The sequence below is a fragment of the Arsenophonus nasoniae DSM 15247 genome (genome assembly GCF_000429565.1).
Classification (GTDB): Bacteria; Pseudomonadota; Gammaproteobacteria; order Enterobacterales; family Enterobacteriaceae; genus Arsenophonus; species Arsenophonus nasoniae.
In genome coordinates, this window is sequence record NZ_AUCC01000017.1 from 1 (window position 1) to 49,341 (window position 49,341).

Consider the following 49,341-nt stretch of genomic DNA (forward strand, 5'->3'; position numbering starts at 1 on the left):
CAATTACAGGGTGCAGGTTTAGATGTTGAACCCTTCCCACAAACCTATATGCGTTTAAGCCCTGTCGCCAAGTCAGCAGAAGTGTTTGTTAATCGTCAGAATATCCACCATAACGGCGACCCTGTTTTAACATGGGCGATCGCAAATGTAGTGATGGAAACCGATGCAAACGCCAATATTAAACCGAACAAGAAGAAATCGGCTAATAAAATCGACCCGGCCTTAGCGTTTCTGATGAGTTTTGGCACATGGCAGATAGAGCATGAGGACTTTACCTTTAGTTTGACCGATGAGCAGAAACAACGATTAGCTTCATTTGATGGTGTGTAGCGGGTTGATGGATATGAGGTATTTTGAAGATTATTTTTTATTTATCTTGTTCTCATGTTGTGTTTTGTTTATAGACTCGTTCGGTGTATTGCGTATAAATACCTATATAAATAGTAACGCTAAATTACCTTTATTTTTAACAAAAAATTATTATTTATCATTTATTTATATTTAATTGGTTAGTTCTTTTCTGATAAATCAAATAAATATTTATTTCTCAATGACTATTAGGTAAAAATCTTTTACATCAATGCTAAATTATCTATCAAAATAATTTTATCTTTCTTACTGACTAATCGATATGAGCTAATAGCTGTATAAAAGCAACAACTCAATGTTATAGGTTAATTTTCCAGCTATAAATTGAAACTAATAAATTAAATAACAGAAAATATCAAATTAACCAGAAAATACGATTCTTAAATTACTATTCATCGGAACAAAATTTAAAATAGATTTAGCAACTAAAACTAGTTAACCACTACATCTCTTTCTTACGACGATATTCTCCATCGGCGGAATATAACCATAGCCAAACTCTTTCACCATAAATGTACGGTTTCCTTCAATTTTGACTTGGATCGTTGGTGCTTCAGTTCCACCAATGCGATATTGTCCTTTACCATCATCGATATTAGGATTAGGAATATTATCAATAAATGATGTGACTAAGCCATTGGGCATAACATAATGTGAGTAAGTTTGATAAGGGCGAGCCGATGGATTGCCAAGAACTAATCCAGAGCCATTTAATGGTTCATAAGGTCCGGTCAGCTTGTTACTAACAAAACCATATACCCCATCAGGTCCATTTAAACCGTCAGCATAAGTGTACTGATGACTGACGGTAAACAAATAATATTTACCGTCTTTAAATACATAATGCGGTCGTTCAGTCTGATCATTCACCCCCACAGCAGTGACCAATGGCGGAAGTAACTGCCAGTTTTCGCCAGATTTGTCTGTTGCTACCGCAATTCCTATACAACCACACTGAAAACGCGCCCCGCCAACCTCTTCATATCCAGGCGGAATGTCCCCCATATCATCACTGGTAATAATATGTGTACCACGTTCACCGGCTACATTGGCTTCAAAAACCATATAAAGCTTACCATCGATAGGATCGATAAAAGGCCATGGATCGCGAAAATTCCAGTATTGATTTTGTTCTTCTGTCTGATAATAAAAACCATCCGCCGAGAATAGCTGGCTCACTTCGTCAAAACCGACCATTCTAACATCACTGTTCGTTGTAACAACCCGACCACAAATTTTAGCCATGCATGCACCAGGGGTTACACAGGAATAATATAACTCTATTTCACCTTTATCATTCATAAGAATCGGTGTTCCAGCCCATTCTCTACTAGTAGGTGAAACCCCTTCTTGCATCACTCGACCACCGAATTCCCAACTTTGGCCATCTCTTGAATACCAAAAGCAGATACGAGCACGACCGTGACGATCATGCCAATCACTCGTTATATCGTAGCGGCCATCTTCGTATTTAAATAAATCTGGACGTCTTTCGGCCGTTAACGTAAAAATGATTGACCATCCATTAACCGAAACAATCGTTCCATCTAACTTTCTAAGCGGCATGGTATCCCAGATAAACAACGTTTCATCCATAACCGGAAAATTATAATCAATAAGTGGCTGCGTTGTTGTTGGATCATCAATACAAACTTTAAGCACATCCGCTCTAGTCCAACGACTACTTTTAAATGCTAGGTTAGTCATTTTTCATCCTCAAAATAAATATCTTACAAAACACAATTAATAAAAAATTCAATAAAGTCATTTCTTTATTTTGTTACTTATTAAAATAATTAGTAAAGATAATTTTGATAGTTTTTAATTTGGCATTAAAGCTAATACTATTTCATTAATAGATAAAGATATGGCAAATTTTATTTGCTGATTTTAATGTTTATTTTTAATTTAAAATTTAATTAAAAAAATAAAAGTATTTTTTTAAAAATTTAAATAAAAAATTTGCCACTGTCATTGATAATGATATTTATCCTATTGCAAGCACAGCAATAACTTTTAATGCTTAACCGCAATATCCAGCGTTAAATAGTAAAAATTTTCATACCAATCTTCTAAGATATCCGAGCGGAAAAGTGTTTTAACACCAGACACCTTTAATACCTTTTTAACGGCAATGATTCTACTATCATCGTTATGGATAGCAGAATTCAACGCGTCTGTATTTTTTACGGCTAAGCAGATTTATTATCAGTTACCTCTACAGCGGCTAATAATATTGTCATCTGTTAAGGCGATTATATATTAGAGAGATAGTTATCCAATAACTGAAATGAATATCTATTTAACGAGAAAACAGCAATTATCTGTTCAGCAAAACTTTGTTCATTACCCGGTATATCCTTTGCCAATAAAGTTTCTAATGCTAACTTTATCCCAGCGGGCGGAACCTCTGTTAAACCGTCACTATAATATTCTGTATGCAATTGTAAGAAATCATCAATGCTCATTTTTTTTAACACTAATTTTGCTATATCGTGGGTCATTGATTCAATAATGTTGTCCGCTTTATTATGTTCTACTGCCCGGGCAAGGCGACTATTAACCATTGTAACGTTTTTGTAGAGTCCAAGTAATTTATTCCAAAAGTTATGATTGCGCATGTGTTGCTGATTAATTAGCCATTGTTGGGTAAAATTTAAATCACTCGCTGGCATAAATGTCTTAGGGTATGGCCGCCACCATTCGGGATTTTGCGCAATCTTTTCACTGTATGTTAGCGGGTAAGCTGTGACTTTTTTGCCTAATTCATTGGCTAAAACCTGCCCAGAAGGATACCTACCATAAGCGCCAAAGCATGATTGTAACTCGATAGCGCCGACACTTCGTAAATCAATCGTATCTTGTGTTCTTAACATTAAACCTCTAACAACATTGGCAAATTCTATTGAATCCATATAATTAATAATCGATGGTGCCCCATGTGCCCTAATCAGTAATTTATTACCTTTTAAACCAAAAATGGAATCTTTACCTAACAATGACGCTTGTCGCATCGCCAATAAGTTAACCTTACCTGCCGTTACTTGATAGGGACCAAATTTACCATCAGCCAGTTGGGTAAAATTACCACCAAAAACCAATTCCAAACGATCGGTATGCCTAATGGCAAATTTTCCATCACCCAAGCTAACCATTAATTTCTTAACAGAAAAATTATTTTCGTGAAAAGCAACTAGGCTACCTTTAGGTAATGACGCCAATTCTGAATAATGATTAATTTATTTTTGCTGAGTCAACAATTGTTGTAACGCTCTTTGATGATTAGTGGAAGAATATAGTGATTTCGCCACACTATAGAATACCAATGCTTGCTCGGAAGATAACTCACCTGATTGCTCTAATAGTTCAGCAATACATTTTGCTGAATCTGCCATCGGCTCTGAGGCTAATTTTTTAGCAACCTGCTCTATTGGTTGACCATAGCTGTATTTTGCGCCTTTGGGATAACCGGCCCAGACATTTAATCCACCGACTTCCAATGAACCAGAATGTTTTAAAATACCACCTTCAAATTGACCTAGTTGTTCTGCCGTAATAATTTTCTTGCCATCACCTAAACTGGCATCTAATAGGCTATTTTTTATACCGGCAAAACGGCCATTACCAACACTAACCATCGCATGTACTGGCCTGTCTGTATTAGTCACTGTTTTGGTAAAAACAACAAGTTGTCCTTGTTTAATTTGCAAAAGATCATCTATGGTTGTTATTTTTTGCACATCATTAAATAAATCACTATTAGGCAAAAAATCAGTATAATGTTTTGCCTTCTTTAAATTTTCTATTAATGAGCGTTCTTGTAGTTCAGTAATGATATTTGCTTGTTTTAATATATCAGCAATGTAAAGTTCAGCTGATTCATACTTTATCCCAGCCAACATATTTGAGCGAATAGCCTCCCTTATGCGATTTCTCGGCGCCAATCCTATATAACTCATAGTTTTATTAATATTCTGTGGTTGCAACGTCATCCTTGTTGTTCCTAGCGCTAAACTAGCTGTAACAGTTCGATTTATGCCATAATGGGTCAAATCATCCACAATATTATTTGGTGCAACAAATACATCTTTAGCTAATTTAGTCTTGGCATAGAGCGTCGCTGCCTTAGAAATTATCTTTTTTAAAACCACAAGAGTGACTCTACCCGCAACTTCTAAAGCCATCGCAAAGGCGGCTTGTTTTAGATAATTATTGCGCTCTTCTTCAGTATCACTATTAGCAGCCTGGCCAAGTAAAGGTAAAACAGAAATTAAACTACCATATAAAAATCCAGCTACAGGGCTCATAAAAAAAACAGGTGCTATAAATAATTTAATATATTCCAATATGATAAATATTTTATCTTCACTATGAGAAAAAACTAATACATCTATATCGGCCAGATACTTTTCTAATATATTTTCATATAAATAAGAATAATCTTTACCCTTCTTTATTAGTCTTAATTCAGCAGCAGCCATTTTATGAGCTAGCGGAAAGTGATAATTAAACCAGGCACTTATTTCTTTATTATCTTTTATTTTATTTTTCATATCACGTAATGAACTAAATTGCAGACGTTGACCGGTAATAATCGAGATCACACTAATTGGAGTATGCTCAGGATGGAGGTTTTGATAATTAATTTGGTCATTCCCAGTGCGATCCATTATTTCATGCTGTGCATAAACTAACAATGATGGGCAATTTTCGATAAGATAATAGGGTTTATTTTTATTGTTATAAACAGTAAGTAACGTATCAATATAGTGATAAAAATTATTTTTCGAATTACCATTATTTTTTAATTGTTCTATCTTATTAATATAATCATTTTGAATATCAACTGAATCTATTTCTTCGATTATTTTTTTATTATATTTATGTGGAAATTTTCTATTTAAAGAATAATTAATATAACCTAATTCTTGTGATATATATTTTCTGTCCAAACCTATAAGAATATCATATATTGTAAATTTTTTGTATTTGCTAACTGGATCAAAACTACTTAAAGATCCTAAACCTTCTTTAGTTATTTTATAATCTACTTCATCTGTTAAAGAAAGAGGTAGCACCCGATATTTAGCTTCTAAATTAGATAAAAAATTAGTTAAATATTCAGCTGAGCTTGGTATTAATTTATTAATATCATTTAATTCTTGTTCTAACTTTTGAAAATTTTTAATAAAATAATAATGTTCTTTAATATTTTCACACTCTTCTTCCAGATAATAAATTAAACCAGGTTGAAATTCAGCCGGAAATTTTAGTTTAATATGATCTCTTTTTGATAAAGGAGAATCAATTTCTTTTATATGTCGTAACATATATTCATGAATAGTGGTTGTATCAACTTGTGTTCTACCATTTTGATCTTTATAACTATAAACATACTCAGTTGATGTAATATCATCTAATGTTAATTTACCAAACACGTGTGCATCAGTTTCATAAATAGAGGCTAAAACAGATATTGCATAAATATTTAATGTTTCTATTTCTGGATTAATTTTAGCTTTACCTCTATTAAGTCTTGTTATTATTTTATTTGCTGCATTAATCATTTCATATACTTCTGCTTTTTCTGCCACAGTTTTATTTTTCCAACCGTCTACATTAAGTATAATTATATGCTGAATCAGATTTTCTTTATTAAAATGTATCGGTGTTTTTACTATACTTTTTAATTTATTTTCATATAATGCTTCTATCATATTTAAATAGTGATCAGAAACACATTTATCAGTTTGATCGATTAAACTAATAATATTATCTAATCCATAAATAAATGCTTTATTACTATCGGCGGAAAAGGAATAATGAAAATTTTTTGCAATTGTATTGCTTAACGCTTGAATAAACCGAAAAATAGGAATTGTGTTTATTGAAAAGCCTAGTGTACTTAGTTGATGAACACGAGTGGATTTTTCTGCTATCAACAATACTTTACGACAAACTTCAATATCATTTTCAATTCCAAATATTTCATTTTGTATTATTTTATATTTCTGTTCATCTGTTTTTAATACCGTTAATTGCTGTCGACAATTTTCTAGTTGTAATTTTTTGGTATCAATTTTATCTTTGACTGTAACATAATAATCCAACCCAGTTATGTTATTTAGATGTTTGATATTATTGTCAGCAGCATTAATTAAATTTAGAATATCAACAAGAATTTCGCTTGAAATTGTTTTCTTTACTTGTGTATTGCGTATATTTTCTGCGCGCTGAGCACTCCTTGCATTCATCATTTCAAAATGATCAGTGATTTCAAGCGCACTATCTGACGATATCACCGTCGTCGGTTTTTCATCTAATATATGTTTTGCTAATTTGTCTTTCTTTAGCTTATTATTACTCTCATTGTCCGTGTCTAATTTGCCAGGATTTATATTTGTAATACGACTAGAAGTTATTTCCATAAAATATCTCGATTAAACAACAAATTATTTTTAAAAATAAAATTACTTTTATAAAATAATAATTAGCAATAGAAGAATAACCGTCAGAAAACATATATTTCCTTATATTATCAAATAGTTATCTAGCAAATAGGAATAATTTATTCAATACAATTAAGCCAAATATAATATAATTATACTGGTGTAAATTTAGCTAAAACCAATAAAAACCCCCATTTTCTATCAAAAAATGGGGATAATAACACTGTATTGGTTATTAAAAAGAAAAATAAAGATATAGTTTATTTTTTTGTAGAGACGAAGAAGATTCTATTTATAAATTATAGCAATATTATCTTAATTTTTAATTTTAATAGACCGTTCAAAATAAACTGAACATATACTAACGTTTATTTTTAGTTACCATTAAACAATTTCCCATACTATAATAATCCTCCCAAAAATTAATTCTTGAATTAACAAAATAACTTTCTATAGCGATATCTAGTACCCTTGAAACTTTAATCAACCATTCAACATTAATCCTAACTTCACCTCTTTCATAGCGAGAAAGATGCTGTTGGCTAATACCTAATAAGGCTGACAGATCTGCGGCTGAAATTTGCAATTTTTGTCTTTTTTTTCTTATCATTTGTCCAATATTATAATTTATACAATCCATAATATTCACCATCAAATGAGACATTTAGCATGAAGTTATATTAACTTAAATATTAATCATAATCATGATGAGAAAATTAATAAATACTAAAATATAATATTTAAATAAAATAAAAGGCTAACTTATGATAAACAAGTTATTTTTTATAAAAAAGAGCTGTCAACTATTTATATTAACAATTCATGTAATTATTTAAACTTTTTTTAAATAAAACATAATCAATCTCATACCGTGAGATGGTACTAACTTTATTTCTCAACATATAAATGGGTTGATAATCAGGTGCTCCAACTTGCTCAATTTTGCTACAGATCATCCTTTTCTGCTTATCTTGCTGCATAAATTTATTTAAAATAATCCAAAAGGAGTTATATTCAGCTTTTGTTAAAAAAGCTAAATTTTCAGTCAATAAATCATGATGAACTTTTCTGGCATAAAAAGTATTTATACGATTGGCATCGTAATAGGTATAACTTCCGGCTAATAAATAAAGAAACATACCATTTTTATATTGATTAATTTTTATACAATCGACCATTCCCTTATACAAAACAATCGGTGTAAATTTATTGAAATTACCTTTTACCTTTGCACATTCTAGATTGTTATTTAAACCGCTAATTGGTGAAATATTCTGATCAGGAAAAGTATGGCAACCACTGATAATGCAAGAAAAAAATATGATAAGATAAATAAAAATTGTTTTACCTACCATTTATAATCCTTCCTTTTCGCTTTCTTCAGCTTTTTCATATAGTTCACGTAGTTGACTATAGAAAAGGGGATCTACGCCAGTTTTTTTATTTACCGTGCAGGAATCATGATAATTTGTAGCTTTTCCATTTTCTTTTAATCTATCATCTAATGATTTAGTTGTTTCGGTAATAGGAGATTCTATAATAGATGACATAATATTATTCATCATCGGAATTTTCATGGTTTTTTCCTAAAAGTGAAAGATTATCGATAAGTTGATCAATATTTTCGATCATTTCTTTATAAAAATATTTTTCTTGTATAGATAAATTTATATGTTCTAATATCAAGTTATGTTCAAGTCTAATCATATTATCTTTATATTTAATAAGAAAATAGTTTTCAGCATGATAATCAAAAATAATATTTTCTTGTTTGAACTCAATACAATTAACAATTTTATAGTCTAACTTTTTATATAATTCTGGCTGAATAATAATAAGTTCATCTTTCTCTAAATTATTAGAAAAACTAGCTAAACAGCTATTGATAAAATAAGCAACTAATTTTTCATCATCAATAATCTTATTTAAACATTGATTAATTTGATTTAGTACTTTTTGCTGAATTGCATGATAAATATCATCAGAATTTTTAAAATAACAGATAATATTGTCAATTATACTCTTTAACCCAGCTTTGTAGCCAATTAAAAATGCTTCTTTGCTTACTCTATCCGACTCTTTAACTGCATTTTTGACTATAGCCTCGGCATAATTTTTAGACTTTTCAGTAATTGAAAATGCTTTATTATGTTCAGTCAATATCTCTTTTTTTAATAAGACATTATCTATTATATTGAGACTATTGATATCTTTTTGCATATTGAACAGCCAATTTTAATAAATTAAATTGCGGATTTATTTTAGCGAAGTTATAATCATCATTGTCTATTCGAGGAAATAATATCGCCAATCTTTTCATTACTGTATCTGACAAATAATCTTGATATATATATATTTCTTTTCTGGCCAATAACCATAAATCAATATCAGAAAAATTGTTTTTTGCGACAAACACGAAATCATCAATAATATTTAACTCACAAAAATTTCTTATACTTTCATCTAATTTTACTATTTTTCCACTGCGAAATAATAGTGAACGATAGCGTAAACAAGCTAACATAAAGGAAACTTCCAATATTACATTCCAATTTTTTATAATATATCTTTCGATATGGTTGCAATTAAAAGTGCTATCAATCGGCAGGGAATAAAAATTTATTACTACACTATTAAAAATCGACCGACAAGCTTTATTATTAAAAATTGCAGGAAGAGAAAAATGATCGCTATGCATCCAAGATATCGGATCATATAAGAAAAAATTAATTGTATCACTAGACATCATAACCATTTATTTATTACTTCTATCTTTTAGAATAAGTTTTTCTTTAATGAAATTTGTCATAGAATTATTATTCATAGTAAGTAATGCTGGTACCTTTCTATTTTTATTTATCAAGAAAAATAGAAAACAGATAATTAAGATAATAAAAATATTAGCAAAAAATAACCATATAAAACTAGAGGTTGTACCCTGATGATTGGATATTGATTTTAATCGATTTATCTGTTCCATTTCTGTGGTAACTACAGAAATATCATCATAACTTACGCCATTTACACTATTTTTTAAAAATCTTTTTATATCGTTAATTAATAGGTTTACATCCTTGATCGTATCATTATATTTAATTAATGCCGAGACATGATATTTGTGCTCTTTTTTATTTTCAAGACTATTTAACTCATAGCTAATATGCACATGAGCCGTTACGATGCCTTCAATAGAATGTAAAGATTGTGCCAACCTCTGTTCAATACCTGAATAGAGGCGTGCTTTTTCAGCTAACGGTGATGATACTAAGCTATCAGACGGAAACATTTGCGCAATTTCTAATCTGGGTTTACGTGGTAAACCGTAACGATTAATCAAATCTACCGCCGGAATAAAATCTTCTTTTTCAATATAAATAATATAACCCGATTTTGCGCTCTCTTTTTTATAAGCATCAATATTATTTTGTTGTAATAAAGCTATCACTTCATTAGCTTGATTTTGATCCAAATTTTTAAGTAATTCCTGTTGATTACAACCGGTTAATAACAGCAATAACAAAATTAAGTTGAGATAAAATTTTTTCATACTAGGTTTTTAATAATGTTTCAACCGCGGTTACTCCTTTGCGAGAGAGCGTTTGTAACAGAGAAAGGCGTAAATTATAATCTGCCGTCCTTTGTTGAAGATAACTTAAACACTTTGGATCCGAATAATTTGCTGGGTTATTTGCTATATTCAATATTTGTTCGTATTCCATTTTGGTTGTATGAGATAGCCTAGCAAAATGCGCTATTAAATAATTATCTAAGCCGTCCAAACCAGGATGTAACTTAACAATATCAGTAATATGATTACTAACAAAAGAATTAATAATTTTTGTTATCATAAATCACTCTTAATAAAAAAATATTTTTCCATTAATTTTAACGGAAATTGGAAATAATATTGTTATCAACATCTTTAAGCGCTTTTATTACGTTAGATTGGAGATTACGATACAGAGTATATTCAGAAAGTAGAGATTGATATTTAGCTAACAGCATCGGATTTGATGGATCCTTAGTTAATTCACCTAAGGTGTTATTAAGAGCGGTATTCATTTCTTTCACACCATTATCAAAGCTTGCCGCTGTTTTAACCAGATAACCACCAACAGACTGTGTTGCATCAAATTTCTCTTGTTTGTGACCAGTATTAGCTTTATTAACGTTGCTACTGCCAATTGTTGCCGCCATATAAACCTCCTGTTAATTTTTATTAAAATAATAGTGAAATGGAGAAGTACGTATATAATTTTTACTACCATACCTAAAAGATTTATCTTGTAGCCAGTCACTATTTAACTCAATAGTAAAATAAATATAATTTTTTCCCCAATTTTGATAAAAATTATTAATAAATAGTTTTATTGACTGTATTTCCTGATCACTTAAATTATCTAAGATAAAAAAAGTAATACTATTTTTAGAGACAATTTTTTTATAATTTATTTTTAGTTTTTTAATTCCATTTTCTGAAATATTTTCAATATACTTATCGCTGATCGACTTAAAAACTACATTTTTTATAAATAAAAAATCTTTTTTTAATTTTTTGATCAGATAAGATTTTTCTTTATCTGTTAAGCTTGCCCTTTCTTTACTAAGTGATAGGACTGGCTGCTCAGCTTTATCCAGCTCAATAGCATGAAAATAAACTAGCGGAAAATTTTTTCTTAACCAGCTAGAAAGAGCTCTTATTTGCTTTTTTTTTGACAATACTTTCACTTGACTAGCATCATCGCTATTATTTAATAACTTTATAGCATGATATACATAACGTTCTTTGTTTGCTAACAGATATATAATGTTATCCTGCCCATAACTTATTCGATAATGTTCTAAATCATTACGCAATAAAACAGAAAGCTTAGATATTTTTCTTTGTTCACTAGTAAAATAAAAATAAGCGCAAATACCTATCACTAATGATATCAATAAAAAAAATAATGTAATGGCTAAATAATTTTTCTTGACTGGAGAAAATCTCTCTGCCGTTATATCAATAATCGGGTAACGGTAATGTAAAACCTCTTCACTAAAGCTATCACCTATGTTACGAATCGCAAATGAAAGGTCGTTAACATGGTTTATTTCATTCAAGATAATACTTTTTTCATTATTTACATTTTCATTACTGATTTCCCTAACAATAATATTACCATTAGCATTTAATGTATTATTTTCAATAATTATTTCAAAACTATATTCACGATCAATATAAGGAATATAAATAAGGTTATTTGGATATGAGGTTCCCTTATGTATCGTCTCAATAGTGTTATCATTTGTGACCATAAAAACAGTATGAAGATTATCAAGCAAAAATTCACACCCAGCTAGTTTTCCATTTAGGATCCTAAAAACAAGTTGTTTATCTTTATTCATCTCCATACAGTTAATACTTATCTAATTATTACTTTTGACTACAATACATTTTTTTACAAAAAAAAGCATAATCAGATAATCATCAAATTATAATGATAATTAGCAAATAAAAAAATAAACCATGTAATATTTACTAATGTAATTAATTTTTTTTATTTAAAACTAATTCAGATAAACCTAAAAAATTATAGATATCACCAACAGTTTCTATATTTTCAATATCTTTACGGGTGAAATTTATCTGATAATAATTTTCTAGCTCAATAAATAAATCTATTAACATTAAAGAATCAGCCATACAATCATATATTAAATGCATTTCTGCTGAAATTTCTGCAATGGATAAATTGAAACTTTTTGCAATAATATTATTTATCATTTTAAAACCTAAATTATCTATGTATTATATTATCTCAACGTAGATAGTAAAAAAATTTATTAAAAATAATATAGTACTATATTATAAAACAGAGCACTATTTTATTAAATTTGATATTTTTAAATTATAATTATTAAGCAAATAAATTGTTTTATTTATAAAATAAAATTTTAACTACATTTTTACTAATATAACTTTAATTATTTATATAATTCAACAATAACAATTGACAAATTAAGTATTTTTGGGATTATATTCCGGTTGAAATTCTAATCGATACTCTGGCTTCCATCCCATAATATATTTAACATTTTGAAAATTAGTTGCCAATGTTTCAAGCGGAGCACTCGCTTCATCTGATAGTTGTTGAAAAATACCTTTATTATTTTCAATTGATTGGGTACAAAAATTATCATTATGGTGATTTTGTGTAATATCACTAGCAGCGGCTGCTTCTATACCATATTTGTTTGAAAAATTTAATGAATTAAAAGCAATAAATTCACAATTAACTATATTATTAAAGCGCATTAAAATATCTGCTTCATTATTGATAGTTAGCATTCTTTTATCATAAAAAATATTAAATCCTGCTGAAAAAAGCTGTCCATTTTCTATTTCACTATCAATTATTCTATGCTCTATACCATATTGCTTAAAATGAGCATATAATTCTGTTAATGCAAGCTCTTTGATATAATCAGCAAATGATAATCCATTTTTATTTATAGTTTCGCTATATCTAGTTAATAAATATTTAGCCATTTTTTGGAATTTAAGCGTATCTTTTACGTAGCTAGTGGTTGTGCCATTTAATATGCTTATATCACATTTATAATCTACTACTTTTTTAAAAAAATCATTAAATTCTTCATATATTTTCTTTTTATTATTCTTAACTAAATTTGATGTTAATATAAAATTATTTAACGCAATAAAAATATAGAGATATTCTTTTTGTTTTTTGTTTAGTTGGTTAAAAGAATGTTTTTTGAATATCTCCATGCACCGATTTAAAATTAACTGACTGCTCTTTTCTAATCGATCTAATTGACGATCAAAACTCATCACTATTGCTGTTTTTTGATCTGGCATTTTAATCTTAGCTTCATATATACGTTCACTTAATGAAACAGTATCACTCTTATCAATATTACTATCAATTCTATGGTTAACCACTATATTAGGTTGTTTAGGATACACAATACCCGCTATCGAATCTTTATTACTATTACTAACTTTCAGGATCTTACTTACGTACACATTTGATGTATCTTCAGGATAATTAGTTGGATCTATGGGCTGACTAAAATTTGCGGTTAAACTAGCTTTACTAATACAAGATGGATTAGGCATAACTCCTCTCCAATTATTAAATAGTAAGAAATGATTTATTCGATTCTTGTAATTCCCTAATTGTATTGGTCAATATTTTAATAACATTATCGTAAATAGCATTCGCATTTGAATATTTCTGCGTCACCGTTTGTGAAATGGTTTGTGCTTCTGTTTTAAATTGGTCGAAACCAGATTGCCATGCCGCCCACCGTGCTGAATTATATTTAACATCTGATAAAAATTTTTTTTCACCTTTTTTATCGCTAACCTTTGGAAACTGGTTGATTATTTCATCAATAAAGCTTATATCCATTTTAAGATAAATATTTTTTCCGTCATCAAAGATGCATTTTTTGTTATTCAAACCAAGCTGTCTAAACCATGCCTCCGCCTCACCTTGATTTTTTAGATAACCTTCAGCGGGTACCAGCCTTCTATCTTTATATTTGTCTTTTAGCGCTATAAGCTTATCAATTATCTTTTTTGTTTCATCAAACTTAAATTCAATCGTATCTTTATCAGTTTTAATAGCATCTTTAAATGAGGCAAGTATTTCATTAAGTTCTCTTAGCGCATCCGCATAAGATTTAGCGCTATCCTGAAAAACTTTTAAATAATCTTTATTAATATTAGTAATACTTTCATATAAGCTTATAGCGATTTCTCGGCTTGATTTAATCTGAGAAGCATTAGTATTATTAAATAATGAATTTTTGGCACCAGGTATATTTTCTTCTGTATATTTATCTATTGCACTACGCATTTTTCTAATTTTTCTAGCAGTCACTTCTCTGTTTTTTCCCTCATAATCAAGGATATCCAAATACGATGCTATTTCCTGACTTTCTATTTGTTGGCCACCACGCAGGGCGTCTGCAAATGACAACAAACGTTCATTATTATTTATCTTTTCTGCCTGCTGATTTGCTTTTTCACTCCCTGCCGGAGTTTCCATTGCCTGAATTAACTTTTTATTTTTCCTAACTAAATCTTCATTACGGTTACGCAAATATTCTAGTTGATTTAATTCAACATCCTGATTAGCAATAACCGTTTTGCTATGACTTGCTTGGGAATAATGACTATTTGTATTATCACCATTATCATCATTTTTATAAAAAAATGATGCCTTATTTAAAACGGGATTATTAATTTCCATTTTCATACCTGTAAGGAGCTTGACTAAAAATTCTAATCAGGGCGCTTAATATTCGCCTTAAATTTCAGTCGTATTAGTCTAGCAGATTACTTTTTATCTCAAATGTCAGAAACATATTATCCAATAATAGATCGACAAGTTTGCGCTCTACGTTGACATTCTTCCGAGAGCGACATTAATATTTGTTTTAATAATGCTTGAAATTCATCTTGGGCTTTTTTAGAGATTTGCGCTATGTCACTAAAGGCACGTTCTTTTGCCAAATCAACCTGCGATTGCGCTGATTTTTCTGCCTGCACTGTTGCATTCTGCTGTCCGGCCATCTGGCCTACCACGGCTGAATTTTGATTTAGCGCATTTGCCGCCACTAAACCTTTTTGCGCCTGATTTTGCGTTTCTCGTCCAGTTAACTGAAACATCTGTGCTTGGGTTTGAGATTCCTGTGATTGAGCCATAAAAACTGCTGCCGTGTCATTATCTGTACCGGCACGAGATGCATTGTAGGCCGCATTTCGCTGCTCTATTGCATCTGCATTTAATTTAACGGCTTGAGTATCATGAAGTTTCAATGACGAATTTTGTTTAGATAAACTTTTAATTGACCCAAAAGTACCAAGACCAGCCATGGTAATGGAAACCCCTGCTGTTATCATTGCTTGTTTTTTCCCTTCCTGCGCCGCTTCAACCATATTATTAGCACTTGATTTAATTGAATCATAGGCGATCTTTACCTCCATATTGGCTAAATGACGACGCGTTTCTAACTGAGTTAAAGCCGCCATCAACATTGCCTGAATTAATTTATCCAGGTTACCGGTATAGCCATTAGCCAATCGGGTGATCTCAAAATGATTGCTATCATTTATGTTATCATCAATGTTGATAAGCCCTTCTTTATCTTTAACTGATTGCAAAAAGTTAAATAATTCTGAGCGATTTTCAACCTTAGCGAGTAAGCTTTCAACAGCGTCTTTTACATCACTAGCTAAATCTTTTCCACCAATCTTGACAGGTTTTCGTAATACAGGTTTTACTAATTCATCGTCTGTTATATTTATATTATTTATTATATTTTTTATATTAGCTGCTGTTGGCGCAGATCCAGCTAAAGAAGGTTTTTCCGTATTAGAAATACTCTCTACATCATCAATATTAGGATTAGTTGGGTATGAGATAGCTTTATTATCAGAATTACTTATTGCTGTCATATTTTCCTCTTTAATTTAAGCACGCAAAGACTTACTGATATATTTACTAGTATCATTTTGAGCAGTAATTATCTCTGTTATATCAGAAAATAATTTCATGATGCCCTCTTGCTGATGTTTATAAGTTGTAAATAAATGCTGTGAATCATCCATTAAACGGTCAATTTCATAGCGATCAAACAACATATCAGCATTGATATTGGCTTTCTGTAACTCAGCATTGGCAACATTAATTCTCAATCCTCCTTGTGTTGCTGTATTGCTAAACATGATCGCTTGATTAGCCATAGCTAATCGATTGCCAGTAATTCTCATCAAACGATAAATTTCTTCTGGCGTACTTAACTTCATATTTTTAAATACTGACTCATTAACGTGTTGAGTTGCTTTTTCCATCATCGCTGAAATCTTACTGGCAACTTGTTCTAATTTTTTTGTAAATTCATTAATTATTTTTTTTATCGCCACTGATGTTTGATTACTCATATTTCTTACTGCATTGGGAATAATTTTCTTTATTACCTGAGTAATAGCTTGTTTAGCGACTTGCATAATGGAGTTGATAAAAGTTTGTGACATTTTTTCAAAAAGAAATTTTGCCGCCGATTTTGCCACATAAGCTAAAGCAATAATTGCCGCAACCGCGATCGCCGCAGTTGCAATGGCTTTGACCATTGATGATAAATCAGTGCCAGCGGCCTTATCGATCTCTTTTAATAAATTACCAAGTGGCGTATATTCCAATATCGCATCGACAACTTTACCTATCATCTCCATTAATGGCATAAAAACATGCTCCATTAACGGACTCATGATCCTATCGGTTAATGATCGACCTGTCGCTTTTTCGGCAATAAAATCTGCTGCTAATAACGCTACACCAACCGCCATTAAAGCAATACCAGCGCCGCCAAATAACGCAGCCGCTGCACCAATAGCCATAACCAAACCACCCAAAATTTGTCCGACACATTTGGCTATTTTTTGCGTTTCTTCAGCTTTTTGTACCTGTTGTTCATATTCTTCCGCTTTGCGTTTCAGTTCATTTTGATTCGCCGTCGCTCGTTTACGATTGATCTCAAGATCATCCTTTAATTTATCAACAGTACTATTACCAATAGTAATAATTAATGTTGTTAAAATTTCTAACAACTTAGCTGTGTTTGACAGAGCTTCTTCAATATGCTGTTCAATAGGTTTATCGCTTTCTATTTCATTTGCTTTAAATTCACGCAATTTATTTAGTGCATCATCAAGTAAATCAGCACATTGCGCTACATTATTAATAGCAGCTTCACACTCATTTGATTTCATCTCAAATAAGTTATTTAATTCAATTAATTCATTTTCTTTTTGGTTAACAAAATTAGCAAGCCCATTTATTTCTTCTTCTAATTTTTTTTCTAATAAGAAACTATTATCAGTAAGATTTTCTGTTATATTTTCTGTTATATTTTCTGTTATATTTTTATAATCTAGCTGCTTGCTATCCAGTTCATTTTTTTTAGCGCTAACTTCATCCTCAAGTGTTTGTTTACAAGATTTTAGTTCTTGTAGTTTTATCATCATGTTATTTAAACACACTAATTGTTGTTGATATTCATGATTCAGCTGGTCAATTTCACTTGATAATTGATTAGCATTTTCAGTCTTAGCTTTTAATTTAATGTTAAACATTTCAATTCTTAGTTTTAAATTTTCCCCTTGAAGATCAATAGTAATTTTTTGCATTTCAGCCAAGATAAATAATAAGTTACCTTTTCCTGACAGTGAAGAATTTGGCTTTCTAATTTGTGGCATATCGATTAAGCTGTTAGAAACCTCATTATTAGGATCTGATTTTAGAATTAGCTCTAACTTAGCTTTATTATTTAATTGAGTTCTTTCTTTGGGAGAAATAGTTATTTTATTTTTAATAACGCTAGCAATTTCATTAAAATGATCATCACTGACATTTTCATTATTAAAATTATTAGAAAAATTTTTCCTTATATTTAATGTGTCTATCTCTCCCATATAATAACTCCTAATTATATATATGTTATTATGAAGTTGAACTTTCCGTTTTCACTTCTGATTCTGATAATCTCGTTTCTTTAATAACTTTTCGATAAACTTCAGCTTTTTTTACTAACTTAGCATCCGTACTTTCATTACAAACCAAATCAAAACAATAAAGGGCTTTAGCAATATCACCCATTTGTAAATGGCATTGGCCTGAATAAAAAACAGGACAATGATTATCTTTTGCCATTACATAAGATAAAGCATAAATATCACAAGCTTTGGCATAATCCTTTTTAAGCTGATAGACAACGCCTAACCCAATGAAATAATCCGCATTTTTTAAATCGTACATACATAGAAATTTAAAAAACTTTTCGGCTTCATCTAGCCTACCTTGTTGATAAAATTCATAAGCATGCGCGTAAATATTCTCTATAACATTTTCATCTATTTCATAGATATCTTTTAGTGTTGCACCCGTATTCATAACTGTCAGAATAGTTTCCTCAAGCCCAAAACTATCTTGTTCATTCTGAGTAAGAGATATATTTTCATTATTACAGGGCATAGTAAATCTCCTGAATTGCTATTAGCATTCATTTTCATAATTAAAACAGATAAATAAATCATGTTCACATAAATAACGCTCATACAAAAAGTAATTCTTTATGTGATTTAGTTATCCCACTCATTTTCAACTTTTTGCAACCAACTTAGAATTTTAATTACTTCACCAATTTCCTCTAAATTAATAAAAGAATAAAGTTGGTGTGTATTATATATTCGACGTGCTAATACAATATTCTCTATCACCGGTACGCCCTCTTTTTCAGCATAAGCACGTGCAGCCAGTGCTCGTTGATTGGTTTCCAATACCGAAACCATTGGTATTGCAACTATTTGTGGATTTAAATAGATACCAATAATAATATGTGTTGGATTAGCGATCATAAATTTGGAACTCTCAATATCACTTTTTACTTGTTCGGATAAAATCTCAACATGCAATTCTTTTCTTTTTGATTTTATTTCAGGATTTCCTTCCTGTTCTTTATATTCACGCTTAACTTCATTTTTATCCATCTTTAAATCTTTAATGTGAATAAAATATTCTGCAACTGCATCTAAAATTAAAATAATGAAAGATGATAATAATAAAATAATAATAAAATTACTAACTAACTCTTTCCAAACTATGAAAACACTTTCAATATTTAAATAAATTTGAGAAAAAATAATTTTTTTATTATTATTCCAATAAATATATGTAACAATAAAAAATATTATAATAAATAAAAATGTTTTAATGAAATCTTTTATAGTTCTAATACTAAATATCTTTTTAACCCCATTAATAGGATTTAAATTATTAAAATCAAATTTTAATACTTTAGTTGCAATTTTAAATCCTGTCTGTGCCATTGTTGTGAGCATAATAATTAATATACATAAAAAAAGAAAAGGTAAAAAAATCTTTAACGCCGTAAAAAAAAGAACAAAAGTATAATTTAGTGGTGTGATACTATGATTATTTTTTAATGTATTTGCCCAAATTTCTATTATAGTTGTAAAATTAATATAATTCGTCAAATATAAACAACCTAAAAAAATAAGGCAACTAATAACCAAGTCTTTGCTTTTAAAACTTTTTCCTTTTTGCGCTGCATCTTTTAATTTCTTAGGTGTTGGTTTCTCTGTTTTGTTTGCTGACATAGCTTTCCATTAGATACTGTTTTGCATTAGTTTAAAAGATATTTCCTGCATGATTAATACCGTTTCACTAAACGATGAAGAAAAATAAATCATCAATATAGTAAAACAAATTAGACTTTTAACAGTTAAAGCAATAGAAAAGGGATTTAATTGTGGAGCATATCGACCAAGCAGTCCAAGCATAATTTCAGTGACCAGAAAAATAATAATTAATGGACTCGCTAACATTACTGCTTTTGAAATTGCATAAGAAATAAAAGTTAAGATATTTGAAATTGATGGAAATTTCATTGAAAAAGGTAGCCACAAACGATAACTATGATGATAAATTTCTAAAGTTGTTATCACTCCATCATTAGCTAAAAATAGTGTCACCGCAAATAAATTAAAAAAATTAGCCAGTTCGGATGTATCTACACCATTAATAGGATCAATACTACTACTTAATGTCGCTCCTCTTTGATTATCAATAATATTTCCGGTTATTTGTAAAACACAAAAAGGTAAAGAAATAAAAAGAGCAATCATTAATCCAATAATAACTTCTTTTAACAAGATAACTAAATAACCCATCGATTCTAATTGAGGTAACTCATATGCATCATATGGCCATACCCCCATAGCAATAAATAATGAAAGAGGAAATTTTATTGTGGGAGATAGAATATTGTTAGATAAAAATGGAATAATAGAAAATATTGGAAAAATACGCGATGCTATGATCACTAAATGAGATAAAAAATTATAAATATTAAAATAAAAATTGGTATCTATATGCATAATATTACATCACGATAGAGCTAATTTAATAACTTCATGCGCATAACTTAAAAGAACTTCGCTATACCAACCTGATAGTAAATATAAACACCCCATTACACCAATTAACTTTAATCCAAAAGGCAAAGTTTGCTCTTGTAGTTGAGTTACCGTCTGAAAAAGTCCAACTAACAACCCAATTATTGTTGCAACTATGACGGGTAATAATGAAAATATTAATATTAAATATAATGCTTTATTACTTGCAAAAATAATATTACTCATAATTTTTATACATTATCCTGCTGCTAGTTCAATATACTGAGTTATTAATCCTTTTGACAACAAGCTCCATCCATCTAAACATATAAATAAAATTAACTTTATGGGAACAGATATTGTTACCGGACTCATCATCATCATTCCAAGCGATAATAAAATACTTGAAATAAGTAAATCGATAACAACAAAAGGCAAATATAAATAAAATCCGATAGTAAAGGCGTTTTTTATTTCACTTAAAGCATATGCTGGAAGTAATGAAACAATAGAACTATCATTACCATTTTCATATTGATTATCATTTCCATCATCCGATTTTTGATGTAATTTATCAAAAAATGAGACTAAATCTTTATCTGAATATTTTATTAAATAATTTTTATATCCACTTAGGCCAGAATTTACTGAATTAATAATAGAATCAATATCTTTATAATCTATATTCACCTTATTAAATTCTTGATAACTGGTTTTTACTATTGGTAGTAAGACAAAAAATGACAACATTAATGCTATACCATTTAACACCATGTTAGAAGGAATTTGCTGTAGTCCTAAAGCATTCCTTGCCATAATAAAAACAATAGAAAATTTTATATAGCATGTTCCCGTCGCTATAATAAATGGTAATAAAGTAGAAAACGCCAATAGGGTAATCAGAGAAATATCATTATTCATAATTTCTATTTTTACTCTCTATATTAGTAATTGTTTATTTTTCGTTATGAAACAAATGAGTGATCTCTACACCTAATCTATCTTCAATCCATATTATATTTCCTTTTGCAATTAAAACTCCATTAGCAACAATTTTAACATTATTTTCTGCTGCTAAGTCACATGGTAATACTTTACCTTGAAAAATATTTTCTAATTCCAATAAAGGAATTTTTCTTTTTTGTAAAATATATTCAAGGGTAATAGGAATATCATCTTTAGATCTTATTTTATCGCCAGGCTCAATTAGAATATTATCCTCACTGATTGTATCATCAATACTTTCATCATAAAAATTAGTATTTACCATATAAACACCATTATCGTTAGTAAAATGACCAATAACTTTGTTCTGAATAACCACATCATACGTTTGCTGATTTACAAATAAAATATCACCCACATTAATCTTATTTAAAGTTGATGCAGTTATATTACTGAAACCCATTCTGAAAATTAATTCCACTGGAATATGATCACATTTATATTTTTCTAATTTACTTACATGATTCAAGTTATTATCAATATCATGGATCCATATATTACCATAATCTGTCCTAAGCATAGCTATAATATTTTTATAATCGCTATCATTACAACTAACTTTTCCATTACTATATATAGCATTAAATTCTAATTCAAAAGGTAAAAGTTTATTTATTGTATGGCTATTTAAAAAAAGAGCTTCTAATTCTTCAAATTTCCAGGCATACATAGATAAACCGTTTAAATCTGGTTTTATTAATTCTAACCATTGACTTAAATCTATGATCCCTTTCCAATTTTTATTAGTAAAAAAGGATAATAAAAATTCTCCATTTGGTAATGGAAATTTCTTTTGACTAATTCCTTTTTTTTGCCAAGAAATTAACAATTGTTTAAAATTAATTTCCTTGTAGCTTTTTATAGGAAAATAATTTTTTATCATTCTTCATCCTCGGAAACTATTCGATACTTATCACTTTTTTCATTATATTCATCTTTATTATCTTGTTTTATAATGAAAAAATTTTTTTCACAACTATTATTACTATTTAAATAGTTATGAATTCTATTATCAACTAATGAATCTGAAGGACAAAAGCTAAATAATGGATAATGCTGTAAATTCTTATTTATACTTATATCCACATAATGTGTTTTTCCCCATTTTTTAAAATAATATTTTAACTCTCTATTTTCATTACTATTAATAAAGCTATTTTTTATATTTTTATTTTTTAGTGAATTTTCAAATAAGGGTAACTCTATATTTTTATTAAACTTTTTTTTAGACAACAAAAATGGAGTATGATAATCGTAATCATTACTACTTTTATAACTTACTGGTATTGTTTCATAACTGGCTGTTAAATTCATTTCTTGATTGTAAAATAAATTATTTATGCTACATTTTTTGTTCTGTCCACGAGATCCTAAATCAATAGTGTCAACTAAAGTCGTTATATAACTAGCATCAACTGGATTACTGATACTTAATTTATTGCTAGTATTTTCTTTTTTTACAAGGCTATGTTCATGTTTTATAAAGTGTATTTGGCTGGATATTTTATCAGTGGAAATATAATTTTTATGATTGTTAAATTTATCATTCTTTATCTCCTCTCCATTTGCAAAATCTTTAAATATTGAGTGATTACTTGTTATAATATTTTTTATATTAGCTTCAGATAACTTTAAAGACATATCATAACTTTGATTATCTACTATTACACTATCTTTTTCTTCATTTTTTATTAAGAAATTAATTTCATCAATATTTCTAGGATAATCAACTTCTTCAATTTCATCTTTATATTTACCATCATAAAAAAAAGCATTATCATTTGATAAATCAAAATCATTAGTTTTTGTTAAATCAATTTCAGATAATGATTTATTATTTTTTATATTCTCTTTAATAATATCATCTAATGAGCATGTTCTATTTTGCTTTGATTGCATATTATGAATTTTTATTGAGCTTACTTTTAGCATAAAGAACTTCCTCTATTTCATTTTCTTCAATAAGATATTTCCTTTGAATAATTTTAATCATTTCTTTTTTTAACAAAAAAATATACTTTTCACTTTTCATGTGTAAAATTTTTTTAATATTTAATTTTTCTTTTTTTTCTATAATAATAGCCTGATGGGCAGCTTCTTTTTTTGCTTTCTCCAGTTTTAAATCGATTAATTTATGATTAAATACAGCTTGTTTTCTTTTTATTGCTAATAACTCATCTTTTGATAAAAATCCCACATTATTAATATCTGCCAATAAGCTATTTATAAATAAGATTTCTTTATTAATTTCATTTATTTCATCTTCTATTATCATTATCTTGTTATCTAATTTTTGTATTAAAATATCGTTCTGATTTATTTTTTGACATATTAGCGCATGCCTTTTTTTTACATTACGATAAAATCTCATACATCTCCTGTTTTATTGATTCAAAAGATTTTTTTTCATCAGGAGATTGCATAAGCCAATTATTTATTTTGTTATATTTATATAACATTTCATCATTTTCACGGTTTTCACCTTCTTTATATTCGCCTAAATCGATAAATATTTTCAATTCTTCAATTTTACTTAAGATTTTTTTTACTTGAGCGACATGACTCAAATGTTTCTGATCACATATTTGAGAAGCTACACGACTTATACTTTGTAAAATACTAATAGCAGGATAATGACTCTTTTCTGCCAACTTACGATTTAGATAAATATGTCCATCAAGAATAGAACGGATCTCTTCTGCAATCGGATCTGGCTCGTCATCATTTTCTAATAATATAGTATAAAATGCTGTTATTCCCCCTTTTTGTGTAAGCCCCGGCCGTTCCAATAATTTTGGTAATGCTTCAAATACAGATGCTGGATATCCTCGTCTAGCGGGTGGTTCTCCCGCAGCCAATGCTACGTCGCGTAATGCCCTTGAATAACGGGTTATTGAATCTAAAAAAAGTACTACGTTACTTCCAGCATCGCGAAAATATTCAGCAATTGTTGTGGCAACCAGCGCAGCATTTACCCGATCGATTGAAGAGTAATCAGAAGTTGCATAAACAATAACGCATTTATCGATATGACCAGTTTGTTTCAATGTATCAACAAATTCAGTCAGCTCACGCCCCCGCTCACCTATTAATGCGATAACAAAAATATCTGCACTGGCATGCTGTATCATCATATGTATCAGTGAAGTTTTTCCACATCCAGCAGAAGCAAAAATACCCAATCGTTGACCAATACCACAGGTAATTAGCCCATCAATCGCTTTAATACCCGTTACAAAGGGATGTTGTATTGGTTTTCTTTGCAAATAATTTGGTGGACTTTGGTTGATGCCACGCTTTTCATTAGTTAATAAGCCACGGTTTTCTTTAAAACGTTCAGCAATGTGTCCCATTGAATTAATGACACAACCTAATAAATTTGGTGAAAGTTTTATGGTAAAATGTTCTTTTGATGGAATAATGACACTCTCTTTTGAGATCCCTATCGATTCACCTATTAGCCCTAGTATTACAGTCTCTTTGCGAAAACCCAGCACTTGTGCCTTGGCAATAATTTTTGTATCCCGCCAGTTTTTATGAATATGGCAAATTTCACCAATTTCACAATCAGCAATATTGGCCTCAATCATTGTTCCTAATAGAGACTGAATCTTATATATTCTATGGCTTAAGGTGAGTTGATTCATTAATGCAGCATCTCTGAGTAATTATTTATTAAGTGAAAAAATTCCTCCAATGCCGCAGAAAAGCCTGCTCCATCGGCTAAATATGCTGGTGATACAACGCCAGCCAAATTAATATATCTATTACGAGAAATTAATTGTAACTGTTTTGTCACGGTAAACTGACATTCTTCCATTAATTTTTTTAATATTTTTTCGCTTAATTGATAAATCACATTACTTTCCTCTTCGCACAGAGGGCTCCACAACCATACATAATCATCATCAATGCTTATATTGATATCTAAGGAATTACTAAATTCTAATGTAATCGTAGAATGTCCATCAAAATCAGAAATTAAATTTTTATCACAACCACTATGTACCAGTGCATCACGAACTAATAAGGCAATATCAATATGCATACTCTCTCCATTTAGCTTTAAATCGTTCTTAATACATTTACGGAAACCGTTTCTGTTAATTCACCAAAAGAAATAACATCTACATTGTTAAATTTATTTTCAACAAATTTTTTTAAAAATCTTCTAATATCAACTGAACATAGAATTACGAAATCATTATAAGAGAAAGGCAGACTATTTAATGCTATTGAGATTTTATCTAATAAATATTCAGACTCTTTAGGTTCTAAATTCAAAAATGCACCAGCCGAGGTATTCCTAATATTACCTCGAATAACCTCTTCATTTTCATTTGATAATAAAATAACGTTTAAATTATTTCCTCGCGAAAATTTATGACAAATATATCTTCCCAATGCACTACGGATATGTTCCACAAGTAAGATAACATCTTTCTCCTTTGGTGCCCATTGTGCAATAGTTTCCATAATTAACTTCATATTTTTTATTGATATTTTTTCATTAATTAGCCGTTGTAATATCTCAGCTATTCTTTGAATAGTTGCATGTCTTACGACTTCTTTAATAAGATCTGGATATCTTTCTTCTAAATTATCAATTTCTTGCTTAGCTTCTTGTATACCAAAATATTCGTGTACATAACGAGTGAGTATATTGGCTATGTTAAAATAAATTTCATCTATATAATGACGACATAAATAACCTATTTCTTTTATTTTTTCATAATCCGTTTCATTTATCCAAAAATCATTATTAATAGTCATCTTTTCGATCCCAAGATGTTCAATTTCATCTGTTTTATTAATAAGACGATATCCATCACATCTAACATAGAATTGATCTGCTTTTATTTCATTAATCAATAACAACATAGTATTTTCTTCTAAATTATCAGAATCGCTTATTATTATATCAGGTAAATTTATTCCATATTCTAAATAAAAATTATTCTTTAATTTGGCAGAAATATTTTCTTTCTTTAATTTTTCAATTACGCTTTTATTAACAACCAAAATTAAAGGGATCGTTTCATTTGTTTTTTTATTGATTACTCCTTGATTATCTATTTCCAAATCCGTTATTTCATTCTTTGTAATTAATGTTGTATCTTCTTTCTTTGGTTTATTTTTTTTAAATTGAAGATAATAGATACTAGCCAATATTGCCGAAATCAATAAAAAAACAATAAAAGGAAAACCAGGTAAACTACCAATACTCAGTGCAATAATTGCTGAAATAATCAAAATTAAAGGATTAGTCAATAATTGGTTAATTATCGTTCTGCCTAAGTTTTCATTATCACCATTAACTCTGGTAACCACAAAACCTGCCGCAATCGCTATTAATAAAGCAGGTATCTGTGCAACTAATCCATCACCTACCGTCAAAATCGTATATGTAGCCAAAGCATGCGAAAAATCCATATGATGCTGACTAATACCAACACTAATACCACCGATAAAATTTATGAAGATAATAATAATACTAGCAATTGCATCACCTTTGATAAATTTCATTGCACCATCAAAGGATCCATAAAGCTGACTTTCCCGTTCGACCACACTACGGCGACGTTTAGCTTCTTCCGCATCAATAATACTAGAGCGTAAATCAGCATCAATACTCATTTGTTTGCCTGGCATACCATCAAGAGAAAATCGAGCAGCAACTTCGGCAACACGTTCTGAACCCTTAGTAATAACCATAAACTGTACAATAGTCACTATGGCAAAAATGACAAACCCGACAACTAAATTATCAGCAATAACAAATTGTCCAAATACAGCGACAATCTCCCCTGCATCAGCTTCACTTAATATTAATCGGCTTGTACTGACGGTTAACGATAATCTAAATAATGTTGTTATCAATAAAATAGCAGGAAATGATGAAAAATTTAGTATTCTATTTACATAAAAGGAAGATAAAAATACTAGTGCAGATAAAATAATATTTAATGCGATTAAAAAATCAACTAAATAGGTAGGTAAAGGAATTACCAACATTGAAATGATGATGAAAACTAAAACTAATACAAACAGTTCTGAATGTCTTTTTATTTCATTTAGAAAATTATTCATATTTACTCAATTATTATAGTGATTTATACTATCTTATATGAAAAAAAGTATTTAATTTATCTATCAACTGATCTTTTATTATTTCTTTATCATTTTCATTAATAAAAATATATAGTGGTAATTTTTTCACTAAATTATATATTAATTGAGTTATTTTTCCTTTATCTTCATTGCTACTATCTACTTTTAATAATAAATCTAGAAAATCCCCTGTTGCATTAGGTTCCTCAAGTGCGCCAATAAAAAATAATGCTATATTCAACTCGTGAAAGAGAATTGCTTTACTTTTATAGTAGTTAATTAAAGATTCAACAAAAAATTCATCACATGATTTTATTGTCTTTATCTGATTTAATCTTGACAATAGATTACCAAATTCTATTCGACTACAACTGGGATCATTGGAATTAATATCAGTAATAGTTGCATTTTCAATGAACTGTAAAATTATTTTTCGATTTTGTGTTCCATAAGTTGAAATCCAGCTAGCATAAATTTTTATCTCAGACAAATCTGTTTCAATAAATTGTCTATAACTTTCACGCAATAAATAAGGTTTAACATCTATTTTAGAGCTAAATATACGTGCTTTAAGTGCAACATTAATCCCTGATTTTAATCGTTTTTTATTGGTAGTTTGTTCTACATAACTTAATACATCTATAATTTTTTTTCTATTTTTTTCATGTAGATTATTACGCTTAATTAATGCCCGTAATACAATCACTAAATCACTATCATCAGTTATTAACTTTCTAAGCTGTCCTACTAAATGTTTTGTAATAAGATCGGCTTTTGATAAAATATTTACTACTTTATCTATTTTTTGATCGATTTCATCATCTAAAACATTGTCAAATTCATTATAATTTTCTGTTTCACTTTTTCTAACTAATTCTCTTCGCTGTCTAATTTGTGTTAGTAATAGTACTTTCCCTTGTTCATTACCTAATTTTTTTCTTTTTTGATTATATTGATACCTTTCTTCTACTTCAGTCTCACTTTCAGCATCGAATCTCTCCTGCCGATCTATTTTTTCCCGATCATTCACTTTGTCCATAATTAATTTTTGCTTATGGCGCTGCATGAGCTGCACCATATTATAAGAATTATTTATGTTATTACTCATCAATGATTACTCAGAAAATTTGACATCCAGTCTTCTAATTTATTATCAAATTTATCTTCTTTTACTTTTTTAGCAATATTTTCCGCACTAGTACTTAAAGGATTAATAATCTCTCTAGGCTGTATAAGAAATACTCTAACTAAACTATCTTTTTTTTCAATATTATAACGAAATAGACTACCTAAATAAGGGATATCACCAAGTAAGGGTATTTTTTCTTCTATATTTCTATGTTCGTCACGCGTATAACCACCAATTAACAGACTTTTATTCTGGGGAACTCTAGCTATAGTACTAATATTTGTTCGACCTATTTCTGGTAAATGATCGGTTATTTGCCCTGCGCGGCTACCATCTTCAACAGTAATCATCATTTCTATTTGATTATTAATAGTAAACCTAGGTAATACACTAATCGCGGTACCATAAGTAACATTTTTTAAATCTGTCGCTCTTTCACCAATCAATTTGGTATAAAAAGTTCGATTATTATCAAATATTGCTGGAATATTTTCTTGTGTTAGCACCATTGGTCTAGAAACAATATTTGCTTTATCATTCCTTGTTAAGGCAAATATAGCTGTCATAAAACTGGCTCCATCAATAGTGCTTGTTCCTGCATTTAGTGATACACCTAATTTTTGCCCAATTTTAGCGCCACCACTCCATTTTATACCGAGCTGGTCAAGTGCTTTTTTTTCTATATCAATAATCCATACCGATAGTTCTATATGCCTCTTGGTTATATCTAACTGTTCTACAATTTTTCGTAGATAATTTACTTGCTCTTTATTACCTTTTATTAATAAGCTATTATTTCCAGGATTAGATATAATAGAAACTAAGCCTTTATTTAACGGTGAATTTTCTATTAGAGATGAATTGTTGCTCTGATTAACTAATTCATCTTGATTTTTTTTTTGTATATGATTTTTTAATTTTGAAATATTATTACTCGATGCATCCATCAATTTATTTATTATTGATGCCATTCCTGGAATAATAATATCATTAAACCTATATTGATAATGACGATCTTCTACAAATGTATTATATAATGGCACAATTGCTATTTTTTCTCGGCCATCAAATTCTGTCGTAGTTTCATCCAAAAACTGCGTAGTATTAATTATTGTTTCAATATAGACTGGTGGTCCAGATATATAAAATAAACGATTGTTACTCCCAGAACGTAATGGATAACGTTCATCATATAAACCTGAATCTTTTAAAAAATTTTTTATCTCTTGAATTGTTGTATTATTTAAAGTAATAACGGTATTACGCATTTCAATCGCATCACAAATATATATTACTTGGCCATTATCGTACCACATCAAGTTAAGTTGCTGAGTAATATCTCTTAAGGTATCAAGTGGATATTTAAGATCAAAATCGCCGGTTATTTTCTTTTTTATTGCAAGCTGACTAACTATAATTGGTTTATTAATAACCGAAGATAGAGCATCAAAAACACCACGTATGGTTTCATTTTTAGCAATATAACCTGATTCAATTGTTTGCTCTGATACAGCTTTAGAACTTGACAATAATATGAAATTTAAAAACATAAAAAAAATTAATATACTGCTATCTTTTCTTATCTGTAATCTCTTCATCGGTGACACTAGGTCCTTTCTTTTGATAGTATCTCTTTAACCGGCTTGGACTTATCCCCAAAAAACTCTTCACTTCATCAGAAAAATGAGACAAATTGGAATAACCATATTTAAAAGCTATTTGTGTGATATTCTGATTTTTATCATTCAGATCTAATAACGCATTAACTAACCGCCATTTTTTTAACTCAGTTTTAGGAGAATTACCTAATGCATTTCCTGCTAGCTTCCTAAAATAAGATACAGATAATCCATATTTTATACTCATTTTCTGTAATTTTTGATTTCCTTCCAACAACGATTCTTCAAGCAGAAAACGAACTATACGATATTCTTCATTTTGGCGTAATAAAGAAGAAAACCTTTCTGCCTTTTTCTCTTTATTAATTTGTTGACTCAAAAACCAATATTCAAGATTTTTTTGTTTTTTATAAGTATCAAAATTAAAATTAATAAAAGCAGAAAGATAATTATTTTTGAAATTATGAATTTGATTATTTGCTTTATCAATAAAAGCCTGCATTTTAGCTAAATGTAAGATATTTTCTTTTTTTAACCTGATTTCACCTGATAAAACATCTATTTTTGAAGGTAAAATCATCATGATCCCACTCTCTCCAATATCAAAACAGCAAATTTCTTGATTTTTTTTTGAACTAATGCGAAGTTCTGTTTTAGTTACTGCAGTAATATAATAAAGAACTGGATTTTCTAATAGAATTTCGTCATATTTTAACCACATAGATTCACTCTGCCGCAAAACTTGCTCCTTAACATGAAACCAGCTTCTAGCAAAAAACACGATCCCATTAAACCTTAAAATAAGACAAAGATCACAACCAAATTATGACGAAATCATGACTATTTACATTTAATGTTCAATGTTAAGCGCTGAAAACTATCCTTTATTGAATTTGAAGAACAAATACCCTCTTTAAATACAGGTAATATTCTGCCAATACTTTGCATATAATGCCCACTTTGCCGCTTATCGTGGTTAGGAATTTCGTACAGATAATCATTCCTTGCGCCTGAATCAATAAGTTTTACATCACCATTAAAGCAATATCCTCTACCATAAATGGTTATAATCAAATTTTCCTGTTTAAATAATTTTCGTAAGGAATATATGCAACGAACAACAGATTCATCTTTTACTTCTCCACCTTGCCAAACATAAGCAACGATATCATCTTTCTTTATAATCTTTTTACTATTAGCCACTAAACAACTTAATGCCCTTAATTCTTTGGGTGGAATTGCAATAATCTCTCCATTTTTCATCAGCATTTCATTGCAATGTAATCGATAATCTAAAAATTGAAAAACTAAATCTCGATGTATCATAATAAGCATCCTCTCTACGACTCTATTTAATAGTCTAATTAATAGCCATCCTTGAAAATGGCATCCATAATAAAATTGCACTATACTATCTATTATTCTACAGATTTTTTATTATTTATATTAAATAAAATGATTGAAGGTTAAACAACTCTTACCACTAATATGAATAAATTTAAATTTTTTAATTCCATTACTTAACTCCGCTGATGAAACAAGCATCAGTATGATTTTTAAATAATAAAATATATAAGAAGTATAATAATATATTATAATAGTTCTCTATTACAAGAAAAGATTAAAGTCATATTACCTCAATTATGCAATTTGTTTTTATCGATCCGTTTTGCATTATTGATAGCCTAAAACTATCAAAAAACAAACATATTGATAACCAATTGATAACAAAGAATATTATTATATCGCTTATTTATTTATCAAAAAATAAACATAAATAATATTTATTTAATTTTAAATCAATATTTTATTCCTTAAATTAACTAAAATTAAACATTTTATTATCTAATAATAAATTTTTTTGCAGATTTACAATAAAATATTCTTTTTTGATATTTTATTTGATAATAAATTTATTTTGGTCTAAATATTTTTATCATATAAAATCTATTGTTATAAATTTATTATTATTTGCACGCAACATTAATCTAATGACTAACACAGTAATTTATTAAATATTTTTAATGATATTTCAATCTATTTATGTTTATTTTTTAGACAAAATGAATATAAGATGCTTTTATTCATTCCAATACAAAATTATACCAATAAATTTATATCTGATATATGCTACAGCTTTTCGTTTACGACTAATTAATTCAATATCTTTTAAGATGCTAATTCCCATTATCAATTATTTTTTCTTCTGTATAAAACTAAACTAAATTTTAATAACTAATATTTCGAGCACTATATATAGCTAAGATACTCTTTATCCTTTTTGACTATTTACCAAACAACGACTTTCCTACTAGTCGAATTGGTAATTTTACTTTTTAAGGTGTTTTTTAATTTTCTTCAACCACGTATTAATTATGATACTTATCTTTATCAATTATAATTGATAGATTTTAATACTAAAATAATGCTAAAACTTGACTATTTTATCTAATACAACAAATGGAAATTAATTTAATATTATCGATAAAAAACTTTATCCTGTAAAATTAAACTGACATTATGATTATCTATCATATAAATATTAATCTAACAATATTTTATTTTTGTTATAAATATTTAATTGTTTTTTTATATATAAAAATTAATAGTAAAACCTAATAAAACAAAAAAAGATTATTTTTAAAAATACAAATAATTAACACGAATATTACTAAAACTATATTTCTCTCTAATTTTATAATATTCCTTTTTTTCAGCTATATCGTTATAAACATCACATCTTCAGTTAGTTAATGATCCAAAATAGCAAATAAAATAATAATTATAAAACTTTTATTTTTTATGAAATACGAGCATTACGTTTAGCGTATTGATTTATACTGTCATATAAATATATCAAGCAATGACTTTCATTTGACACGAATCTATTGTAATTCTATCTATTTATACAACTATACTTATTGTCATATAATGAATTAACACTGATTAGAAAAAATATAAGGATTATAATGGCAAAATTTTCAACTATTTTAATTCATGAAGGGAAACAGCTTGATAAAGCTAATAATGCTATTTTCCCCACTATCACCACAGCAAGTAGTTTTATTCAACAAAATGTTGATATAAATGGTGAATATAGCTATTCACGAATTAAAAATCCAACGCGTTATGCTTACGAAACATTACTTGCCGACATTGAAAAGGGTATTTATGCCACCGCTACTGCTTCTGGTGTCGCAGCAACATTACTAGTATTAAATTTACTACCAAAAAACTCGCATATTATTGCCATGCGAGGTGTCTATGGTGGCACTTACCGCATATTTGAAAAACTCATAAAAGAAACAAGTGGTCATAAAGTCGATTATATTGATCTCAATAATCTGCAACTAGTTAAAGAGCATTTACACAATAATACTCGACTGATTTGGATAGAAAGCCCAACTAATCCGCTATTAGAACTTGTTGATATCGGTAAAATTTGTCAGCTAGCAAAAGAAAATAATATCTTAACTTGTGTCGATAATACCTTTGCTACTGCCTGGAATCAAAAACCCCTGGTATTAGGCGCTGATATTGTCATGTTGTCTAGCAGTAAATACATAGGCGGTCACTCAGACTTAATCGGTGGTGCTGTCATCACTAATCAATCCACAATTGCCGATAAAATTGATGTTCTTAAAACAACCATCGGTGCTATTGCTTCTCCTTTCGATGCTTATCTAGCATTAAGGGGATTAAAAACTTTAGATCTTCGCATGACAAGACAATGCGCTAATGCACTGGCAATAGCCGAATTTTTAAATAATCATCGTAATATCAAAAATATATACTATCCAGGACTACCAGATAATCCGCAGTACTCTATTTGTCAGACACAAATGAAAACAGGTGGCGCTGTTGTTACAATTAACATTAATGGCAATCGAGAAAATGTAAAAAATATTATCGATAAATTGCAATATTTTGTTCTGGCCGAATCATTAGGTGGGGTCGAAAGCATGGTAAATCATTCAGCAACTATGTCCCACTCCGCTATGACGGAAGAAGAAAGAGTCAAAATGGGCATTTACGATACAACCTTACGTTTATCTGTCGGGATAGAAGATATTGATGATCTACTTAACGATTTAGAGCAAGCACTGAATTTTTAATACCCAGCTAGAGAAAAGGTATCGCAATGAATGACTACGGGATCTGGACAGTAATTACGCCACTTATCACTATTATACTCGCGATAATGACACGCCAAGTTATCTTATCGTTACTGATAGGTATTTTAGTTGGTTATACCGTTATTAACGATCACAATATTTTGTTGGGTATTCAAGCGACACTGACCGGAATTATTGCTACTTTTGCCTCCCCCGGCAATACACAAACAATTATTTTTATTTTATTAATTGGCGGAATTATGCGGTTAATTAGCGTCACCGGAGGGGTGAGAAGTTTAGTGTATTTACTAACCAATAAAACGCGTTTAATAAAAAATAAAAAAGCAATCCAACTACTAGCCATGTTTATTTCAATAATCATTTTTATTGAAAGTTCGATTAATCAATTAGTCGCTGGCGCTTCTACTAAAAATATTGCCCGCTATTATGGGGTTTCCGCAGAGAAAATGGCCTATATTATTCAAACGTCGGGTGTCTCGGTATGTTCTTCTGTTATGATCAATGGTTGGGGAGCTGCTATGATGGGGGTGATTGGCGTACAAATCTCTAAAGGTTTTATTTCAGGCGAACCATTTGAAATTCTGGCTACCGCTATGCCATATAATATTATGGCTTGGTTATCATTAGCCTCAGTACTATTTTATATCCTTACCGATTACGCCTGAGGTCCGATGAAAATAGCGGAACAAAAAGCGATTGCCAATCAACATGGAACTCATCAACCATCTGCCATTGCTGATGAAGACGTCATTGATCATCCAGCGACTCATACTGTATTGAACTTTTTTATTCCTATTCTGGCAACGGTTTTAATGGTACCTATCGCTCTTTATATTACCGGTCATGGCGAATTTACCAAAGGCAGTGGCTCAACCTCTGTTTACTGGGCGGTGATGTTTGGTACTTTAGTCTCATTTATCTGGTTTTTAGCCCGCCGCATTTTGACGATCGAAAGTTTTTTTAAGGAAGTTTATATCGGTTACGCCAGTATGATCAAAATCAGCTCAGTCATGATTTTAGCTTTTTTAATGGGCAATGTTTCTGCCGATCTTAATACTGGTGCTTACATTGCACAAATTTCCAGTGGCTTATTGCCGGCAGGGTTTTCGGTAGCTTTTATTTTCTTAATCAGCGCCATTATGTCGTTAGCAACCGGCACTTCATGGGGAACTTTTGCTATCATGATCCCTATTGGGGTACAATTAGCGCTTTCCGTCAACATGCCTACCGAATTAATGATCGGCGCAGCGATTACCGGTTCGATTTTTGGTGATATGACTTCCCCAATCTCTAGCGACGCCATTGTTGCTTCAATGGCAACCGATTGTGATCATATTGAACATATCAGAACACAGATGCCTTATGCCATTGTTACCGCAATAATCGTGCTAATTATTTATCTTTATTTAGGATTCAGCCAATAAATCAAAATAGCATGTATAGAAAAAAGCCCTCTCAATAAAGATGTAAGATGAATTAATAACATTTATAATAGGCAGCAAATATTAAAATAATACGATTAATTATATTCCTGTAGCAGTAGCAAGGAGAATGTGTGCAACATCAGCAAACTATTCGCCGTTTAAGGCGATTACGTCAAACAGAAACAGTTCGCAATTTATTTAAAGAAACCACTTTAACGCTAAATGATCTTATTTTGCCCATTTTTGTTGAAGAAGAAATTAACGATTATCAGCCGATTGCAAGTATGCCTGGGATTTTTCGTATCCCAGAACACAAGCTACCCTATGAAATCGAACGGATTGCTAAAGCTGGGCTCAAATCAGTAATGTTATTTGGTATTTCCCATCATCTTGACGAAATAGGTAGCGATACCTGGCAAGAAAAAGGTTTAGTTGCTCGCATGTCAAAGGCATGTAAGGATACTGTGCCTGAAATGTTAATTATGTCAGATACCTGTTTCTGTGAATATACCTCTCACGGCCATTGCGGAGTTCTAGGTAGAAATGGCGTGGATAATGATGCAACATTACTAAATCTCGGTAGACAAGCAGTCACTGCGGCCAATGCTGGTGCTGATTTTATTGCCCCTTCTGCCGCAATGGATGGGCAAGTCAGCGCCATTCGTGATGCATTGGATAAAGCAGGTTTTACGGCTACCGGTATTATGTCCTATTCAACCAAATTTGCTTCCACCCTTTATGGCCCTTTTCGTGAAGCGGCAGGCTCTTGCTTAATTGGGGATCGTAAAAGTTACCAAATGGATCCAATGAACCGTCATGAAGCAATTAGAGAATCATTGATAGACGAACAAGAAGGCGCTGATGTTTTAATGATAAAACCGGCTGGCGCTTATCTGGATATTATTCGCGATATTCGTGAACGCACTCAATTACCACTAGCAGCTTATCAAGTCAGTGGCGAATTTGCTCAAATTAAATTTGCTGCTAAAGCGGGCGCGATTAATGAAATCGATGTTGCGCTAGAAACATTAGGAGCCATCAAGCGTGCCGGCGCTAATCTGATTTTGAGCTATTTTGCGTTAGATTTAGCAGAAAAAAAACACCTTTAAGCAATCTATGTTGGCAAAAAAAGTTAGACGCTAGCGATTCTGGATCAATTGGTAAACCAACATACCAAAATAAGTTACGAGTAGTGTACTTACCACATGAATTAAGATTTCCAAAAATCCGTGATAGTAGCGCTGTTGCTGAAAGGAAAGCATAACTTCCAATGAAAAGGTAGAAAAAGTTGACAACCCGCCACAAAAACCAGTCATTACCATCAATCGCCATTCAGGAGATAGCGTATAATGGTTAGCAAAATAAGCAAAAGCAATACCTAATATAAAACTAGCAATCACATTTGAGAGATAAGTCCCTAATGGTAAAAGTGCAATTAATGGATTTAATTTCGTTGACAAAAGCCAGCGTAAGATACCACCAAGGGCAGAACCTATTGAGATCGCCAAAAAGATTTTAATCATAAATTATTTTCATCCAATAAAAGACTTGATCATCAATATTTTGTGCTATTTTTGCTACAGCAGCAACCGCATTGATATAACAAATAATTAATATTAAATAATACAATAATAATTTGTAATTTTATCCAAGCTGGAAATTATGCCTACCCTACTGCCAAAGTTCACCTCTTTTTTGGTCACATTCATGATAAATTAGAGTGACTTAACGCGTTTACCTTAATATTGTTCTAGCCACTAAGCTGGCGGAAAAATTAGCCTGTAGCGTGAATGATCTGCCGCTATCACTGGTTTTTTCCTGGTTTGAACAAAAAGCGATTGCTATTCTTCTCAGCTTGCTATCACTTGGTATAACGAATATGGTCCTTGGCCCAACGACACCCGCTTTTTTGACTCCAGATTTGCTCGCTATCTTGCAGGAAAATAGGGGTTAAGAAAAATCACTAATGTGGAACAGGATATACAGTAATTGCTGTGTGCTTGATAATAAGAGCTCTCAATAGCAATATTAGCATATGGTTGATAAATGCCCGAGCACATAAATTAAAAAATGTCAGATGTGGCTGGGAGCTGCTACTTTTATTGGCATTGTTGTAAGATTAAGGCGCTGATAATCTTGCTTACGATTTAATCAATGGTACGCAGTATATTTGTTTTAAAGGTCGACACTTTACTTGCAACATTATTCTTTGGGAGGTACGCTGTTACTGCCAATATAGCATCATCTATCACGAATTGCCGAAGTTGCAGGCACTGCGTAAAACGTTGGCAGAACGAATTTACTATAACCATTCCTCAAATAAAGTAGCTCTGATGAACCGAGTTTTTAAAAATGTAATTCTCTGTTATTGTACAAGAGCTTTACCATATTCATGTTTGCAACAGTGCTCTTTTTATTAATAAACCTATTTTATTTAAATCACTATTATTATGTATAATATTCTTTCTATTTTATTTTTATTATCCTCTCTATTTAAAGAAAAAACTTTCTAAACAAACCAATTAAAATTATAAATATTAAATTTAAGCTCACTAAATTAATTCAATAAGGCGTGTATTTAATGCCTTCGCCAAAGCGAATAAATAATGATAAGATGGAAACGGTTATAACAAAAATCATTTAATTAAAGTAATGCAAAAATAGTAATACTTTAAAATAAATAATGAAATTAGGTAAAACTCTACCCATTAATTTTTCTCTATTAATTAATAATCAATTTAGGTTTGTCGCAACAGAATATCAGCAAACTATCAATAAGTTACCATTCGGCACATATATATAATTAATAAGCTAAAACTATTCTTTTTAAGGATAAAAACAGATGAAATTAATCTATAAACTAATACCTTTTCTTATAGTAAACATAGCATGGGCTTATGACATACAACCCGACTATGTCGCAGATAATAATGTTCATTTTGCTGGCACCGCAACGATAAAATCAAATATGCCTATCGGTAGCAGAATTACTGGACCTATTGAAGGACAGATGAGCACTAAAGTCCATGGCCGCTGTTCAAAAAATAATATTCGTATATTAGCAAGAATAAGTGATTATAATAGCTATGTAGATACTTATAATGGCAAGAAAGTTTATGCTACTGGAACGCCAGGTATAGGTTATGCAATAAACGATCATCAACATAATACAGCTGATCTCGATAGTTGGTTTATGTGGGGAATGTTAAAAAATAACACCGACTATGTAACTGGTAAAATGGGAGGATACGTAGGCGTTAGTTTTTATAAAACCGGTAATATTCAACCAAATGCCACCATTACAAATTTAAATTTGGCAAAATTTTACTTACGCTGTCTTGGTGGTAACCCAGGGTCACGTCGTCTTATGGCTAGCTTAAAATTTGTTGGTAAACTAACAATAAAAGTCGAGCAAGATAATAACCGTGGTTCGAATAATAGCGGTTGGAATAATGACGGACGAGGCGGTAACAATAACAATAACAATAACAATAACAATAACAATAACAATAACAATAACAATAACAATAACAATAACAATAACAATAACAATAACAATAACAATAACAATAACAATAACAATAACAATAACAATAACAATGATACCAAAATTTGGGCGACTCATTAATAAATAAAATAATGATAAAAACTATTTTATAAAAATAATTTTCCGTGGAGTTTTAACCATAACTCCACTGTTGTTATTAATTTTTTATTTATATATTTTCCTCTGTTCAATGACTTTGAATTTTAAAAAATAAAAATCTTATCTCTTACGAATAACTAAATTAGTGCCATTTATTGCTATTAAGCAGTAATAAATGTATTACATAAATATTTAGACTATAAAATATAACACTAAACATATTTTTTAATGAATAACTCAATTAGTAATATTCCTCCGGCAATATTCCAGTAAGACTTTATAATAGTTATTTTAATTTGTAACCCAATGTTGGTATTTTATATTTTATTAAATTCTGCATCCCTATCGTCATCTTAAAGAAATTCAGGAAAAATAGCTAAATTTAAAAAGATTTTTTTAAGCGAAAAAAAATGAAAACACTAAAAAACTCCAGTAGATGTTGCGAGCAGAGGCTATCGCTACTTTTTCAATTAATATAATCTATCGCATTAATAATTATCGAACGTAATGACTTAAAATATTAAATTTAAGCTATTAATACAACTAGTTTACTAAATTAATTCAATAAAGCGTGTATTTAATGCCTTCGTCAAAGCAGATAAATGATGATAAGGTGGAAACGGATATAACAAAAAACATTTAATTAAAACAATGCAAAATAGCAATACTTTAAAATAAATAATCAAATTAGGTAAAAACTCTATCTATTAATTTCTCTCTATTAATTATCAATTCAAGCTTTTTACAACAGAATATCAGCAAACTATTAATAAGTTACTACATAACATAAATATAAAATTAATACACTAAAACTTTTTTTGAGGATAAAACCAATGAAATTAATATATAAACTAATACCTTTGCTTATGGTAAACATAGCATGGGCTAATGATATAATACCCGACCATATTGGAGACAATTATGTCCATTTCGCTGGCGCAGCGACGATAAAAGCAAATATGCCTATCGGTAGCAGAATTATCGGTCCTCTTGAAGGACAGATGAGCACTAAAGTTCATGGCAGCTGCCCAAGAAACAATATTCGTATATTAGTAAGAACAAGTGATTATAATAGCTATGTCGATACTTATAATGGTAACAAAGTTTATGCTACTGGAACGCCAGGAATTGGTTATGCAATAAACGATTATCAACTAAATACAGCCGATCGCGATCGTTGGTTTATGTGGGGAATGGTAAGAAATAACACTGAATTTGTAGCTGGCCAAATGGGTGCCTATGCAGGCGTTAGTTTTTATAAAACCGGTGATATTCAACCTGATGCCACCATCACAAATTTTAATCTGGCAAAATTTTATTTACGCTGTCTTGGTGGTAATCCAGGGCCAAGTCGTCTGATGGCTACCTTAAAATTTGTTGGCCGACTAACAATGAAAGTCGAGCAAGATAATAATAGTGGTTCGAACAACGGTGGCTGGAATAATAGCGGACAAAGCGGTAATGGCAACAATGGCGGTTCGAATAACGGTGGCTGGAATAATGGCGGACAAGGCGGTAATGGCAACAATGGCGGTTCCAACAACAGCGGCTGGAATAATGGCGGACAAGGTGGTAATGGCAACAATGGCGGTTCGAACAATGGCGGACAAGGTGGTAATAACAACAATGGTGGTTCGAACAGTAGCGGACAAGGTGGTAATAACAACAATGGTGGTTCGAACAATGACGGACAAAGAGACAATAATCCAAATAACAATAACAACAACAATAGTAATAGCAATAATAGCAACATTTGGCCGACTCATTAATAAATAAAATAATGATAAAAACTATTTAATAAAAATAATACATAAATAATCAATAAACTTTATACGTATAAAAAAACTATTTTATAAAATAGTTTTCAGTGGAGTTTTCACTATAACTCCACTGCTATTATTGATTATTTTATATATTTTTCTCAAATCGAAGCACTGGCTGCTGTTATTATTACTGTACTTTTCATCTTTATTATTAAAACCCAAAATAATTGGCTATCTTGTTAATCAAAATAAAATTTCATTTAATAATACTTCTTTATAACTGCAAGTCTAGCAACATATTTTCAACAATCACTTAAGAGCAATAATATTTTTGTTGCAATTATCTGTATTTCGTTTAATGTTCAAAAATTATCAGTCACCCAAAAATCTGATAATGAAAATAATACACAACACCTTACGTTTGAAAAACAAAATTGATGAGCATAAATTATATGTTTAATTCTTCACCAAGTAAAAAAAATAACTTGGTAGCCTTTATCTGGTTACTTGTATTTTTTCTCTATTTTTCTACAGTTATTCAGATCATTGTAGTAACAACCGGTCAAAGTAATACTATTGGTCTAAGAGATTCTCTTTTATACAGTACTGTTTGGCTTATTCCAGCACTGTTTTTTTCTCGCCATATTAAATTGGTTACCGCTATTATAGGCATTATTCTCTGGCTATCCTCTGCGATCGCGTTGGCCTATTATATAGTTTATGGCCAACAATTTTCACAAAGTGTCATGTTTATCATGTTTGAAACAAACACACATGAAGCTAGTGAATTCTTAACACAATATTTAAGTATTAAAGTTATCGCAACCCTATTGGTTTATACGCTAATCGCTATTTTTTTATGGACACGCATAAAACCTGTTCATATATCCGTTTCTGCTAAATTTTTATTGTCAACAATTATTATTGGTATTCTTTTTGGCGCACCTTTTTACAAAAAAGTTATCAAATCCAACGGTGATCTCGATGATCTAATGCCATATCTAAATGCAAGAATGGCTTATGCTGCTCCTTGGCAATTTATCAGTGGTTATTTTCTCTATCAGAATCAGCTTACGAATATGGAGGCTATTTTAACCAACAATGCTAAAATTCCTCCGTTAAAAAATTTAATTGATAACAATGGTGCTACGCCAAGAACATTAGTGTTGATTATCGGTGAGTCGACCAGCCGAGGCCGCATGAGTTTATATGGCTATGGCCGTAAAACAACACCACAACTAGATGCATTAGCAGAACAATACCCTGATAATTTAAAAGTATTCACCGACGTGGTTACTTCACGCCCTTATACTATCGAAGTGTTACAACAAGCATTAACTTTCGCCGATCAATTACAACCCGAACTTTATAAAACGCATCCCTCCCTAATGAATATGATGAAGCAAGCGGGTTATAAAACTTTCTGGATCACCAATCAACAGACTATAACTCAGCGTAATACGATGTTAACTGCGTTTTCACGTCAGACCGATAAACAATATTATCTGAACAACGATATGGCGCAAAGTTCACGGCAATATGATACATCGGTGCTAACTCCATTCCAGGAGGTATTAAAAGATCCCGCAGAGAAAAAATTTATTGTTGTCCATTTACTTGGCACTCATATGAAATATGCCTATCGCTATCCAAAAAATGAGGGGATATTTGATAATAAAACAGATACTATGCCGGCTAATCTTAGCAAAAGTGAACAAGCCGATTATAACGACTATGATAGTGCACAACACTTCAACGATAAGGTAGTGGCAATGCTAATTAAAGATTTTGCTGCATCTAATGAAAACGGTTTTTTAGTCTATTTTTCTGATCATGGAGAAGAAGTTTTTGACACACCGCCACATCATATATTAGGTCGTAATGAAGCAGCTCCAACGCGCCCTATGTATGAGATCCCTTTTATTATCTGGCAATCACCGCAATGGATTAATACTCACCACCACCATTTAGATAACATGGTAAATAGGCCTTATAGTATTATGCATTTGATCCACACTTGGTCAGATTTAGCCGGTCTTAAGTATGATGGATTTGATGCCAGCAAAAGCGTCGTCAATAAAGATTTTCAGCCTACTCTCCGTTACATTGGCAATCCTTATAATAAACAACAACCACTAAAAACTTATGATCAACTAAAAAAATAATCCTTTCATTTATTCCCCTGGTTAATTCTCAGGGGATAAAACCACTAATCTTAAGATTTAAAGACAAAAATCATACCCCATAAGCAAATTTAAACTGACTGATCTTCAAACAAGATTATAGTGGCGTACTTTTATTTAAGATATCAATTAAATGATAACTAAAAAGCTAAATTATTAGTTAATAATGGCAAAAATAGCCGAATACCTGCTATTACTAGAACATTTTATTAATTAAATAAACTAATAATATCAGCTCGTTAAGTCACAAAATTTAAAATTATTCATTAAATTATATGGTTTGTTCACTTTAATGCTGTTATGGTTATCATTCTACACAGTAGGATTGCATACAAAATGAAATACTAATGTGTTTAGTGCTTAATGGTATCAATTATTTTTTGACATATAATTTAACACTTAATTAAATAAAAATAATCAATATAAACATACGCTTAACTTGATACTAACCATGTATCTATACCAGGATATTGTATCAATTTCGATAAAAATATAATCAATATTATTTCTCATTTTAAATACATTTATTTAACAAAATTAAAAATAAAGGATGCCTTAGATAATTACACTGAAATACTAATTCAGGGCTTGTTAAATAATATGAGATCTAATATCAGCCTGACAAAAACGGAATCATTATGAAATCGAAAAGTTTAACTACTTGGATTATTATAGGCCTGATCACCGGGATAATCGTTGGATTTGCATTAAATTCACTTACCAGTACAGAAGTAACAACCAGCTACGCTAAAAATATTTCTATCATTACAGATATCTTTTTGCGTTTGATTAAAATGATCATTGCACCATTGATTATTTCAACACTGATCGTCGGGATCGCCAAAATGGGTGATGCCAAAACGTTGGGACGTGTTTTCTCAAAAACGTTGTTACTGTTCATGGTCGCATCTTTCATTTCAATTACCGTTGGTCTGGTTATTGTTAATATTCTCGCACCCGGAGTAGGTATCAATTTCGTGGCAAATACTAGTTCAGCGGTGACAAATATCGAACCCACGACCTTTTCTTTCCACAATTTTATTGCCCATGCTATACCCACCAGCATCATTGATGCAATGTCGCGCAATGAGATTTTACAGATTGTAATTTTCTCAATTTTTATGGGATGTAGCTTATCTGCTATAGGTAAAAAAGGTGAACCAATTATTAAAATTCTAGATTCACTGGTTTACGTAATGTTAAAACTAACAAGCTACGTTATGCTGTTTGCCCCCATTACCGTTTTTGCCGCTATCTCAGCCATGATTGCTGAACGCGGATTAAGTGTACTGATTAGTACTAGCATTTTTATGGGAGAATTTTACTTTACTTTAGCGTTACTTTGGTTGATCTTAATTGGGGTATCGGTGTTAATCGTTGGCCGATGTATTTTACGCTTAGTCAAAAACATCATGCAACCCGCCTTACTGGCTTTTACGACTTCAAGCTCTGAAGCCGCTTTCCCTGGCACCTTAGAAAAACTGGAAGAGTTTGGTATTTCTAATAAGATTGCTAGCTTTGTTTTACCCATTGGCTATTCATTTAACCTTGTTGGTTCAATGGCTTATTGCTCATTTGCAGTTATCTTTATCGGTCAAGCATGTAATATTCATTTAAGTATGGGTGAACAAATCGCAATGTTGTTGATTTTAATGCTGACATCTAAAGGTATGGCCGGTATACCACGCGCATCATTGGTCGTTATTGCAGCGACACTAACCCAATTTAATATTCCAGAAGCTGGCTTAATTTTATTAATGGGTATTGATCCTTTCTTAGATATGGGACGTTCAGCAACCAATGTTATGAGTAATGCCATGGGAGCAGCGCTTGTTGGTCGTTGGGAAGGTGAACACTACGGTGACGGCTGCCGAGGCACACCGAAAGAAAAATCTGACAATTTTTTTACCGATAAAATCAGTTTGAAATCTTAATAGCAGATAATATTCCAGCTAAATAGAACCAAGGCGCGCTGATCGGTGCGCCTTAATGATTTAAAATACAATTCAATTTATTGATTTTAAATATTAATTGATACCACTCGAGAAACGGTTATCCATTATCATTTTTAGCTCAATTACTTATGCTATTTTTTTTTCATTCCTCTAATTCTCATCTATGCTTAATAAATAACGGACATAAGCTACAGAGTTATACTTATCAAGTTGTTATATTGTTAAAATCTTATATCCTGTCTTATGTCTTTATCAAAGTTTGCCGTAAAACCCCGTCCTTTAGGACGAGGATATAAGGCGGTTTTTGCCAAGGTGTGTTAGAATCTCAAGTCATACCGCAGGACATGCGGAATTTTAAGCCTGTGGAGAGATGAGGTTTGTGACTCACTCAGCGAAGCAGGAACCCACTGAAATGATTCAGGCTTCGATCTGGACGTAGTAGGAATCCTTGCACTTTAGGGCGGGGAGGATGTCAACCAATAGATGTATCTATAATGTTAAAGTCTTTTTTATTGATTATAGACTTATTTATGATCGTCCATGAATATAGAGAAAGGAACCTATTAATGAACAAAAAAATTCTAAGTATGCTTATCTTGACGGGTATAATAACTGTTGTTACCGGTTGTGATGAATCGCCTAAAGTTGACGATGCTATCCAACAAACCAAGGAGAGCGCTGAACAAATAAAACAGGCTGGTACAGAAAAAGCGAAACAAGTGGTTGATGATGCAAAAGAAGCTGCGACCAATATAAAAAATAAAGCTGCTGAAGAAGCGGATAAACTATCGACAAAAGCAGATCAATTAAAAGAAACAACTCAACAAAAAACATCAGAGTTACAACAAAATATTTCAGATAAAGCGACTGAAGTCACAAATCAAGCAAAAGAGAAAGCAACTCAAGTTAAAGAAGGGTTTAATTCTGAAGTACAGACATTATCTGATAAAGCAGCAGCAGCTAAAGAGGATATAACAAATAAAGCAGCAGCGGCTAAAGAGGATATAACAAATAAAGCAAACGCATTAAGCGAAAGCGCGAAAGAAAAAGCGCCTAGCATGCAACAAAATACTCAACCACCAAAACAATAAAATTCAATTAGTTTGATGAAAGAAAAGAAATATTGTTAAAAATTAATTGTAGCCAGAACCATTAAAAATAAAAATAATATTGTTTTTACACTTCCTTCTAACCTGATAAGGCCAGTAAATCTGGCCTCTTTTTTAACCTAGTTAGATTGATCACATGAAATTTATCATAATTTGACATTAATACTGTGACATGATTATTAAAATAGGTTCTAGATTTGTTACATCAAAAGTAATTTACAAAATAGTCTATTCGACAGTATCTTTATCAGCAGCCAGCGTTGGGATTAGACGCGACATTAATAGCATTATATATAATATTCTCATCAATAATGATAAACTATTAGATAAATATTGAATTAACAGAGAAATATAAAATTTTAGCTTTATACTTTTTAAAACAAATAGTTATTAGAATAATTTACTTTACTATTGTTTATATAAGTAATAATAAAGCAAATAAAAATCTATTCGATTTTACTAACTTAATGCCTCTTAAGCAGAAATAAATTAATCTCATGAGCAAAATAGATGCATTCAATATCACCGATTTACAAACATAAAATTCAACTAATCATTTAATATTGTTAATAATAGTAACATTATTAATTTAAAAATCTTTTTAACTTACCAGATTATAGACAGCTAATATAACTACCATAAAATAACATCGGTATCTGGATTAAAAGAACCAAAAATGTCTAGCATAAAATCCCCTTCCGAATAACTATCCCCTCTGATAAGAATACGATGTCCATTATCCGAATAATGCTTTACCTCAATTTTTCCAATCTTATTACTGAACTGTTCAACAACAAAGTCTTTATTTGTATTTTGCGCTTTATTGCTAATTTTCATAGCAGAGAGATCTATTTTATCAATTCCAGCCTGAAATCCTATAATCATGTCACAAGCTGAGGGTGTTGATTCTTTAGCAGAAAAATAAATAAAGCGATCTTCTTCAATAATTTCATGAGAGATAGCAGCGGTTCTCCGATCGGCTATTTGCTGCGTAGTTATTTGTTGTTGCGTGGTAGATTGGTTAGCTTCTGCTCCTATTATTCCAGCCGCATTGGCTGAATCAAATGCAGTTATCTCCTGTTCAATAGATTGCCACTGTTCTGGACTTAAAGTATCAAAATCAAACTTCTCTGCGCCAATACTTTGCATGGCCTGAGTAAACCGAATCGATTGCGGATTTACGCCATCACCCCAAAGTCGATCCGCACCAAGTCCCCCATAAATAGTATCATTGCCCGCTCCGCCTTTAATATCATTATTAACATCGTTACCGACAATAGTATCATTGCCATAACCGCCGATAACATTTTCAATAACGGTTCCCTTAGCGATTGAAACATTAGCTTTTAAACCACCAACATCAGAAAATGCACCCTCATTCAAATTTATTCGTTGCCTTTGAAAATAGCCGGAAAGATCTAAAGTATCATTACCTCCCGCATCCCATATGCAGCATATCAGCTCGATACGGGCATCATCGGTTAAATAGTAATCTTTGCCCGTATTAGAATTAAAACCATAAGTTGTATCTCCATATTTGGCCCATACAACCGTTGTATAGCGCTGATATCATCTAGCAATGGAGCCGCTGCATAAAATCCTTGAAAATAGGCACCGGTAGCATCCTCACGCCAATAACTCATTACACTGTATTGGCGAGAATCTTCCTTATAACGCGCATCAAACAAATAATTTAATCTAACACCCTCCTGTGCATTATATTCACCCGGATGAGATAAACCTAAGGCATGACCAATCTCATGAACATAAGTATGCCGGCCATAATTGCCATTCGTTGGATATAAATTTTCTGAATGATTCTGAACATTAAACCAGCATTCACCAGACAGAACCCCAGAATTGGGTAAATAAGCAAAAGCTTGACCTTTCGGTCTGTTAAAATTACCAAAATCAAGATCTGATCGGCCATTAAGCGATGATTTAAGCTTAAAAGTGATATTAGCGACATCAGCCCAAGAATCTAATGCCAGCAATATATGCTGCTGTTGTTGTTCACTAAGGCCAACCACCTGATTGGAACCAGGCGAATTTGCCTGTGACCAATCATAAAAAGTGTAAGTTATGTCAGCATGTCGACCAAGAACATTTTTTCCATTCCAAGTTGAATTTGCTCGCGATATTTGTTCTGCGGCTTTAGGAATATCATAAGAAGGTTTATTGTTAACCCCATAACTATAACCGCCTCTGGCATAATCATTTATTAGCTCGACAATTTGCTTTGACGCCGGTGAACGAGGTATAAATGATGCTTCGTGTAGCGTTACTGCTGGCTGTGATGAAGTCGGTGTTCTATCTATTATTAACGTATAGTCTAAATCTACATTTGAACCCGGTATCTTAATTTTTACATGTGAAGTTGGCGTTGTGGTTACAGGCTGTGTAGTTGGTGACGTCGTTACAGGCTGCGTAGTTGGTGACGTCGTTACAGGCTG

General features: G+C 30.7%; 41 protein-coding genes and 5 pseudogenes. 11 read left to right on the top strand and 35 right to left on the bottom strand.

The genetic code is table 11. The features are described 5' to 3' along the window. The coding region (locus G468_RS22315) for a terminase TerL endonuclease subunit (RefSeq protein WP_248604875.1) at positions 1-330 on the top strand (330 nt) is incomplete at its 5' end. 474 nt (positions 331-804) lie between these two features. Here G468_RS22315 and G468_RS0105870 read toward each other — a convergent pair. The 32 genes from G468_RS0105870 to G468_RS22320 all read right to left on the bottom strand — a co-directional run bounded on the left by G468_RS0105870 (position 805) and on the right by G468_RS22320 (position 31,998). After that, positions 805-2,076 carry a glycoside hydrolase family 68 protein gene (locus tag G468_RS0105870; RefSeq protein WP_026822335.1) on the bottom strand — a complete coding sequence of 424 codons (1,272 nt, stop codon included), beginning with the start codon at positions 2,074-2,076 and terminating at the stop codon, positions 805-807. 548 nt (positions 2,077-2,624) lie between these two features. Then, a complete protein-coding gene (locus G468_RS0105875; RefSeq protein ID WP_135677487.1) occupies positions 2,625-3,590 on the bottom strand; it encodes a hypothetical protein in 966 nt (321 codons plus the stop codon). An 18-nt stretch (positions 3,591-3,608) separates the two neighbouring features. Further along, positions 3,609-6,797 (bottom strand): hypothetical protein, encoded by a 3,189-nt coding sequence (locus tag G468_RS0105880; RefSeq protein ID WP_026822337.1) that lies wholly within the window; start codon positions 6,795-6,797, stop codon positions 3,609-3,611. Positions 6,798-7,179: 382 nt separating this feature from the next. After that, positions 7,180-7,458, bottom strand: coding sequence for a helix-turn-helix domain-containing protein (locus G468_RS19870; protein ID WP_051296968.1), 279 nt, complete (start codon positions 7,456-7,458; stop codon positions 7,180-7,182). A 172-nt stretch (positions 7,459-7,630) separates the two neighbouring features. Then, positions 7,631-8,173 (bottom strand): hypothetical protein, encoded by a 543-nt coding sequence (locus tag G468_RS0105890; protein WP_026822338.1) that lies wholly within the window; start codon positions 8,171-8,173, stop codon positions 7,631-7,633. Continuing rightward, positions 8,174-8,395 (bottom strand): hypothetical protein, encoded by a 222-nt coding sequence (locus tag G468_RS0105895; RefSeq protein ID WP_026822339.1) that lies wholly within the window; start codon positions 8,393-8,395, stop codon positions 8,174-8,176. Further along, positions 8,373-9,038, bottom strand: a complete 666-nt coding sequence (locus G468_RS0105900) for a hypothetical protein (protein ID WP_026822340.1) — start codon at positions 9,036-9,038, stop codon at positions 8,373-8,375. The genes G468_RS0105895 and G468_RS0105900 overlap by 23 nt, the downstream gene beginning before the upstream one ends. Next, positions 9,019-9,573, bottom strand: coding sequence for a hypothetical protein (locus G468_RS0105905; RefSeq protein ID WP_026822341.1), 555 nt, complete (start codon positions 9,571-9,573; stop codon positions 9,019-9,021). Before G468_RS0105905 ends, G468_RS0105900 begins: the two co-directional genes overlap by 20 nt. Next, complete coding sequence (gene sctJ, locus G468_RS19875; RefSeq protein WP_051296969.1) at positions 9,574-10,365, bottom strand: type III secretion system inner membrane ring lipoprotein SctJ; 792 nt, start codon at positions 10,363-10,365, stop codon at positions 9,574-9,576. It abuts the gene before it with no gap. A gap of 1 nt (position 10,366) precedes the next feature. Then, positions 10,367-10,666, bottom strand: coding sequence for a type III secretion system inner rod subunit SctI (gene sctI / locus G468_RS19880; RefSeq protein ID WP_051296970.1), 300 nt, complete (start codon positions 10,664-10,666; stop codon positions 10,367-10,369). 37 nt (positions 10,667-10,703) lie between these two features. After that, the gene (gene sctF / locus G468_RS0105920) at positions 10,704-11,015 is read right to left on the bottom strand and encodes a type III secretion system needle filament subunit SctF (RefSeq protein ID WP_081700630.1); all 312 of its coding nucleotides are present in this window, start codon (positions 11,013-11,015) and stop codon (positions 10,704-10,706) included. Between the two features lie 12 nt (positions 11,016-11,027). Next, positions 11,028-12,206 carry a PrgH/EprH family type III secretion apparatus protein gene (locus G468_RS0105925; RefSeq protein WP_026822343.1) on the bottom strand — a complete coding sequence of 393 codons (1,179 nt, stop codon included), beginning with the start codon at positions 12,204-12,206 and terminating at the stop codon, positions 11,028-11,030. Positions 12,207-12,348: 142 nt separating this feature from the next. Beyond that, the gene (locus G468_RS19885; protein WP_034249403.1) at positions 12,349-12,585 is read right to left on the bottom strand and encodes an acyl carrier protein; all 237 of its coding nucleotides are present in this window, start codon (positions 12,583-12,585) and stop codon (positions 12,349-12,351) included. A gap of 234 nt (positions 12,586-12,819) precedes the next feature. Then, complete coding sequence (locus G468_RS0105935; RefSeq protein WP_026822344.1) at positions 12,820-13,941, bottom strand: hypothetical protein; 1,122 nt, start codon at positions 13,939-13,941, stop codon at positions 12,820-12,822. Positions 13,942-13,957: 16 nt separating this feature from the next. Then, on the bottom strand, positions 13,958-15,082 hold the full coding sequence (locus G468_RS0105940) for an IpaD/SipD/SspD family type III secretion system needle tip protein (protein ID WP_026822345.1): 1,125 nt from the start codon (positions 15,080-15,082) through the stop codon (positions 13,958-13,960). A gap of 116 nt (positions 15,083-15,198) precedes the next feature. Next, positions 15,199-16,290, bottom strand: coding sequence for a hypothetical protein (locus G468_RS0105945; protein ID WP_026822346.1), 1,092 nt, complete (start codon positions 16,288-16,290; stop codon positions 15,199-15,201). A 15-nt stretch (positions 16,291-16,305) separates the two neighbouring features. Next, complete coding sequence (gene sctE, locus G468_RS0105950; protein WP_026822347.1) at positions 16,306-18,306, bottom strand: type III secretion system translocon subunit SseC family protein; 2,001 nt, start codon at positions 18,304-18,306, stop codon at positions 16,306-16,308. Between the two features lie 28 nt (positions 18,307-18,334). Continuing rightward, positions 18,335-18,865, bottom strand: a complete 531-nt coding sequence (locus tag G468_RS19890; RefSeq protein WP_034249404.1) for a SycD/LcrH family type III secretion system chaperone — start codon at positions 18,863-18,865, stop codon at positions 18,335-18,337. Between the two features lie 107 nt (positions 18,866-18,972). Further along, positions 18,973-20,010 carry an EscU/YscU/HrcU family type III secretion system export apparatus switch protein gene (locus tag G468_RS0105960; RefSeq protein ID WP_026822348.1) on the bottom strand — a complete coding sequence of 346 codons (1,038 nt, stop codon included), beginning with the start codon at positions 20,008-20,010 and terminating at the stop codon, positions 18,973-18,975. Between the two features lie 9 nt (positions 20,011-20,019). Then, entirely contained in the window at positions 20,020-20,790 is a 771-nt protein-coding gene (gene sctT, locus G468_RS19895; protein WP_034249406.1) for a type III secretion system export apparatus subunit SctT, read from the bottom strand. A gap of 9 nt (positions 20,791-20,799) precedes the next feature. Further along, positions 20,800-21,054 (bottom strand): EscS/YscS/HrcS family type III secretion system export apparatus protein, encoded by a 255-nt coding sequence (locus G468_RS0105970; protein ID WP_026822349.1) that lies wholly within the window; start codon positions 21,052-21,054, stop codon positions 20,800-20,802. 12 nt (positions 21,055-21,066) lie between these two features. Further along, positions 21,067-21,729, bottom strand: coding sequence for an EscR/YscR/HrcR family type III secretion system export apparatus protein (locus tag G468_RS0105975; RefSeq protein ID WP_026822350.1), 663 nt, complete (start codon positions 21,727-21,729; stop codon positions 21,067-21,069). A gap of 34 nt (positions 21,730-21,763) precedes the next feature. Beyond that, positions 21,764-22,696 (bottom strand): FliM/FliN family flagellar motor switch protein, encoded by a 933-nt coding sequence (locus G468_RS0105980; RefSeq protein WP_026822351.1) that lies wholly within the window; start codon positions 22,694-22,696, stop codon positions 21,764-21,766. Continuing rightward, the gene (locus G468_RS0105985; RefSeq protein WP_026822352.1) at positions 22,693-23,745 is read right to left on the bottom strand and encodes a SpaN/EivJ family type III secretion system needle length determinant; all 1,053 of its coding nucleotides are present in this window, start codon (positions 23,743-23,745) and stop codon (positions 22,693-22,695) included. The genes G468_RS0105980 and G468_RS0105985 overlap by 4 nt, the downstream gene beginning before the upstream one ends. Then, positions 23,714-24,184 (bottom strand): hypothetical protein, encoded by a 471-nt coding sequence (locus G468_RS0105990; RefSeq protein ID WP_026822353.1) that lies wholly within the window; start codon positions 24,182-24,184, stop codon positions 23,714-23,716. Before G468_RS0105990 ends, G468_RS0105985 begins: the two co-directional genes overlap by 32 nt. Further along, entirely contained in the window at positions 24,168-25,460 is a 1,293-nt protein-coding gene (gene sctN / locus G468_RS0105995) for a type III secretion system ATPase SctN (protein WP_026822354.1), read from the bottom strand. The genes G468_RS0105990 and sctN overlap by 17 nt, the downstream gene beginning before the upstream one ends. After that, on the bottom strand, positions 25,460-25,861 hold the full coding sequence (locus G468_RS0106000) for an InvB/SpaK family type III secretion system chaperone (protein WP_026822355.1): 402 nt from the start codon (positions 25,859-25,861) through the stop codon (positions 25,460-25,462). Before G468_RS0106000 ends, sctN begins: the two co-directional genes overlap by 1 nt. Before the next feature lie 17 nt (positions 25,862-25,878). After that, entirely contained in the window at positions 25,879-27,903 is a 2,025-nt protein-coding gene (locus G468_RS0106005; RefSeq protein WP_026822356.1) for an EscV/YscV/HrcV family type III secretion system export apparatus protein, read from the bottom strand. 28 nt (positions 27,904-27,931) lie between these two features. After that, positions 27,932-28,990: a type III secretion system gatekeeper subunit SctW gene (sctW, locus tag G468_RS0106010; protein WP_162143412.1), complete on the bottom strand. Its 1,059-nt coding sequence runs from the start codon at positions 28,988-28,990 to the stop codon at positions 27,932-27,934. Between the two features lie 41 nt (positions 28,991-29,031). Continuing rightward, positions 29,032-30,651, bottom strand: coding sequence for a type III secretion system outer membrane ring subunit SctC (sctC, locus tag G468_RS0106015; protein WP_034249407.1), 1,620 nt, complete (start codon positions 30,649-30,651; stop codon positions 29,032-29,034). Next, on the bottom strand, positions 30,623-31,411 hold the full coding sequence (locus G468_RS0106020) for a helix-turn-helix domain-containing protein (RefSeq protein WP_135677482.1): 789 nt from the start codon (positions 31,409-31,411) through the stop codon (positions 30,623-30,625). Before G468_RS0106020 ends, sctC begins: the two co-directional genes overlap by 29 nt. 101 nt (positions 31,412-31,512) lie before the next feature. Then, positions 31,513-31,998 (bottom strand): winged helix-turn-helix domain-containing protein, encoded by a 486-nt coding sequence (locus tag G468_RS22320; RefSeq protein ID WP_051296971.1) that lies wholly within the window; start codon positions 31,996-31,998, stop codon positions 31,513-31,515. 1,643 nt (positions 31,999-33,641) lie between these two features. On the opposite strand from G468_RS22320, the gene G468_RS0106030 reads away from it, so the two are divergent. The 3 genes and pseudogenes from G468_RS0106030 to hemB all read left to right on the top strand — a co-directional run bounded on the left by G468_RS0106030 (position 33,642) and on the right by hemB (position 37,341). Next, complete coding sequence (locus G468_RS0106030) at positions 33,642-34,787, top strand: trans-sulfuration enzyme family protein (RefSeq protein WP_026822360.1); 1,146 nt, start codon at positions 33,642-33,644, stop codon at positions 34,785-34,787. Between the two features lie 26 nt (positions 34,788-34,813). Further along, a pseudogene (locus G468_RS19905) lies at positions 34,814-36,232 on the top strand (Na+/H+ antiporter NhaC family protein). Positions 36,233-36,363: 131 nt separating this feature from the next. Beyond that, entirely contained in the window at positions 36,364-37,341 is a 978-nt protein-coding gene (gene hemB / locus G468_RS0106040) for a porphobilinogen synthase (protein WP_026822361.1), read from the top strand. Between the two features lie 30 nt (positions 37,342-37,371). Here hemB and crcB read toward each other — a convergent pair whose 3' ends face one another. Beyond that, positions 37,372-37,755: a fluoride efflux transporter CrcB gene (gene crcB, locus G468_RS0106045; protein WP_026822362.1), complete on the bottom strand. Its 384-nt coding sequence runs from the start codon at positions 37,753-37,755 to the stop codon at positions 37,372-37,374. Between the two features lie 212 nt (positions 37,756-37,967). Between crcB and G468_RS22840 the strand changes: the two are divergent. The 7 genes and pseudogenes from G468_RS22840 to G468_RS0106075 all read left to right on the top strand — a co-directional run. Then, a pseudogene (locus tag G468_RS22840) lies at positions 37,968-38,221 on the top strand (hydroxylamine reductase); the annotation flags it as partial. A gap of 179 nt (positions 38,222-38,400) precedes the next feature. After that, positions 38,401-38,511: pseudogene (locus G468_RS25275) on the top strand (IS6 family transposase); the annotation flags it as partial. A gap of 563 nt (positions 38,512-39,074) precedes the next feature. Continuing rightward, entirely contained in the window at positions 39,075-39,860 is a 786-nt protein-coding gene (locus G468_RS23700; RefSeq protein WP_155846977.1) for a hypothetical protein, read from the top strand. A gap of 851 nt (positions 39,861-40,711) precedes the next feature. Further along, complete coding sequence (locus tag G468_RS22325) at positions 40,712-41,647, top strand: hypothetical protein (protein ID WP_026822363.1); 936 nt, start codon at positions 40,712-40,714, stop codon at positions 41,645-41,647. A gap of 446 nt (positions 41,648-42,093) precedes the next feature. Then, a complete protein-coding gene (gene cptA, locus G468_RS0106065; protein ID WP_026822364.1) occupies positions 42,094-43,806 on the top strand; it encodes a phosphoethanolamine transferase CptA in 1,713 nt (570 codons plus the stop codon). A gap of 656 nt (positions 43,807-44,462) precedes the next feature. Continuing rightward, positions 44,463-45,758, top strand: coding sequence for a dicarboxylate/amino acid:cation symporter (locus tag G468_RS19920; protein WP_051296972.1), 1,296 nt, complete (start codon positions 44,463-44,465; stop codon positions 45,756-45,758). A 587-nt stretch (positions 45,759-46,345) separates the two neighbouring features. Continuing rightward, complete coding sequence (locus G468_RS0106075) at positions 46,346-46,870, top strand: hypothetical protein (RefSeq protein WP_026822365.1); 525 nt, start codon at positions 46,346-46,348, stop codon at positions 46,868-46,870. Positions 46,871-47,521: 651 nt separating this feature from the next. Here the strand turns inward: G468_RS0106075 and G468_RS22330 are convergent. Both G468_RS22330 and G468_RS19925 read right to left on the bottom strand, forming a co-directional pair. Next, a pseudogene (locus G468_RS22330) lies at positions 47,522-48,367 on the bottom strand (M10 family metallopeptidase C-terminal domain-containing protein); the annotation flags it as partial. 2 nt (positions 48,368-48,369) lie between these two features. Then, positions 48,370-49,341 (bottom strand): annotated as a pseudogene (locus G468_RS19925) (reprolysin-like metallopeptidase); the annotation flags it as partial.

Coding starts and splice junctions, on each gene's coding strand:
- G468_RS0105990 (WP_026822353.1), bottom strand. CDS start 24,184: ATGAGATTTTATCGTAATGTAAAAAAAAGGCATGCGCTAATATGTCAA.
- G468_RS0105905 (WP_026822341.1), bottom strand. CDS start 9,573: ATGGTTATGATGTCTAGTGATACAATTAATTTTTTCTTATATGATCCG.
- G468_RS0106075 (WP_026822365.1), top strand. CDS start 46,346: ATGAACAAAAAAATTCTAAGTATGCTTATCTTGACGGGTATAATAACT.
- G468_RS0105980 (WP_026822351.1), bottom strand. CDS start 22,696: ATGATAAAAAATTATTTTCCTATAAAAAGCTACAAGGAAATTAATTTT.
- G468_RS19890 (WP_034249404.1), bottom strand. CDS start 18,865: ATGCCCTGTAATAATGAAAATATATCTCTTACTCAGAATGAACAAGAT.
- sctT (WP_034249406.1), bottom strand. CDS start 20,790: ATGCATATAGATACCAATTTTTATTTTAATATTTATAATTTTTTATCT.
- G468_RS0105940 (WP_026822345.1), bottom strand. CDS start 15,082: ATGGAAATTAATAATCCCGTTTTAAATAAGGCATCATTTTTTTATAAA.
- G468_RS19920 (WP_051296972.1), top strand. CDS start 44,463: ATGAAATCGAAAAGTTTAACTACTTGGATTATTATAGGCCTGATCACC.
- G468_RS0105870 (WP_026822335.1), bottom strand. CDS start 2,076: ATGACTAACCTAGCATTTAAAAGTAGTCGTTGGACTAGAGCGGATGTG.
- cptA (WP_026822364.1), top strand. CDS start 42,094: ATGTTTAATTCTTCACCAAGTAAAAAAAATAACTTGGTAGCCTTTATC.
- G468_RS23700 (WP_155846977.1), top strand. CDS start 39,075: ATGAAATTAATCTATAAACTAATACCTTTTCTTATAGTAAACATAGCA.
- G468_RS0106005 (WP_026822356.1), bottom strand. CDS start 27,903: ATGAATAATTTTCTAAATGAAATAAAAAGACATTCAGAACTGTTTGTA.
- G468_RS0106030 (WP_026822360.1), top strand. CDS start 33,642: ATGGCAAAATTTTCAACTATTTTAATTCATGAAGGGAAACAGCTTGAT.
- G468_RS0105985 (WP_026822352.1), bottom strand. CDS start 23,745: ATGCTAAAAGTAAGCTCAATAAAAATTCATAATATGCAATCAAAGCAA.
- crcB (WP_026822362.1), bottom strand. CDS start 37,755: ATGATTAAAATCTTTTTGGCGATCTCAATAGGTTCTGCCCTTGGTGGT.
- G468_RS0105935 (WP_026822344.1), bottom strand. CDS start 13,941: ATGCCTAATCCATCTTGTATTAGTAAAGCTAGTTTAACCGCAAATTTT.
- G468_RS19870 (WP_051296968.1), bottom strand. CDS start 7,458: ATGGATTGTATAAATTATAATATTGGACAAATGATAAGAAAAAAAAGA.
- G468_RS22325 (WP_026822363.1), top strand. CDS start 40,712: ATGAAATTAATATATAAACTAATACCTTTGCTTATGGTAAACATAGCA.
- sctF (WP_081700630.1), bottom strand. CDS start 11,015: ATGGCGGCAACAATTGGCAGTAGCAACGTTAATAAAGCTAATACTGGT.
- sctN (WP_026822354.1), bottom strand. CDS start 25,460: ATGAATCAACTCACCTTAAGCCATAGAATATATAAGATTCAGTCTCTA.
- G468_RS0105945 (WP_026822346.1), bottom strand. CDS start 16,290: ATGACAGCAATAAGTAATTCTGATAATAAAGCTATCTCATACCCAACT.
- G468_RS19885 (WP_034249403.1), bottom strand. CDS start 12,585: ATGATAAATAATATTATTGCAAAAAGTTTCAATTTATCCATTGCAGAA.
- G468_RS0105895 (WP_026822339.1), bottom strand. CDS start 8,395: ATGAAAATTCCGATGATGAATAATATTATGTCATCTATTATAGAATCT.
- G468_RS0105925 (WP_026822343.1), bottom strand. CDS start 12,206: ATGAATAAAGATAAACAACTTGTTTTTAGGATCCTAAATGGAAAACTA.
- G468_RS0105880 (WP_026822337.1), bottom strand. CDS start 6,797: ATGGAAATAACTTCTAGTCGTATTACAAATATAAATCCTGGCAAATTA.
- G468_RS0105890 (WP_026822338.1), bottom strand. CDS start 8,173: ATGGTAGGTAAAACAATTTTTATTTATCTTATCATATTTTTTTCTTGC.
- G468_RS0105900 (WP_026822340.1), bottom strand. CDS start 9,038: ATGCAAAAAGATATCAATAGTCTCAATATAATAGATAATGTCTTATTA.
- sctW (WP_162143412.1), bottom strand. CDS start 28,990: ATGCAGCGCCATAAGCAAAAATTAATTATGGACAAAGTGAATGATCGG.
- G468_RS0105960 (WP_026822348.1), bottom strand. CDS start 20,010: ATGTCAGCAAACAAAACAGAGAAACCAACACCTAAGAAATTAAAAGAT.
- sctJ (WP_051296969.1), bottom strand. CDS start 10,365: ATGAAAAAATTTTATCTCAACTTAATTTTGTTATTGCTGTTATTAACC.
- sctE (WP_026822347.1), bottom strand. CDS start 18,306: ATGGGAGAGATAGACACATTAAATATAAGGAAAAATTTTTCTAATAAT.
- G468_RS22320 (WP_051296971.1), bottom strand. CDS start 31,998: ATGATACATCGAGATTTAGTTTTTCAATTTTTAGATTATCGATTACAT.
- sctC (WP_034249407.1), bottom strand. CDS start 30,651: ATGAAGAGATTACAGATAAGAAAAGATAGCAGTATATTAATTTTTTTT.
- sctI (WP_051296970.1), bottom strand. CDS start 10,666: ATGATAACAAAAATTATTAATTCTTTTGTTAGTAATCATATTACTGAT.
- G468_RS0106000 (WP_026822355.1), bottom strand. CDS start 25,861: ATGCATATTGATATTGCCTTATTAGTTCGTGATGCACTGGTACATAGT.
- G468_RS0105975 (WP_026822350.1), bottom strand. CDS start 21,729: ATGAATAATGATATTTCTCTGATTACCCTATTGGCGTTTTCTACTTTA.
- G468_RS0105970 (WP_026822349.1), bottom strand. CDS start 21,054: ATGAGTAATATTATTTTTGCAAGTAATAAAGCATTATATTTAATATTA.